This is a genomic window from Nocardioides sp. InS609-2, from assembly GCF_023208195.1.
Taxonomy (GTDB): Bacteria; Actinomycetota; Actinomycetes; order Propionibacteriales; family Nocardioidaceae; genus Nocardioides.
The window spans coordinates 4,427,817-4,482,315 of record NZ_CP060034.1 but is presented as its reverse complement, the minus strand read 5'-3'; the positions used below and the strand labels follow the sequence as shown (position 1 = coordinate 4,482,315).

The following is a 54,499-nucleotide window of genomic DNA, read 5'->3' as shown; positions in this document are numbered from 1 at the left end:
GCTCTGGGGTTGGCCGCACTGCGTCCAGGACACGGAGATCACCCAGCTGGCGATCGACAGGAAGCTGACGATGATCGCCTTCGAGGCGATGAACCACTGGACCGTCGACGGCTACGTCGGCCTGCACGTCTTCCACAAGAACAACGAGCTCGCGGGCTACTGCTCGGTGCTCCAGGCGATGGAGCTCGTCGGCATCACGGGCGACTACGGCCGTCGGCTGAGCGCGGTGGTGATCGGCTTCGGCGCGACCGCCCGCGGTGCGGTGACGGCCCTGAAGGCGCATGGCGTCAACGAGGTCGCGGTGCTCACGACCCGTGGTGTCGCGGCCGTCGGCTCGCCCATCCACTCGGTGCGGATCCGGCAGTTCGACCACGACCCGGACGATCCGTCCGCCAGTCACGTCATCACCGACCGCGGCCGCGTGCCCCTCGCGCCGTACCTCGCGGAGAACGACATCATCGTCAACTGCACGCTGCAGGACACCGCCGCGCCGCTCACCTACCTGCGAAACGACGACCTCGTCGCCTTCCGTCCCGGCAGCCTGATCGTCGACGTGTCGTGCGACGAGGCCATGGGCTTCGAGTGGGCCACGCCGACTACCTTCGACGACCCGATGTTCACCGTCGGCGACCACGTCAACTACTACGCGGTCGACCACAGCCCGTCGTACCTCTGGAACTCCGCGACGTGGGAGAACAGCGAGGCGCTGCTGCCGTTCATCGAGACGGTGCTGTCGGGGCCCGACTCGTGGCTTGCCGACGAGACCATCAGCCGCGCCATCGAGATCCGCGACGGCCTGATCCTGAACCCGGCGATCCTGGCGTTCCAGGGTCGCTCCGAGGAGCAGCCGCACCTCATCGGCTGAGGCCTGCGCCTACCAGGCCTCGGCCAGGTGGGCCCGGGTGTCCTGCAGCAGTTCGGGCAGCGTGCGCGTGCGGCCGATGATCGGCATGAAGTTCTGGTCACCGGGCCAGCGCGGCACCACGTGCTGGTGCAGGTGCGCCGAGATGCCAGCGCCCGCAACGCTGCCCTGGTTCATGCCCAGGTTGAAGCCGCCCGCGCCCGACACTCCCCGAATCGTGGCCATCGCCCGCTTGGTCAGCGCCGCGATCTCGACCGCCTCGGCGTCGGTGGTGTCGGTGTAGTCGGCGACGTGCCGGTAGGGACACACCATCAGGTGCCCCGGCGAGTACGGGTAGAGGTTCAGCACCACGTAGGCCAGGTCGCCACGGTGCACGATCAGCCCGGCCTCGTCGTCCAGCGTCGGCACCCGGCAGAACGGGCACTGGCCCGTCGAGTCGTCGTCCGGCTTGTTCTCGCCACGGATGTAGGCCATCCGGTACGGCGTCCAGAGACGCTCGAGCTCGTCGGGGGCTCCCGCTCCGTCCTGGCGCACGGCATCATCGGACATGACGGTCACTCTAGGAGGAACACATGGCACGACAGGCAACGGTCGAGCTCGCACCCGGTGTATGGCGGGTGCCGCTGGTGCGTGACTTCGTCAACGGGTTCATCCTGCGTGACGCCGACGGCCAGGTGACGCTGATCGACATGGGCCTGAAGTCGTCCGGCCCCAAGGTGATGGCCGCGCTGTCCTCCATCGGCTCCGGTCCGTCCGACGTCACACGGCTGCTGCTCACCCACGCCCACGTCGACCATGCCGGCGGGGCGGCGCACGTCGCGAAGGTCACGGGGCAGGAGTTCGGCGTGCACACCGACGACGCGGAGTACGCGCGTACCGGGCAGTCGCCGCCCCAGCAGGCGACGACGAGGCTCGGCAAGCTGATGCAGCGTCTCTCGCCGCCGGCGACGTTCGACCCGGTGCCTGTCTCGGAGGAGCTGACTGACGGCCAGGTGCTCCCGGTGGCCGGTGGGCTGCGCGTCATACACACTCCCGGACACTCGCCCGGCCACGCGGCGTACTTCCACGAGAGCTCCGGCGTGCTCATCACCGGCGACTCGATCTTCAACGTGCTCGGCCTGCGCTGGCCGGTGAAGTCGTTCTGCACCGACTTCCGGATGACCCAGCAGACCGCGCACCGCCTCACCGAGCTCCAGTACGACGTCGCAGCATTCACGCACGGCCCCGAGATTCGCGACGCGCCGCGCGAGCACATCCGGAAGTTCCTCGCGAAGAACCCTGCGCGGTAGCTCCACTCAGCTGTCGAGCAGCGCCGTCCGCAGCAGATCGGCATACGGCGCCCGTTCCACTGGACTCACCCAGCGCGCCTGGGCGTGCCGCTCGTAGAGGCGGTCGTCCCGCCAGCGCGGAAAGACGTGGACGTGCAGGTGCCAGACGTCCTGGTCGCCTGCGGGTTCGTTGTGCTGGCGGATCGACGAGCCGTCACACCCGTACACCGACCTCATCGCACGCGCGACCCGCCTGGTCAGGTCCCACACTGCATGGCCCGCGTCGTCCGGCACGTCGTACAGGTTCTCGTGGTGTGCGCGTGGCATCACCAGAGCGGCGCCGGGATTGGCCGGCCACCACTTCGGCGAGATGCGTGCGAACGCGAGGTCGTCGCCGGCCACGAGGTCCTCGGGCCGGTTGTGGTCGTTGAACACGCCGTGCTGGATCAGGCAGAAAGGACAGTCGTAGCCGCCGGGTTCATGGGAGACCGTCACGCACTAGACCTGGACGCGCCCGGCAACAGCCTCCGCAACACGCGCAATCGCCTCGTCGACGGGGACGCCGTTGTCCTGGCGTCCGTCGCGGTAGCGGAACGACACGGCGCCGGCCTCGATGTCGTCGTTGCCGGCGATCATCATGAACGGCACCTTCTGCAGCTGCGCGTTACGGATCTTCTTCTGCATCCGGTCGTCGGAGTCGTCGACCTCGACGCGCAGGCCCTGCGCCTTCATCCGCTTGGCGATGTCGTGCAGGTAGTCGGCGTGTACGTCGGCGATCGGGATCGCCTGCACCTGCACCGGCGCGAGCCAGGGCGGGAAGGCACCGGCGTAGTGCTCGACCAGCACGCCCATGAAGCGCTCCATCGAGCCGAACTTCGCGGAGTGGATCATCACCGGCTGCTGGCGGGTGCCGTCAGGAGCCTGGTACTCCAGCTCGAAGCCCTTCGGCTGGTTGAAGTCGTACTGGACGGTCGACATCTGCCAGGTCCGGCCGATCGCGTCGCGGGCCTGCACCGAGATCTTCGGTCCGTAGAACGCGGCACCGCCCGGGTCTGCTACGAGCTCCAGTCCCGACTCGGTGGCGGCTTCCTCGAGGATGCGGGTCGCCTTGGCCCACTCCTCGTTGGAGCCGATGAACTTGTCGGGCTTGGAGTCGTCGCGCGTGGACAGCTCGAGGTAGAAGTCGTCCAGTCCGAAGTCCTTGAGCAGGCCGAGTAGGAAGGTCAACAGGTGCTTGATCTCGTCGGCCGCCTGCTCGGGCATGACATAGGAGTGCGAGTCGTCCATGGTCAGGCCGCGCACCCTGGTCAGCCCGTGCACCACTCCGGACTTCTCGTAGCGATAGACCGACCCGAGCTCGAACAGACGCAGCGGGAGCTCCCGATAGGAACGGCCGCGCGAGCGATAGATCAGGTTGTGCATCGGGCAGTTCATGGCCTTGAGGTAGTAGTCGCTGCCCTCCATCTCCATGGGCGGGAACATCGTGTCTGCGTAGTACGGCAGGTGCCCGGAGGTGTGGAAGAGCCCCTCCTTGGTGATGTGCGGGGTGGCGACGTACTCGAAGCCCTCCTCGATGTGGCGCTGCTTGACGTAGTCCTCCATGACCCGCCGGATCACCCCACCCTTGGGGTGGAAGACCGCGAGGCCGGAGCCGAGCTCGTCGGGGAACGAGTAGAGGTCGAGGTCGCGGCCGAGCTTGCGGTGGTCGCGGCGCTCCGCCTCCTCGATGCGGTGCAGGTGCGCTTCCAGCTCCTCCTTCGACTCCCAGGCGGTGCCGTAGATGCGCTGAAGCTGCTTGTTCTTCTCGTCACCTCGCCAGTACGCCGCGGCCGAGCGCATCAGCTTGAACGCCGGGATCCGCTTGGTGGTGGGCAGGTGCGGGCCACGGCACAGGTCGCTCCACGCGACGTCGCCGTTGCGTCGTACGTTGTCGTAGATGGTCAGCTCGCCGGCACCGACCTCGACCGACGCACCCTCGGCGGCCTCGCTCGAGCTGCCCTTGAGGCCGATGAGCTCGACCTTGTAGGGCTCATCCTTCAGCTCGACGAGGGCGTCGGCATCGGTGGTGACACGACGGTCGAACTTCTGGCCCTCCTTGATGATCTTGCGCATCGCGGTCTCGATCTTGGCGAGATCCTCGGGCACGAAAGGGGTCTCGACGTCGAAGTCGTAGTAGAAGCCGTTCTCGATCGGCGGGCCGATGCCGAGGCGCGCCTGCGGGAACAGCTGCTGCACGGCCTGGGCGAGCACGTGCGCGGCGGAGTGGCGCAGGATGTCGCGCCCGTCGGGGCTGTCCATGGCCACGCCCTCGACCTGGTCGCCGTCGGCGAGCTCGTGGGCGAGGTCCCTGAGGCTGCCGCCCACCCGCGCCGCGATCACGTTGCTGTCGTCGGCGAACAGCTCCCACGCCTTCGTGCCCGTCGTGGTGGTCCGCTCCTGACGCTCACCGGCGTGGATGCGGACGACCTTGATCTCGGACACGGTGGTACTCCCTGATGGGTGGGCTGTGGATCGGACCCGCTGATCGTATCGGCGGGGCACCACTGTTCTCGCGTGGGTTTCCAGCTGGCCTGCTTCAAATACACTAGGGGGGTATGGTAGTCGTCACGAGCGAGGGCAATACGCCCCCGGGCTATAGGAACCAGAAGGACGACTACCTCAAGCGGATGCGCCGCATAGAGGGCCAGGTCAAAGGCATCGCCCGCATGGTCGAGGACGACAAGTACTGCATCGACATCCTCACCCAGGTCTCCGCCGTCACGAAGGCGAGACGGACGCGACCTCCGTCGAACAGCCGCCCAGCAAGCCCGTGGGTGAGCCGCACAGCGCGACGGGCATCGATGGCTGAGACGTCACGTCAGCTGCTTGGTTGGCACCCGGATGACGGCCCAGGTGTCGGTCGCATCGACGCAGGGCCAGGCGAGTCGACCGTGTTGAACGGTGCCCTCTACTCCCCCGAGGCCTGGCTCGGCCATCCCGCGGTGCATCCCCGGCATCTCCGAAGCGATCGCGGAAGCCCCGGATGCCCGACGATCCGTCGGTCCGAGAAAATCTGCTCCGGCGGTTCGCACAATGCTTGACCGCATGTCTTAAGGGGTACCTGAATGCATGACGCTCGTGGACTCCCCATCCTTGCAACGAACACTCACCGTGGCCTCGGTGCCTGCGGGACACGTCTACGTCCGGCACCTGTCGGCGCCGGGCGGCCGCTCGGTTCGGCGGTTGCGCGACCCGGACCCGGGCGGCACCAGCTCGACGGCCCAGCGGTGGTGGCCGCCGGTGATGCTTCGTCCGGAGTGGGCGGCCGCCGCGGAGTTCGACATCTTCCATCTGCACTTCGGCTTCGACGCAACGACTCCGGAGCAGCTGGATGTCCTCACCCGCACCTTGCGCCAGCGGGGAAAGCCCCTCGTGTTCACGGCGCATGACCTGCGCAACCCCCACCACTCAGAACGCGCTCTTCACGACGAGCAGCTCGATGTCCTCGTACCTGCGGCCGATGGCCTGATCACGCTCACCGCGGGTGCCGCGAGCGAGATCAGCGAACGATGGGGCCGCACCGCCACCGTTGTGCCGCACCCCCACGTCGTCGACCTACGCACCGTTTCCGCCCTGCGAGCCCAGCGCTCCTCCGTCCCGCAAGACACCTTTCGGGTGGGCCTGCACGTCAAGAGTCTGCGGGCGAGCATGGACCCGAAACGGCTCATGTCGACCCTCGTGGCAACGGTTCGCGATCTCGACGGTGCCGTACTCCAGGTCAACGGTCACAACGACGTGCTCAAGCCGGGTGGGGCGAGGTACGACGCGGAGCTGGCTACCCTGCTCGACACAGAGCACCGGCTGGGCGCGCTCGAGCTGCACGTGCACGACTACCTCACCGACCTCGAGCTGTGGACCTACCTCGCCTCCCTCGATGTCTCGGTCCTCCCTTACCGCTTCGGCACCCACTCCGGCTGGCTCGAGGCCTGCCGCGACCTCCAGACCACGGTGGTTGCCCCCACGTGCGGACACTTCGCCGACCAGGGCCCCGTGCTGAGCTATGTGCACGACGAGTCCCAGTTCGACGCCGAGTCGCTACGCGCGGCGGTCACGAGGGCCTACGTGGAGCGTCCCCAGCTGGGTGCCGATGTCGGGGATCGTCGCCGGCAGCGCCGCGAGATCGACGAGAGCCACGACAACCTCTACCGGTCGCTCCTCGCATGACCAGCCTCCGCATCTGTCTGGTCGCCAATTGCCGTTTCCCGATACGCGAGCCCTTCGTGGGCGGCCTCGAGTCGATGACGGCCCACCTGGCTCGTGAGCTGGTACGCCGCGGCCACGACGTGACGCTCTTCGCGGCGCCGGGATCCGACACGCGCCTCGGTGTTACCGCGATGCCCGTGGAGGTCCTGCCGACCGAGCAGTTGTCCGGCCGTTGGGACACGCAGGCACCGCCCGCCGTGCTCATGGCCGAGCACCACGCCTACCTGGCGCTGATGCTCGATCTGGCGGATGCCCAGGCTCCCTTCGACGTCGTGCACAACAACAGCCTCCACCATCTGCCCGTCGCCATGGCCCGCTCGCTCCACGTCCCCGTCCTCACCACTTTGCACACCCCTCCCCTATGGTGGCTCGAGTCGGCCATCCGCCTCGATCGCGGCGCCGGAAGCTTCGTCGCTGTCTCCGACTTCACCGCCCGAGCCTGGGCACCAGTGGTGCAGTCCACCACGATCCTCAATGGGGTCGACGTCGTGAGCTGGTCGGCCGGACCCGGAGGGTCGGACGCCGTCTGGTCGGGACGGATCGTGCCCGAGAAGGCACCCCACGAGGCCATCGACGCGGCGCGCCTCGCGGGCATGCGCCTCGTCCTGGCCGGTCCGGTACTGGACGACTCCTACTTCCAGCAGTACGTCGTGCCACGACTCCATGGTGCGGTCAGCTACGCCGGACACCTCTCCGAGCGCGAGCTGGCCGAGCTGGTCGGTTCGTCGGCCGTCGCTGTCGTGACACCGGCCTGGGACGAGCCGTACGGCCTCGTGGCAGCGGAGGCGATGTCGTGCGGCACCCCGGTGGCGGCGTACGCGCGCGGGGCCCTGCCCGAGCTCGTCACCAACGACACCGGACGCCTGGCGACGCCGGGGGACGTGCCGATGCTGGCCGTCGCAATGCGACTGGCGAGTGGGCTCGACCGTGACGCGGTCCGCGGCCACGCGGCCACGCACCTGTCCCTCGAACGCATGGTCGACGACTACGAACGGATCTACGCCGGTCTCACCCGCCCGGAGGTGGCGGCGTGATCGGCTACTACGTCCACCACCACGGCAGCGGGCACCTGCACCGGGCGACGACCGTGGCTCGCAGCCTCACCGTTCCCGTCACCGGCATCTCGTCGCTGCCGAAGCCAGGAGACTGGCCGGGCGAGTGGTTGCAGCTGCCACGCGACGACGAGGACCCCGCACCTCGCGACCCGACCGCCGGTGGCCGCCTGCACTGGGTCCCGCTGGGAGATCCCGGCCTGACCCGACGCATGCATCTCATCAGCGAGTGGGTTGCCCGCTCTCGGCCGCGCACTCTCGTCGTCGACGCATCCGTCGAGGTGGCGCTGCTTGCCCGTCTTCACGGCGTTCCCGTCGTCGGTGTCGTGTCGCCCGGCCGACGCCACGACGAGGTGCACCGGCTCGGTCTCGACATCTGCGCCGAGCTGGTAGCGGCCTGGCCCGCCGGGTGGACCGAGCGGCTCCTACCCGGTCTGCCTGACCAGCTCAGCTCGCGCATCCACGCTGTGGGAGGCCTCTCACGCTTTCCGGTCGGCGCCGTGCGTCATGAACGACGATCCCGTCCGCGGGTGGCACTGCTTGCGGGCACCGGTGGTGACGACTTCACCCGCGAGCTGGTGACGACGGCACGGCAGCAGACGCCGCACTGGGACTGGACCGTGATGAGCCGGCACCTCGGGACCTGGAACGCCGATCCGCGCGCGGCCATCGCCGACGCCGACCTGGTGCTCACCCACGCCGGCCAGAACGCCATCGCGGAGGTGGCCGCGGCACGACGGCCGGCCGTCGTCATACCCCAGCGGCGCCCGTTCGACGAGCAGGACACCACCGCGGCCGTGCTGCGCGATGGCTGGCCGGCAGTCGTCGCCGACGACGTGCCCACCATGGGATGGGCCGAGTTGCTCGACTCCGCCGTCGGGCTCGATGGTCAGGGCTGGGAGCGATGGTGTGACGGTTCGGCAGCCGACCGCTTCGCCTCCGTCATCCTGGAAGTCGCCATGAGGGAAACGCCAGCATGACCCACGTCAGCGTCGTCACGATCGCGCACGGGCGGCACGCCCATCTGCGCGCACAACGCGCGTCGCTCGCGCTGTCGGTCCGACCACCGGACGAAAACGTCGTCGTAGCCATCGCCGACCCAGTACTCGAGCGCGAAGGGTCTGACGCGAGCCTGCCGTCCGACAAGCGTGGCCTACCCCTCGCTGCGGCACGCAACCTCGGCGCCCGCGTTGCGCTCGACCGCGGCACCGACGTGCTCGTCTTCCTCGACGTCGACTGCCTGGCCGGCCGGTCATTGATCGACAGCTACATCGACGCCGTCTGCCACCATCCCGGCACGGTGTGGTCGGGGCCGGTCACCTATCTGGACCCACCGGCCCACTCCGGCTACGACCTCGACCGGCTCGACGAGCTCGATGCCCCGCACCCTGCTCGACCGGCTCCGCAACCCGGTGAGCTCCAGCACGGGCACGACCCTGACCTCTTCTGGTCCCTGTCCTTCGCCTGCTCCGCCGACTCCTGGCAACGCTCCGGCGGATTCTGCGAGCGGTACGTCGGCTACGGGGGCGAGGACACCGACTTCGGCCACTCGGCTGTCCGATCCGGCCTGGCCCTCGGCTGGGTGGGCGCAGCCCGCGCGTACCACCAGTGGCACCCGGTCTCGCGCCCACCGGTCGAGCACGTCAAGGACATCGTCCGTAACGCCGCCATCTTCCGCGAGCGCTGGGGCCGAACGCCGATGCTCGGATGGCTGGAAGCGTTCGAGCGGGACGGACTTGTCATCCGGCGCGGTGACGAGTTCCTGTGTGCCTGACCTCCCGTTGTCCATGCCCTCGGCGACGCAGTTCAGGACGACGTCGCGGTCGGTGATCATGCCGTGCAGCCTGTTGTCATGACCTCTCTGGCTGTAGCCATGCCGCTGCCCTTCGGACGCACGTCCGTCCCACAGGAGGTGGAGCCATGACCGACGACGATCCGGTCGAGGCAATCGCCTCGCGCCCAGAGCCGGGATCCGAACGGTCTCTACGCTCCGCCACCCCATCAAGACTGGCGGCGCCACGTTTGCGGCCCAGCCCCGTGGGTACCGCAACGACACGAGAGGCAGCTGCCGGACATGTGAACCCTCTCCAGGTCCTCGGGGTCAAGCCAATGGCCCCGGGGGCCGCTCCTCCCTGAGGCGGCGTGACGCCGCATGCCGTATCGACGGCGTCTCGTCGGGTCCCCGAAGTCTGACCAAGGGCTTCGAGGCCCGCGCGAGGCAGGAAAGCAGGCGCTGGCGATGCCATGTGTTGCCTACAAGGCACCGCACATCGAGTCGTTGATGGCTAGGATCTGACCGAAGGGTCTCACCGGTCTGGAGCCGGGACGATTCGGCTCGTCAGAAGGGGGACTCCCGCGTTGAGCACCGTTCAGAGGCACGTCGGTTCCGGCGACGCTGTCCAGCCGCCGCTTGGGCGGTTCACCTACGACACGATGTCGAACCAGTGGGACTGGGACGACGAGGTCTACCGCATCCACGGGCTCGAGCCCGGGTCCGTCGTCCCGACCACCGACTACGTGCTGGCCTGCAAGCATCCCGAGGATCGCGAACGAGTCCAGGCGATCCTGCAGCAGGCCACCAAGGACGCGCAGCCCTTCAGCGCCGCCTACCGCCTCCTCGCCGCCGATGGCACCGAACGCAAGGTTCTGCTCATTTGTGACGCGGGAGTGTGTGGCGGCGAAGGAGATGTCACCTCGATCGAGGGCTACTACATCGACCTCACCGAGGACTTCCGCCACGAGAGCGCCGAGCTCGCACAGCAAGCAGTGGCCGAGTCGGCCCAGCACAGAGCCACGATCGACCGCGCCGTGGGCGGACTGATGGTTGCCTACGGGCTCGATGCGGACCAGGCATTCGAGCTGCTCCGCTGGTGGTCGCAGAACAAGAACATCAAGCTTCGCGAGCTGGCCCAAGGCCTCGTCGATGCAGCAAGCCAGGGGCAGACCAGCCACGATGAGATCCGTCGATCCCTGGACTGTTTGCTGCACGACGTCTCGTCGCACCGAGCGACCGATGAAGGCACGCCCGCTCACGACTAGCGCTCGGAGGCGTGTTGCCTGCCCGACCAGGGGGCCGCGACCGCTGTTCCGGCATACCTCAGCCTCGTATCAGTCCGCGCGCGAGGAGTTGAGTCTCCGGGAGCCGTCAGACCCGTCGCCTCCTGCAATCGGGCAAGCTCGCGCCTTCGTAGCCGTGCTTTCAGAACAGCAGGAGGGTCGCCCCCAGGGCGGTGTCAGAGCGAACGAGGGCGGGCGGCCCGCATCGCGCGGCATCGGCGCTGCCATCGCCACCGGACTGGCCCGCGATGGCGCCCGATCGGCATTCACTACGAGCGCGACCACACCGCAGCCAAGGCCTCGGGCGACCGCGTACGTGCGCACGGCGCAACCACGGTCCTCTCCAGGCCGACTCGACAGACGGGGAGGCGGCCACTTGTGCCATGGGGGCCGTGTGGAAGTCAGCGGTCGAGGCACTCGGTCACGCAAGGACGGACATCCTGGTCAGCAATGCCGGCATCAACGGCGCACAGACCCTCGCCGAGTTCGACGCTGACACCTGAGCGCGCGTGCTTGCGGTGAGCCTCACCGCCCCACTGTTCCTTCTCACCTCGCTGATCCATCACCTCACCGAGAACGGCCGCGACGTGGGCATGTCGACCGGATACCGGGGAATCCCGGCACCCACGCACGTCGCCTACTCCGCGTCCAAAGCCCGACTCAAGCGCCGTCCGCGCAATCGCCCCCGACCTCGCCCGCCCGCGCAATCACCGTCAATGCCGTCTCACCCAGGGTTGTGGACACCAAGATCAACGCTGACTGGATCAACCTGCCCGGTGCCCGGGCGAACGCAGCGGCATGCCTGCGGCCGGCAGGCTCGGCACCCCTGGCGACATCGCTGTCGTCGTCGGCTATCTCGGCGGCGACCAGGCAGCGTGGATCACGGCGCAGACCATCGACGCCTCAGGTGGGGACCCACCTCTAGCCCGTCCAATCCGCCGAGGCGTAGCAGCGGCTCGGCGAGCACCCAGGACCCGTGCGGCCGCGCGGTACCTGGCGAGAGCCGGTGTGACCTCGTCAGCCTGACCGGCCCGGCTCGGTCCGCTCTCAGTCCGCGGTGGCGGAGCGGGCGCACAACCCCCAGAGCACCACCGCGGCTGCCCCGGCAACGATCAGCGCCCAACCGGCCCCCGTGCCGGCGCTCCAGCGATGGACGAACGCGCCCAGCACGGCCACCCCGAGCGCTCCGCCCAGTTGCCGGGCGGCGTTGAACAGACCTCCAGCCACGCCGGCGGTTCCAGGAGGTGCACCACCGACCACCTGAGAGGTGAGGGGAACCAGCGTCAACGGCAATCCGGGACCGGCACAGAGCAGACCGACCATGACCACCACCAGCGGGGCGTGGGTCAACACGGCAGCGCCCGTGACCATCATGCCGATCGTCGTCAACGCCAGACCCCACATCAGCGGAGTCCGCAACCCCCGTTGCACAACCAACCTCCCGACCCGAGCGCCAAACAAGGGGCCCGCGACATACGGAAGCAACGCTGCACCGGCACCCACGGGGCTCAGGCCACGGCGATCGATCAGGTGCAAGCCAAGTACGAACAGCGCGCCAGCCATGATGATCTGGATGCCGAATCCGGTGATGATCGCCCGACGCACTGTCGCCACCCGAAACAACGACAACGGAATCGCTGGTGCGCTTGAGCGTCGTTCGCTCCCCCAGAACGCCAACGCCGCCGTGGCCGCGGGCAACACCCACCACCAGTACCGCACATCCTGACCGAGCTGGATGAGCGCGTTGATGAGCAGACCGAAGAAGGCGACGGCGATGACCTGGGTCAGCAGATCGAGCCGCTGGGATCCCCGAGCCGGAGAAGGCAGCCCCCGACAGCACAACAGCGCGATCAAGGCGATCGGGACATTGACCGAGAAAATCAGGTGCCACGAGCCCACTGCCAATACGGCACCACCCACGAGCGGTCCGGCGGCGAAGCCAACGCCAGTGAGCAACGCCCACAGGCCGACGGCCCGGTGACGCATCGCCGAGTCGACGTACATCGCGCCGATCAGCGACAGCGTCGAGGCTGGAATCAGCGCTGCAGCCGCACCTTGCAAAGCCCGGAACACCACCAGCGTCAGCAGGTTGGGAGCGAGCGCACACATCAGCGACATCGCGCCGAACGCGGCCAAGCCGATGAGGAACGTACGCCGAGCGCCGATCCAGTCGGCAACGGCACCGGAGGACAACAGGAACGCTCCGAAGGTCACCAGATACGCCGTGACAGTCCACTGCTGACCGCTCACGCTGGCGCCCAGATCGGTGGCGATCGACGGCAGTGCGACGTTGAGGATGGTGCTGTCCAGCAGGACCATGAAGTAGCCAAGAGAAAGCCCGATCAGCGGGCCGAGGGAGCCCCGGACCGACATGGTCTCCGGCTGCAGGGCCTCGTTGCCGGGCGTTGTGGTGTCCATGCCGTCCACGGTTCCGCGGACAGTCCAACGTCTCCACCGGAATACCCGAATGCTTCATTCGGTTCCAGCGCACATGGAACCCCGCCACCTGCGCTCCTTCCTCGCGGTGGTGAGACACCGCACGGTCACCGATGCCGCCATCGCCCAGGAGTTGGCGCCGTCCTCGTTGTCGGCCCACATCCGTCAGCTCGAGGCCGGCCTGGGGATCGCCCTGTTCGTCCGATCCCCGGCGGGGATGAGCCTCACATCGGCAGGTTCCCGCCTCGCCGAGCGGGCGCCGGGGCTGTTGGCAGAGTGGGACGACACCCGGCGAGCTGTGATCGGGGCGGACAAGCCGCTCCGGGTCGGCGGTACCGAACACATCGTGGCAACTCAGGTCCCGGCACTGTTGAATGCGCTACGACAGCGCCGGCCCGATCTGAAGGTGGAGGTGAGCGTGCTGCCGACCCGCGCGGACGTCCTCGCCGAGATTCGGTCCGGCGAGACCGACGCTGGTCTGATTCTCGATGCCCGTGAGCACGGCGGGCCCTGGGTACTCTCCGATGTCGATGACCAGCGCCTCGAGTTCGCCGAGCTGTCACCGGTCTCCACCGTCCTCGCCGTGGCACCCGGGCACGTGCTGGCCGGGAAGACGGGCCTCGAACTCGCCGATCTGTCCCAGCACCGCGTCGCTATCGGCCCTAAGGTCTGCGCGATGCACGTAGGCATCGAGCGCTTTCTGCCCCAGCTCGTCCTGGAGCGGCTGCCCAGTCTGGTGATCGCCCGCAGCTGGGCGGTGCACGGGCTGGCGGCCGTCATGCTCCCCGAGTTTGCCGTCGCCAACGAGATCGCAGCCGGCACTCTCGTCCCCGTCCCCGTCGACACCCGCCCGCTGGACTCCTGGCTCCGTCTCGCATGGCAGCCCGGCGCCGACAGGCACCCCGATGTGCGCGACCTGCTGTACGCCGCAGGCAGCGCGATGGCGACCGGTGCCAAACCAGGTCTGGGAGCCGAAATCGCCGGCGCCACGCGTCAGCGGAAGCGACAAGACCCTGGACCTGTCCGTTTCCGAAGGATCATGCCATTGCACCATGCCCAAGAAGATCGATGAAGAATCGCGACAGGGCACAACCGGTGAGAGTCCTACTGCTCCCCAGGAACCGACGGCGACCGCCACCCCGCTGGGGACTGAACCGCCCCGGAGTTTCCGGAGGCTGGGTTTGATGGCTCAGCCGGTCGGCTTGAGCTCGTTTCTTTGAACCGCCCCGGAGTTTCCGGAGGCTGGGTTTGATGGCTCAGCCGGTCGGCTTGAGCTCGTTTCTTTGACGACGGCGTCGGTTGTACTTGGTCTCGATCCACGTGACGATCGCGAGCCGCAGTTCCTCGCGGGTGTCCCAGCGTTTCGTGTCGAGAACGTTCTTCTGCAGGAGCGAGAAGAAGCTCTCCATGGCGGCGTTGTCCCCGGCCGAGGCGACGCGGCCCATCGATCCGACCAGACCGTGGTTCTTCAAGATCCGCATGACCTTCTTGGATCGAAATTGACTGCGCCTATCGGAGTGACAGATCGTCCCGGCCGGCGACCGCAGCGCGATCCGCCTACGGGAATCCTTTGGTGGATGCAATGCTCGGCGCGACAACCGGGGCTCGGGCGATATTGTTTTCTCCATGCCCAACCCGAAGAAGGTGACCTCGCCGGCCTACGACGGACTCGTCGACGACCTGCTCACTGAGTTCCCCGACCTCGAACCGGGTTCGTTGTTCGGCATGCCGTGCCTGAAGTCCGCCGGCAAGGCGGTGATCGGCGCGTTCGATGGCGGGGTGGTCTTCAAACTCGCCGGTATACCCGACGTCCATGCCGAAGCCCTGTCGCTCAGCGGCTCGGTCCTGTTCGACCCATCGGGGAATGGCCGCCCAATGAAGGACTGGGTCGTCGTGACCTCCGAGCACGAGGCCCGCTGGGCTGGCTTCGCTGCGACGGCGATCGGCAGCTGACCGGTCCGGTGAGATGCGTCCATGGATGTCTTCCCACGCGCGGAACCTGCTCCGGTCGCTGTTGGTTGGAGTCTCCGGACGCACCAGGGTCTCCATCTGACCCAGTTCGGTTCATTCCATGGAACCGAGGGAGGATCGTTTCGTCGCGGGCCCTAAGGCTCGAGAAGTTTGCGGAAACGGTTCGTCTCGCTGGTCTCATCCTCCATGAATCGGTCGAGGTCGGCCTGAAGCTCGGCGCGCAGGTCCGGCAGTTCGGGTGCCTGATATGTCGGGTGTTCCGAGTACTCATTGACCGTCTTCATCACGGCTTCCCACCACTTCAGCGTGCCCCGCTGGCCGCGCTGAGCTTCACGGTCAGAGAGCAGGTGCTTCCATACGCGAAGCTCCCAAGTGTTGCGTGCGTCGTCGAGAGCGATTTCGCCCGACAGTAACTCGTTCAGCCGGCGAGCCAACCGCTGCGCCTGGTCCGAGGTGCGTTCCCACGTGTCGACGGTGAACTTCCACCAAACGTCGCGTCGCAACGTCACGACCCGTGCGGCGAGGAACTCGGGCGCGTTCTCTCGCAGATCCTCGACGACGTCGTACAGGTCGTTCACGAGCCCTTCGACCTTGCGGACATCGAACCCCACCAAATCGGCGGTGCTCTCCGCCGAAGACGCGGCGCTCGCCGCGGACGAGGAAGCCTCTTCCGCTGCGGTCGCCGAGTCGGCAGCTGCGTCGGCCGCGCTCGCTGCCCGACGGGCGGTAACCGTGAGCTCCAGTATCGGCTGGGCGATTGAGACATTGATGGCTTGAGCGATCTGGTCGACCTGCGTCCCAACCGTGCCGACCGCGGCCTGAAGCTCATCCGACGTCTGGCGGAACCTGGCTGCGAAGCTGCCAGCTTCGCGGTCGAGATATATGCGCAACAACTCGTCGTCTGTCAGCGCTCGAGTGGAACGTCCCTGCCGGGTCTGTCGGCGCCCTTCGGCGTCGTAATGCGGCGGCATGGTCGGGCGTATCTCTACCCGGACGAACGGCAACACCTCCTTGGTTCCTTCCTCGACCACGAAGATGTCCACGGGGATGGGATAGGTTTCCTTGGCCTTGTTCTGAATCACGTCGACGGCGTTGTCCAGTCCTCTGGGGAGACCGGATGGGACGCCGCGGACGAGACCAGTCGCCTCATCGGTCTGCTCCTTCACGCCGACCAGCAGGTGCGCTACCTTGCGGCTCGGGTCGAGGGCAACCCAGTTGGCGAGCGTGGCGAAGAGGGCAGGCGTGACCGAGTTGAGGGCGCTCTTGAACTCGTAGTGTCCGGACTCACCAAGAGCTAGCATGCGCTTGGCCTCGGCGCTGGTTCGCGAGTACCTCGGGCGGCGACGGTCTTCAGGCATGCACGATGTCTAACAGTCGCCTCGGACGCGCCGATCCGGTTTCGGCAATCAGGAGGACGCTACGCAGTTCGTAGCGGCAGCCGCGACGTAGGCGTTGGTCGGAGCGTGCGCCAATGATGCCCACCCGGCTCGACCAAGAGTGCCTCGTTGACGCGCTCGCTCATCTGCGTGCCCGGACATCCCGTATATGGAACCACTACCGGAACGACTTCGAGCGGCTGGTGCGAGTTGCCGAGATCAACGCGGCCTGTCCCGCATGGGATCCGCTTGTGGCGAATTGCGTGCGCTCTATTCAGGCCAATCCTTCCGGAGTCACAAGGCAGAAGGGATGACCAACTGGATCGGCGTAGACCCTATAGCCGATCGGCTTGTCCGAGCCATCAAGGAGTCTGGCGCCGAGACTGAGCACCGCCACTTGAGCTACGTCGAGATTCTCCACCAAGACGTCGACGTGCATCTGTTGCGGGGCATTGGGCGACTGCCAGTCTGGCGCCACGAACTCAGCAACCCGTTGCAGCGCGATCCGGGGCGGCAGCGCCGCGTCTCCGAGCGTCACCCACTCCTCGCTGGCTTCGACACGGTCCAGGCCCATGAGCTGTTCGTAGAAGTCGGCCAAGGCGCGGGGCTCAGGGCAATCAAATGACAAGGCAGTTGAAGGTCCTCAAGAGGGCCGCCAGCTTCTTCGGGGCGGAGCTCGACCGCCAGCACAAGAAGTAGCCGCGTTCATTGACGCCAACCGCGACGACTTCGTCGCGGGCCGGCGTCTGGGGGTCGAGCTCATCTGCAGCGTGCTGCAGCTGGCCCCGAGCAGCTACTACGAGTCCAAGAACCGGCAACCGTCGGCCCGTGCCCAGCGCGATGAGGTGCTCGGCGCGGTTTTCCGGGCGCTGTGGGAGGACAACTACCGGGTCTACGGTGCCCGGAAGGTCTGGAAGGCCGCCAGGCGCTGCGGCCACGACGTCGGCCGCGACCAGGTCGCGCGCCTCATGCGAACCGCCGGGATCGAAGGGGTGCGGCGCACCAAGCGGGTCCGCACCACCAAGCCCGACCCGGGCATGCCGCGGCACGCCGACCTGGTGGGCCGGGACTTCACCGCCACGGCCCCGAACCAGCTGTGGGTCACCGACCTGACCTGCGTGCCGATCTGGGCTGGCGTCGCCTACGTCTGCTTCATCATCGACGCCTACTCGAGGATGATCGTGGGCTGGCGGGTCGCATCGCACACGCGGACCACGATGGTTCTCGACGCGATCGAGATGGCCAGATGGTCACGCGGCACCCAGCTCGAGGGCTTGCGGTGTCACAGCGATGCCGGGTCGCAATTTACGTCCGTTCGCTACGGCGAGCGTCTCGCCGAGATTGGTGCGGTTCCCTCGATCGGCACCGTCGGCGACAGCTACGACAACGCTCTGGCCGAGACCGTGAATGGCTACTACAAAGCCGAGCTGATCCGTGGTCCCGCCCGCGATGGACGGCCGTGGAAGGCCGTCGAGGATGTCGAGCTCGCCACCCTGAGCTGGGTCCACTGGCACAACCACGACCGCCTGCACGGCTACCTCAACGATGTCCCACCAGCAGAGTTCGAGCAGGCGCTCTACGCTACGAAACGGACCGACCACCCCCTGGTCGAAATCCAATAGCCCGAGTCTCCATCAGACCCAGGGCGATTCACTCCATCGACTCGCGGATGAAGTCCAGGCTGGCGGTTGCCGCCTTGGACAACGCCGTCGCACACCGAGCAGCCACGGGCGCCGACGTCGCTGGTTGCATCGTCCACTCGGACCGCGGGTCGCAGTTCCGGTCCAGGAAGTTCGTCCGCGCATTGACCCGTCACAGCCTAGTCGGCTCCATGGGCCGCGTCGGCGCAGCCGGCGACAACGCCGCAATGGAGAGCTTCTTCGCGCTCCTGCAGAAGAACGTGCTCAACCAACGCACCTGGGCCACCCGCGAAGCGCTCCGGATCGCGATCGTCACATGGATCGAAAGGACCTACCACCGCCGCCGACGCCAAGACTGCGTTTCGTCAAGATCTCTGGCCCCGGCTGGCGGCGTGAATGTTGGCCCCCCTTGTGTCAGTTGGCGCGGCGGCGGGTGTTCTTGCTGGTGCGTAGTCGGTAGGACTGGGTGCCTGTCTCGAGGATGTGGGCGTTGAAGGTGACCCGGTCGACGATGGCGGCGACGAGCCGTGGGTCGGGGAACACTGCTCCCCACTCGCTGAAGGGCAGGTTGGTCGCGATCGCGATGCTTGCGCGTTCCTCGCGTTCGGTGATGATCTGGAACAGCAGCTCGGCGCCACGGGGGTCGATCTGGACGTAGCCGAGTTCGTCCAGGCAGAGCAGGTCGAGCCTTCCGTAGCGGGCGACGACGCGGGACAGGACACGTTCGTCGGCGGCTTCGACGAGTTCGTTGACCAGGTGCGCGGTGGTCACGTAGCGGACCCGACGCCCTTGCTCGCAGGCGGCCAGTCCGAGTCCGATGAGCAGGTGTGTCTTCCCGGTCCCGGAGTCACCGAGCATCACGACAGGTTCGCCGGCGTCGAGGTAGTTCCCGGCGGCCAGGTGTCCCAGGGTGGCTGGTGTGATCGACGGGACGGCGTCGATGTTGAACTCGGCCAGGCGCTTGATCCGCGGGAACTTAGCCTCGTTGATCCGTCGGGTACGGCGGCGTTCGGTCCGGTCGTCGACCTCGGCGGCGAGCACCTCGGCGAGGTAGCCGCGGTGGGTCTGGCGCTCCCGGGCAGCGATCTCGGCCAGCCGTTCGGCTTCGGCGCGCACCGTGGGCAGGTGCAGTTCGCGGGCCGCGGCGTTGATCGAAGCCTGGGCTGCGGTGTCGGTGCTGGTCTTGGTTGTCATGGCGCGGTCCTTGCTGTCGCGGTGGTGAGGAGATCGTCGTAGCTGCTCAGGGTCGGGGCTGGCCGGTCGTAGCGGGCCAAGGCGCTGATCGGCACCACCAGTGCGACCTGCGCCGTGGCGGCCCGGCGGGCCTCGATGATCACCACCTGCGGGTCCAGTGCCCCGCTCGTGACGGCGGCGTCCATCGCGACCACTAACGCCGCTGCGGGCAGGGTCCGGTGGGCCAGCAAGACCTCGATCAACATCCGAGTCCCGTCGCCATCGCCACGCGCAGCGCGGGCTGCATCCCAGTAGCCCTGGTGGGCGGTGGTGAAACTGCCGGCCGCTTTGGCCTGGGCCAGCACCGTGGCGCCGGGGAAAGCGCCGGGCTTGCGCGCGAGGACTTCCAAATAGTGATCCAGGGTGAGGACCTGGACATACCGGCCGATGGCGCGGGTGTGGGTCGCGACGACCTTGCCTGCGTCGAGGACCTCGACCATGGCCGCGCCTAACCGGACGCTCAAGCGTCGGCCCGCGTAGCGGGCGGGCACCGAGTAGTGGCACTGGCGGATCGACACCCGGGCCCGCTGATCCACGCGACGCGACTCGATCACCCGCGGATCGAACGCCTCGTCCGGTGGCGGCATCAAGGTCGGCTGCTCGGTGGCGAACGCGGCACCGACTGTGCTCGTGCGGCCGGTGATGACCCGGTCGTCATCAGTGACATCGCCGGCTGCGACCAGAGCGGCGAGTTCGACCAGCGTCGCGATCTTCGGTGGCGGGACCAGATGGCGGCGGCGGAACCGGCCGATCTCGCCTTCCACACCACCCTTCTCGTGTGCGCCCTGTTTGCCGGGAATGCAGAAGAACGAGTCGAACCCGTAGTGGGACCGCAACGCGATGAACCGCTCGGACTCCTCGCGGTCCCTGCCCTTCAGCACTCGGGTCACCGCGGGCTTGAGGTTGTCGTAGCGGATCCGGCCCGGCACGCCACCGAAGTGCTCGAACGCCGCCGTGTGTCCTTCGAGGAATGCTTCTTGGGCCTGGTTGCCGTAGGCAACGTGGAACGCCTTCCCGCTACAGGACAGGCGCATCACGAACATCCACACCTTCACCACGACCCCGTCCAGCACGATCTGGAACTCACCGAAGTCGACCTCGGCCTCAGCGCCGGGCGGATGCTCCTGGGCGACGAACACCTCCTGATCCACGATCCCCAGCTCGACCCTGCGTAGGCCCACGTAGCGCGAGACGGTCACCTCCGACACGCTCGCGCCGTGCTCGGCCACGAGCCGCTGCCAGACACGTCGAGCGGTGTGCCGCTGCTTCCTATGGACCGCCTGGTCGCCGATCAGCCACCCGTCGATGACCTCCCGCCACGGATCGATCGCCGGCCGTGCCCGCGCCGGGTACGTCTGTCGCGGTGGCGGCACCGATGACGCGAGCGCTTGGCGCACCGTGCGGCGGTGCACCCCGTGTCGATCCGCGAGTTCGCGGATCGACATCTCCTCTAGCCGCCGATCACGACGGATCTGCTCGAACAACTCCACTCGTGATCCCACCTGAAGACCTCCACGACGACGACATCGACATGAAGATCCGAACCGGGGTGGGGCCAACATTCGCGACGACACGCCATCCCACCCAGCCAGCGGCACCACTACCCAGGGCCGGGGCCAACATTCGTGACGATCAGGCACTCAACCGGGGCCAGAGAAGGTGACCACACCTACAAGACCGACTCAGCCGATTGACCCCCATCGAGTACGAGACCATCATGACCACGCCAGCCACTCAGGCTGCGTGACCCAACCTGTCACCCGATCGTGCAGCAGTCCCGAATTTTCTGAGGGGGGTGGGGGCCGGGGCATCGGAGGACCTAACCAGCCAACCCAACAGCACCCCCCACAAGCGGCGACTCACGCTTACGACGACGCTCTAGGGCCATGTGGGGTGCTTCGCGCGTCCATCGGATGGTACGGATAGGGACACCGCAGCCCCGACCGCAGGGTGCCGATAGTGGCGCTGTGTCAGAACTGTGTCAGACAAGCACGAAACCCCCGCTCGCGTCGCCGCGTACGAGGGCCTCTTTGTGCCTCTGACCTGTATGTTCTGTTGTGGGCGATACTGGGTTCGAACCAGTGACCTCTTCGGTGTGAACGAAGCGCGCTACCACTGCGCCAATCGCCCCTGCGGGGAGGACACTATCGCGGCCTTCCGCAAGCCCCCAAACCCGGGGTCAGTGCTTGCGCGGCGGTGACCGGGTGCTCCCGACGGCGTCGAAGAAGTACCCGCCGACGTTGTACGGCGACCCGTCGCACACGATCGGCCGGGCCGGAGTCGGCACGACTGAACGTGCGCTGCGCGGCGACGCCGGCTGCGAGGACGGTCCGGCGGGTGACCTGGTGCGTGCCCATGCCGACACGTTGACAGGAGCAGACGAGTCGTTTTCGAGGACTATGCCGTGGAACGTCTGGGAGAAGTCATCAGATAGCGGCGTCATAGACCGATCAGGATGGCGTCTCCTCTGTGTCAGGGGGACTTCGAACAAGGGAACAGGCCGTGGGACATCTCTTCGAGCGTCGCGCTACGGGGGCCGTAGAGCAGGACATCACGATGGAGTGCGTCGACTCGCGGGGTCGTGCGCAGGCACTCGACACTGTCTTCTCCTACGAGCAGACCGACCCGTACGCCGTCACGATCAGGTTCCTGACCCGCGGCGGCGACCTGCCCTGGACGTTCAGCCGCGACCTGCTCCAGCGTGGGCTCACCGACCCGGCCGGCGACGGAGACGTCCGCGTCTCCCCCGGCATCGCCGACGACGGCCGCGCGATCGTGTCGATCGAGCTCAGCTCGCCCGATGGCCGCCTGATCACCCGGGCCCGTACCCACGACGTCTACCGCTTCGTCACCCGCTCGCTGGCGCTCGTGCCGCCCGGCACCGAGAGCCGCCATCTGCGCATCGACGACGCGATCGACAAGCTGCTGGCCCGCTGAGTCGGTGGGCGTGTCTCCTGTCATGGGGTCCGGAGACGCGCTCACCGCCAGCGATCGATCAGGGATCGATGTGCTCGCGCTCCTTGCGCAGCCACATCTCGCGCGCCTCGCGGGTGACCGGCCCGGGCGACTCGAGGTCACGCTCGTCCCACCGGTGCACACCTTGTACGTCGCGGGTCGTCGACACGAGGAACACCTCGCTCGCCCGGTCGATCACATCCATCGGCTCGTCGACCTCGCGGCCGCCGTACCACTCGAGCACGAGCTTGCGGGTGACCCCGGCCAGGCAGCCGCTCTCGAGTGTGGGCGTGCGGAGCTCGCCGTCGACGACGTAGAAGACGTTGGAGCCGGTGCCCTCGCACAGGTTGCCGGCGAGGTTGGCGAAGATCGCCTCGGTCGCGCCCTTCTCAGCAACGTGGGCGAGAGCGACGACGTTCTCGGCGTACGACGTGGTCTTGAGGCCGGCGAGAGCCCCCCGCTCGTTGCGTGGCCACGGCACGGTCGCGACCGCCGTCGTCACTGGCCACTTCCCCATCGAGTCGGCGACGACGACGAGCGTCGGCGGGGCGTCTCCACGGTTGCTGCCCAGCGGTGACGGTCCGCCGGTGTAGGTGATGCGGATGCGACCCAGCGGCAGGGCCTGGCCCTCGAGGACAGCGGCGATGCCGCGGCGTACGACGTCGAGGTCCGGCTCTGGCAACCCCAGCCCGGCTGCCGACCGCTGGAGGCGCTGGAGGTGCCGGGTGACGGCGAACGCCTGCCCGTCGAGGACCTTGATGGCCTCGAACACCCCGTCTCCCACGGTGACACCGTGGTCGGTGACGACGAGCGCCGGAGCACTCGCGTCGGCCAGCAACTCACCATTGACCCATGCCTTCATGCCCCCACCCTAGGGACCGGCCCCGTGCGGAACACGCCCCTGAGGGGGCGATTTTGGCGGCCCGTTGAGCATCGGCTACTGTTCTGCTCGCACCAACGGCCGGGCAACCGGTCGGGAAGCGCAGGCGGACATAGCTCAGTTGGTAGAGCGCAACCTTGCCAAGGTTGAGGTCGCGAGTTCGAGTCTCGTTGTCCGCTCGGAGAGGTCTTTCCACCGGGTCCTTCCATGGAAGGGCCCCGCGGTGGGTTGGCCGAGAGGCGAGGCAACGGACTGCAAATCCGTGTACACGGGTTCAAATCCCGTACCCACCTCCACACACAACTCAAGACCCGGGCGATTGGCGCAGCGGTAGCGCGCTTCCCTGACACGGAAGAGGTCACTGGTTCAATCCCAGTATCGCCCACCAGCATATCCGCAGGTCAGAGGCCCTTTCGAGGGCCTCTTGGTCAAGTCCACGGTCGTGGTGGATGAAGGGGCCACCGCGTGATCCGGTGGTTGCACTCTAGGCAGTGAGTGCGGCGGGTGTCAGGTCCTCGTTCTGGTCCAGCGGCCGGGTGCGGAAGTCCTCGACATGGGCATCGAGCTCCTTGGCCATCACCGAGATCTGCGACTTGGACAGCCGCGTGATCCCCAGGGTACCGACGAGCTTCTCCATCCGCCGGGTCGAGACTCCGAGCCGATAGCAGGTCGCGACCACCGTGGTCAGTGCCCGCTCGACCTGCGGCGGCGCTCGAGCAGCCAGTCGGGGAAGTAGGAGCCCTCGCGCAGCTTGGGGATCGCGACCTCAATGGTGCCGGTGCGGGTCTCGAAGTCCCGGGTCCGGTAGCCGTTGCGGGAGTTGGTCAGCTCTGGGGACCGTTCGCCGCAGGGGGCACCACAGATCGCGTCGGCCTCGGCCGACATCAGCGCCTGCACGAACGTGGACAACATCGATCGGAGCAGGTCGGGCTCGGCGCGATGCAGGTGCTCGGCCATGAACGCGGGCAGGTCAATAGAGTTGGGGTCGACGGTCATCGTCGTGCTCTCCTTCAGTCGTGCTTTCGCAGGTCTTGAAGGAAGACGCGGTGGCCGTCCTGGTGTCAGAACGCCACGCTCAGGCCGGGCCCGTCGTACACCACGCCCATGGACTCCGCTGTTCGCGTATCGGTCACGACCTGCTCGACCACTGGTGACATGGTGCGCGGAGGGGGCACAGTGGCTGGTACCAGCGTGGCCGGGAAGGAGTCGGCATGGGTGTCTACGCCGAACGCGTGCTGCCGAGGATCATCGACGTTGCCTGCGGGATGAAGGAGTCGCGTCCGTTGCGCGCGCGGGTGTGTGCCGGTCTGCACGGTCAAGTCGTGGAGATCGGCTTCGGCACGGGACACAACGTTCCGTTCTATCCCGCCGCGGTGGAGCGGGTCGCCGCGGTCGAGCCGTCGAAGCTGAGCTGGCAACTCGCTCGGGACCGGGTGGCGGCGTCACCCGTCGCGGTCGAGCGGTCCGGGCTCGACGGGCAGTCGCTGCCTTTCCCCGACGACAGCTTCGACGCGGCGCTGTCGACGTGGACGCTGTGCACGATCCCGGACCCGGTCCTCGCGTTGACCGAGGTCCGTCGAGTGCTACGGCCGAGCGGCACCCTGCACTTCATCGAGCACGGCCTGGCGCCAGATGTGAACGTGCAGCGCTGGCAGCACCGGCTTGAGCCGCTCAACAAGCGGATGTTCGGGGGATGCCACTTGTCGCGACCGATTCTCGAACTGCTTCACACCGCCGGCTTCACCGTCGAGGACGTCGACGTGTTCTATGAAAAGGGTGCGCCAAAGCCCCTGGGCGCGGACTCACTGGGTGTCGCCGTTGCGTCCTGAGGCCCAAGCCTTCCGACATCGGCAGTGGCGCAGCGGAGCCAACAACTTGGTGGGTCGCTTTCAATGGTTAGGCCTGAACTCGCACGCAGATAGGTACCTTGTCGCCGCCAGACGCGGACCCCGCGCTCAGGAAGGCCGCTCGGGGCGAAGTTACGCGGCCGCGATCGCGGTGAAGTGAGACGCCTTGGCCGCGGGCGTCAGTAGCCGGGTGTTCCTCGAACGTCGTCAAGCGGGCTGGCTTCAAGGCAGGCCACCAATAGACGCATAGGTCGTCCACCACGGAGGAACCGTCACCACTAGCGTCCGTCCCCAGCTCCTGAGTGGCCCGGATGGCGCATGGGAGCGAGCCGGAGAGAGCAATGAGGGATGACTTGCCGGCGGCCAGCACTCCATCAGGGGGACGTTCCTACGCCACTCATCGACACGCAGAGCGTCTTCCACTGCCGCGATCCGGGCGCCCGCACGTGCACCCGGTGCCGTGGTCGTTCTCGCTCGCCACCGATGGGTGGTCGAGGCGGTGGACGCCGCGCTCGTCGACGAGGACGTCCCGGCACAGGCCGCCGTCCGGCGTGCCGCCCGTTGGGACCACGGCGGGGCCCAGCTCGTGCAGGGCGACCGCGGAGTCGGGCACCCCGTCGTGACGTACCTGCGCGACCCCGAGGATCCGGGCGGCCCCATGGCGGTTCTGGGAGCCGGAGGATCTTCGCGCGCACCCCAGTCGCCTTGTGGTCGCTACCTCACCGTGGGATCGGCCGACCCTTGATAACCGGGAAGGCCGATGCGGGCTGCGCGCCCTCCGTCGTCGACGGCGTGTACGTCGGGGACGCGAACGGCGTCTGGACCGTCGAGGCGAACACGTCCGTCGCCCCGCGCGACTCCGATGAGAACGGGTAGAACGTCGTGCCTAGGGCGCCTAGTCCCTCGTAGTCCCCCACGAAGTAGCCGCGGGCGACCGGCGCCGTGCGCATGTCGAAGGGGGTCGGTGTGACCCGTTCCTCGCCCCATGTCCGGCCGCCGTCGGTGGAGCGGGTGAACCAGACGTCGGTCTCCAGCGCCGGTGTCGCCGGGTCGTTGTTGCGGAAGTCGTCGTAGGTGACCCCGATGTTGCCCTGCCCGTCGACGCGGATCGCCGGCGTGAAGGCCTGGGTGTCGTTGTGGGTGCTGATCCGCACCGGCTTCGACCACGTGCGGCCGCCGTCGGTGGAGCGTGAGAACGCGATCTGGTCGCGCTGGAACCCGTTGAAGCGAGCGTCCTGCCAGACCGCGTAGACCTCGTCGTGCCCAGCACGTTCATCGGAGGCGATCTCGGGGATGATGTCACCGGTCCGCACCGGGGCACCTGTCTCGGGGTCGGTCACGCCGACGGTTCCGAGCCGAGAGATGTCGAACTGCCCGCTCCAACTCGAGCCGCGGCTCGGGAACGGCGACCTCAGCACAGCAATCGTGCCGCCACGACGTCCTGCGCGGTTGTCGTTGGAGAGCACCGTCATGATGTTGACAAGATCGCCGTCGCCGAGTGCGACGATCTGGTTGCCGATCGTCTGGTCGTTCTGACCTGGGTCGAAGATGGGCCGGGCGGGCTCCCACGTAGCGCCGCCGTTCGTCGTACGCGAGAACCACGCCGGCCCTCGGAAGGCGGCGGTATTCTCCGGGGAGGAGCCGCGGGTCCGCTCGTTCGGGAACACGAGCCGATCCCAGACCGCATAGACGTAGTTCGCGTCGTTCTGGTCCGCGGTGATCGACTCCTTGTCGTTGAACACCGCCGGGTTCGTGTCGCGCTTGAGGGTGATGGGGTCGCTCCACTGGCGTCCGTCGCTAGCGGCAGGCGACTGGCTGACGAGGACGGCGTTGTCGAGGTTCGCCGTTTCGTTGAACGACAGCGCTATCTGGTAGGCGTCCCCGTCGGGACCGATGCTCACCCACGGATCGGAGGCGCGCTCGTAGAGCGGGTTGCCGGCACACTGCGAGAAGCGCGGGAGCTGGCCGGCCGGCAGCGGGAGGAAGGTTGTCCCACCGTCGGTCGAGACGCTGGTGCCGAGCCCCCGGGCACCGCCGCTGGAGTAGCGATCCTGCTGGTAGACGCCGATGAGGTCGGGGCCGTCGGCGTCAGCCGCACTGGTGGGGTCGACGTCCACCCAGGGCTCGAGCTCGGAGGCTTGATACAGCGTGCCGGCCTGAGGCTGCGTGTTGCAGGGCCCCGGCCCGAACGGGCTCGGCCCGCTCGCGGCCGTCCGCTGGGCGACTGCGCCGAAAGCGGAAGGCGCACCCAAGGTGACCAGAATCGCGACGGCGGTAGCGGTTTTGTGAGACCTGCGCATGACTCCCCCTCGTTGAAGGGTAACGGCCTGATCGTATGCCTGGCCGGACACCGGCGCCAGGTCCCAGAAGCCCCGAACTTCTCGGAAGTTCGGCTGCAGACCGGAAGTGAGCCACACCCGCACGCGGGTGGGCAGCCCAAAAAAGGAGCCTCCCGCCGACTACCTAGACCGAGTCTGGCCAGACACGGGAGCCCACACCTCCATCTGGATCTCGGCCCGCCGGGCAGAGAGCCACGCGACGGCATCGTCCCTCGCGTCGAACGTCACCGGTGCCCGATAGAGACGCCCGTCGGGACCCGGGTACGCCGCGCGGTAGCGGCCGTTGTCACGCTTCTCGATGCGTCCGAACCCTCGTCGGGTACTCGTCTTCGCCGAGCCATCTTGTGCACTCCCAGTATCGCTTTCGGGGAACAAGAGGGGAATCTCGGGGAAAAATGACGTCCATTCCCGACTTCATCCGACCACGTCTGCCAGACCCGCAATACCGCCTCTGACCTGCGAGTTCCAGCTAGATCAGGCCTCAGACGCGAGGACGCTGGACAACCGTCCCTCAACAATTCAAGCCCAGTATCGCCCACACGATGAACGCCCAGGTCTGACGACCTGGGCGTTGCTCATTCCTGACAATCAGCTGGGCGCGTGAAGCCAGGGATCCTTGAGATCGAAGTACGTCGTCTCACCGATCGCCAGCGAGTCCATCTCCTTCATCATCTGCTGCATCTCGGGCGGCGGTTCCTTCTGCTCACCGGCGCGAGCCTCCTCCTCGGAGCTGAAGTAGATCGCCATCGTCCAGGCGTCCTCGTCGTGCGCCACCTGAATGGTGCCGAGCACGTCCGGTCTGAGCTCCTGCATGTCGGTCGAGTCGTCCGCCATGAGCTCGCGCGCACGGTCCGGGTTGCTCACACGACCCTGCATCACCTGCACGAAGCCTGCCTGCGACGGGTCTCCCGGAGTGTCCACGTCGACCGACGTGCTGTTGTGGAAGGCCGGTTCCTCGGTGAAGAGCGATGCCGTCTCCTCCCACCAGGCGCCCTGCTCGGGCCGATCGCTGTTGCGCCGGGCTGCCTCCTCCGACTCGAATCGGGCGAGCGCGACGAGCATCCCGTCGGCGGTCACCCCCGCCGTGCTGCCGAGCCACCCCGCGGCGCCGGGAGCCAGCTCCGAGGCCCAGGCGTCGAGCCGGGCACGCACCCGCTCGGCGTCGGACACATGTCCTTGGATCACCTGCACGAACATGTCCACCATCCCCTTCCGTCCTGACCGTGTGTTGCGGATCTTTCGACGCTACTCCGCTCGGGGCACGCGGGCAGTCCTCAAGATTGGCGAAAACGGAATGGCGGCGACTACTCCTCGCCGTCCGCCGAGTCCTCGCCATGAGTGCCGGGGCGCGGCGCCCACGGCAGTTCCTTGGCCGGGCGTACGACGATCAGCCGGTCGCCGCGGGCGAGCTGGGTGACCACCGGATCGAAGTAGCGGTAGACCTTCTCGTCGCGGGCGACAGCGATGACCTGGTCAGGCAGCTGCTGGGGCTGCTTGCCCACCTCGGAGACGAGCAGGTCGCGTTCGGCGACCTCGAGCCCCTCGCCGTACGTCAGGAGGTCCTCCATCACGGAGCCGAGCACCGGCGACATCGACGATAGGCCGAGCAGGCGACCGACCGCGTCGGACGAGGTGATGACGGAGTTGGCGCCGGACTGGCGCATCAGCGCCACATTCTCGTGCTCTCGCACCGAGACCACGATCCAGGCGTCCGGGTTGAGCTGGCGGACGGTCAGCGTGGCGAGCACGTTGGAGTCGTCGCGGTCGGTGGTGATGATGACCTGGTCGGCGTCGGACACCCCGGCCTGCAGGAGCACCGCACGCCGTGTCGCGTCGCCGGCGATCACCACCAGTCCGTCGGCGTGCGCGTCGTTCTTCGCCTGCTCGCTCGGGTCGACGATCACGATGGAGGCCTTGTCCTGGCCGTTGTTGATCAGGGTCTCCACAGCAGAACGGCCCTTGGTGCCGTAGCCGACGACGACGACGGTCTTTCGCATGTTCTTCCTCCACCGGGCAATCCGGAACATCTCGCGGCCCTGCGAGGCGAGCACCTCGAGGGTGGTGCCGATCAGCAGCACCAGAAAGCCGATACGGAACGGCGTGATGACGAACGCGTTGATGAGCCGGGCCTGCTGCGAGACCGGCGCGATGTCGCCGTACCCGGTCGTGCTCAGGGTGACGGTCGAGTAGTAGATCGAGTCGACGAAGTCGACCTTCCCCGTCGAGTCGTTGCCGTCGTCGTAGCCGCCGTTGTCGAAGTAGACCAGCATCACGGTGGCGACCAGGATCGCCAACGCCGCCAGCATCCGGCGGCCGAGAACCCACCACGGCGAGCGCACGCGGTCGGGCAACGCGACCATGCTGCTGCCGCGCGTCGCGGACGTCTCGTGGCGCGACGAGTTGATCACGCGGTCACTCTTTCATGCCGACCGTGCGCCTCAGCCGCGCCATCAGCTCGCGCCTCGCGTTGGCCGTACGGGTCTGGGGGAAGACCGTGTCGAAGGCAGCGTTGACCGCCGCTCCGATGAGTACGGCGATGGCGAGGATGTAGAGCCACAGCAGTACGGCGATCGGCGCGGCCAAGGGTCCGTAGATCGACTTCGACTCGGCGGCCGTGACCGTGAGGGTCCAGCGCAGGAGGTAGGAGCCGAGGATCCACACCACGAGCGAGAAGATCGCGCCGGGCAGGTTGAAGCTCCAGTTCGTCCGCACCGGCACGGACACGTGGTAGAGCGTGGCGAGGAAGCAGATGCAGACCACGAGCACGATCGGCCAGTAGAACGACATCAGGAAGTCGAAGCGCTCGGGCAGCCAGGACCGGATCAGGTCGGGCCCGGCCACCACCAGCGGGATCGTGATGCCTCCGGTGACCATGGCCATCAGGTACAGCACGAACGACAGCGCCCGGGTCTTCACGATCCCCCGGTGCCCGCCGAGTCCGTGCATGATCGTGATGGTGTCGACGAAGACGTTGAGGGCCCGGCTGCCCGACCAGAGGGCCAGCACGAAGCCGAGCGAGATGACGTCGTACCGCCCGCCGTCGAGCACCTGGTTGATCGTCGGCTCGATGATCCGGTTGACCGCGCCGTCGGTGAGCGCGCGCGACGCGAGGTCCAGGACCGCCTGGCGTACGTCGTCGACCTGGGCGTCGGTGAAGGCGTCGAACACGAATCCGACCGCGCCGGCGAGGCCGAAGACCAGCGGTGGCACCGACAGCACTGCAAAGAACGCCGCCTCGGCAGCAAGTCCGGTGACGCGGTAGCGCAAGCAGGACCCGACGGTGGTGACGATCAGCCGCCAGATGGTCTCCTTGAAGCGCTCGAACGTCGACTGAGCGGTGCGAGCCACAGGATGTTGCTGGCTCGCTGTCGGCATGGACCTACGGTATCCACATGGACAGCCGAAACCGAGGAGCCGATCTTCGGGCCTCCACCAACCAGGTGCCGTTGCTCGCGGGCCACGACGTCGTCACGTCCGACCGCGCGCTCACCGAGGCCGTCGAGCGGCATGCATCGGTCGACGTACTCGCCGATCTCGACGCCATCGGCATCGAGGCCGGCAGTGCAGAGGCGCGCGAGCACGGCAGGCTCGCCAACGAGTTCCACCCGACCCTCAAGTCCTACGACCGCTACGGCAACCGCGTCGACGAGGTGGAGTTCCACCCGTCGTGGCACTGGTTGATGGAGCGCGGCGTCGGCCACGGGCTGCAGGCCGCACCGTGGGAGTCGGACTCACCGCATGCACACGTACGCCGCGCGGCCGGCTTCTTCGCCTGGTCGCAGACCGAGCCGGGCCACGGCTGCCCGATCTCCATGACGTACGCCGCGGTGCCGGCCCTGCGGGTCGACGACGCACTGGCGAAGGAGTGGACTCCGCTGCTGGCGTCCACCAGCTACGACCCCGGACTGCGCATGCCGTCGGAGAAGCGCGGCGCGCTGGCTGGCATGGGGATGACCGAGAAGCAGGGCGGCTCAGACGTCCGCGCCAACGTCACGGTCGCCCACCGGACGGCCGAGGACGGGCTCTACACACTGCACGGCCACAAGTGGTTCACCTCGGCGCCGATGAACGACATGTTCCTCGTGCTGGCCCAGACCGACGGCGGCGTCACCTGCTTCGTGGTGCCGCGGGTGCTGCCCGACGGGACGCGCAACCAGTTCGACGTCGTACGCCTCAAGGACAAGCTCGGCAACCGGTCCAACGCGTCCAGCGAGCTGGAGTTCGACGGCACTCTCGCCCGCCGGCTCGGCGACGAGGGCCGCGGCGTACGCACCATCATCGAGATGGTCGCGGCGACCCGGCTCGACTGCGTGCTCGGCTCCGCGTCACTCATGCGCAAGGCGCTCGCCGAGGCGTCGTGGCACGTCGCGCACCGCTCGGCGTTCGGCGGGCTGCTCGCCGACAAGCCGCTCATGCAGAACGTCATCGCCGACCTCGCCGTCGAGTCCGAGGCAGCCACCGCCCTCGCGATGCGCCTCGCCGCGGCCGTCGACAACCAGCATGACCCGCACGAGGCCGCCCTGCGCCGGATCGCCCTGCCGCTGGCGAAGTTCTGGGTCTGCAAGCGCACACCGGCGATGGTGGCCGAGGCGCTCGAGTGCCTGGGCGGCAACGGCTACGTCGAGGAGTCCGGGCTGCCGCTGCTCTTCCGCGAGTCGCCGCTCAACTCGGTCTGGGAGGGCTCCGGCAACGTCAACGCCCTCGACGTACTCCGTGCGATCACCCGCGAGCCCGAGACGCTCGCGGCCTGGATCACCGAGGTCGGACTCGCCCGCGGCGCCGACCCCCGGCTCGACCGGGCGATCGACGACGCGCTCACCCTGCTCGGAGACGTGTCGTCGCTCGAGGCGGGCGCCCGGCGGCTGGCCGGCCAGATGGCGGCCTGCCTCCAGGGCTCGCTGCTCGTCCGCTTCGCTCCCCCGGAGATCGCCGACGCATTCTGCGAGACCCGGCTCGGCACGTCGTACGGCGGCACGTTCGGCACGCTGTCCGGCGGCGACCTGCGTTCAATCGTGGAGCGGACGACGCCCACCCTCTGAGCCTGTGTATAGCGTCCCGCGTGACGGGCGAGATCTGGGCACAGTGTCCCCATGTCCGTCGCCGAGCAGCTCCGCCATCTCGGTGGGGTGGCGAGCCGTCGGCAGCTCTGGCGGGCGACGTCTCGTGATGCGGTCGAGACGGCAGTGGCGGACGGCGAGGTCGTGCGCGTCGCCCGTTGGCGCTACGCGTTGGCGATCGCCGACGAAGCAGTCGTCCTGGCGCACCGCGCCTCCGGAGTGCTGTGCCTGACCAGCGCCGCCCTCCAGCACGGTTGGGACGTCAAGACCGTGCCGGACCGGCCGTGCGTGGCAGTCCCGAAACACCCCCCGCGACGCCGACTTCGTACGCCATGCGGTCGCCCAGGGCGTCGTCCTCTACCTGCTGAAGCCGTTCACGTTCGCGACCTTCCGCGGCAAGCTCGAGCAGTACGCCGCCTACCGGGCGCAGCTGGCCGGCGGCGGCGAGGTCGGACAGGACGAGGTCGACCGGCTCTTCGACAGCCTGCGCCACGGCGCCGGGGCCGACCTCCCGAAGGGCATGAGCGCCGAGACGATGGCAGCGGTCGTCGCCGCCCTCCGCGACGCCGCACTGTCTGCGACCGAGGCCGCCGAGGCCGTCGGCACGTCACGGGTGACCGCGCGCCGCTACCTCGGGCAGCTCGCGGACTCCGGCCAGGCCGAGCGTCACCCGAGGTACGGCGGCAGCGGGCGCCCCGAGGTGGAGTACCGCTGGGTGTAGCTGCTCAGGCCGTGAGGTGGTCGAGCGCCCGACCGATCCACCACGCCAGGTCCTCGTCGGACCCGGTGCCGGAGTCGTCGACGACGATCCAGCCCCTGCTCATCGGCTTGCCGCGCATCTCCGGCCAGCTCGCACCGGGACGCTCCAGCAGCTCGTCGACCCGGTCAGGGTCACAGCGCACCATCAGCCGGCCGTGTGAGTCGGCAGCGACGGACAGCTTGTCGTCGACCATGAACGACAGGCCGCCGAACATGGCGACCTCGCGCACCGCCGGCTGCCCAGTCAGCGCGTGCCGGATCCGGTCGGCGAGCTGCTCGTCGTACGGCATGGTGGTCAGCTCAACTGAGCACGAGCCCCGGGTAGAGCGGGTGCTTGTCGAGCATGTCGGCCGAGGCATCCTTGACCTTGTCGGCGACTCCGTCACCCAGCTTGTACGACGCCTTGGACGGGCCACCAGCCTTGGTAGTGCCGGCCGTGGTGTTCGACAGCACCTCGACGATCAGCTCGGCGACGTGGTCGAACTCGTCGTGCCCGAAGCCGCGGGTGGTGAGCGCGGGGGTGCCGAGGCGGATGCCGGAGGTGTACCAGGCGCCGTTGGCGTCGGCCGGCACCGAGTTGCGGTTGGTGACGACGCCCGCGTCGAGCAGCGCCGACTCGGCCTGCCGACCGGTGAGGCCGTAGGACGACACGTCGAGCAGCACGATGTGGTTGTCGGTGCCGCCGGTGACGAGGTTGGCGTCGCGCTTGAGGAACCCGTCGGCCAGCGACTTCGCGTTGTCGGCCACGGCCTGGGCGTAGGTCTTGAACTCCGGCTGGCGAGCCTCGGCGAGCGCGACGGCCTTGGCGGCCATCACGTGCGAGAGCGGCCCGCCCAGCACCATCGGGCAGCCGCGATCGACGTCGGCCGCGAACTCCTCCTGCGCCAGCACCATGCCGCCGCGCGGACCGCGCAGCGACTTGTGCGTGGTCGTCGTGGTGATGTGGGCGTAGGGCACGGGGTCCTCTTCGCCGGTGAACACCTTGCCGGCGACCAGACCTGCGAAGTGCGCCATGTCGACCATCAGCACCGCGCCGACCTCGTCGGCGATCTCGCGCATCTTCGCGAAGTTCACCCGGCGCGGGTAGGCGGAGTAGCCCGCCACGAGCACCAGCGGCTTGAACTCACGGGCCTTCGCGGCCACGACGTCGTAGTCGAGCAGCCCCGTCTCGGGGTCGGTGCCGTACTGCTGCTGGTGGAACATCTTGCCGCTGATGTTGGGCCGGAAGCCATGCGTGAGGTGACCGCCTGCGTCGAGGCTCATGCCGAGGAGCCGCTGGTTGCCGAACTCGTGCCGCAGCTCCTCCCAGTCGGCCTCGCTCAGCTCGTTGACGTTCTTCGCGCCCAGTCTCGCCAGCGCCGGGGTCTCGACGCGGTTTGCCAGGATCGACCAGAACGCCACCAGGTTGGCGTCGATGCCGGAGTGCGGCTGCACATACGCGTACGGCGCCCCGAAGAGCTCGCGGGCATGCTCGGCGGCCAGCGACTCCACAGTGTCGACGTTCTGGCAGCCGGCGTAGAACCGGTGCCCGATCGTGCCCTCGGCGTACTTGTCGGAGAACCACGTGCCCATCGTCAGCAGCACGGCTGGCGACGCGTAGTTCTCGGAGGCGATGAGCTTGAGGGAGGAGCGCTGGTCGGCGAGCTCCTGTCGGGTGGCCTCCGCGATGCGGGGCTCGACCTTGCCGATGACCTCGAGGGCCTGGCTGTACGCAGAGGAGATCAGGGCGTCCGTCATGACCCCCAGCCTAGTGAAGTCGTACGACGCCCGCTGGGTGGGTCGGGCTGTGACCTGGGCCGCAGGGAGCGGGGATTCCACCGCGGGCTCGAGCGTCACCGTCTCACGATGTGGCGCAGCGTCTCACCACACGAGATTCCAACTTGTGAAACGAGTGTCCGCACCCTGAGACTCGACCACATGATCACCGTACTGACGCACACGCACCTCGTGGTTCGACTCCACGTGGACCTCATGCGTACGCGCAGCATGATCTGTTTGCCTCGCTGATCTTCGCCGCCCCTGCACCCCACCGCGCCCAACGACGCGCGCGGCCCTCAGCGACAGGACTCCCCCGTGAGCACCCAGACTTCCCAGCCCGCACCCACCGGTGCCCGCACCGCCCGCCCGCGTCCCAAGCGCGGCGAGGGGCAGTGGGCCCTGGGCTACCGCGAGCCGCTCAACAAGAACGAGCAGTCCAAGAAGGACGACGACCCGCTCAACGTCCGGGCCCGCATCGAGAACGTCTACTCCAAGCGCGGCTTCGACTCCATCGACCCGGCCGACCTGCGCGGCCGCTTCCGCTGGATGGGCCTCTACACCCAACGCGCCCCGGGCTTCGACGGTGGCAAGACCGCCACGCTCGAGGAAGAGGAGCTCGACGACCGCTACTTCATGATGCGCGTGCGCACCGACGGCCAGATCCTCGACGCCGACGCCCTGCGTGCGCTCGGCGAGACGTCGACCGCGTACGCCCGCAACACCGCCGACATCACCGACCGGAACAACATCCAGTACCACTGGATCCGCGTCGAGGACGTCCCCGCGATCTGGGATCGCCTCGAGGGCGCTGGCCTGACGACGGTCGAGGCCTGCGGCGACTCGCCGCGGCCCTTCCTCGGCTCCCCGGTGGCCGGCATCGCCAAGGACGAGATCATCGACGGCTCCGAGGCATTGGCCGAGATCAAGCGCCGCGCCATCGGCAACCCGGAGTTCTCCAACCTGCCGCGCAAGTTCAAGACCGCGCTGACCGGCCACCCGAGCCACGACGTTGCGCCCGAGGTCAACGACATCTCGTTCGTCGGCACGGTGCACCCCGAGCACGGCCCCGGCTTCGACCTGTGGGTCGGGGGTGGCCTGTCCACCAACCCGATGCTCGCGCAGAAGCTCGGTGTGTGGATCCCTCTCGACGAGGTCGCCGACGTCTGGGAGGGCGTGGCCGGCATCTTCCGCGACTACGGCTACCGCCGGCTCCGCTCCAAGGCCCGGCTGAAGTTCCTGGTGGCCGACTGGGGCAAGGAGAAGTTCCGCGAGATCCTCGAGACTGAGTACCTCCACCGCGGCCTGGTCGACTGCCCCTCTCCCGTCGCTCCCGAGCGCCAGGGTGACCACATCGGCGTGCACGAGCAGAAGGACGGCCGCTTCTACGTCGGCGCCGCCCCGGTCGTCGGCCGCATCGACGGCAGCACGCTGACCGGTCTTGCCGACCTCGTCGACCAGTACGGCGCCCGCGGCGCCCGGCTGACGGCGTACCAGAAGCTCGTCGTGATCGGGCTCGAGGCCGACGTGGTCGACGCCTTCACCGCCGACCTCGAGAAGGTGGGCCTCACCGCGAAGCCGTCCAACTGGCGCCGCAACACGATGGCCTGCACGGGCATCGAGTTCTGCAAGCTGGCGATCGTCGACACCAAGAACCGTGCAGCGGCCCTGGTCACCGAGCTCGAGAAGCGGTTCCCCGACCTCGACGTGCCGATCACTGTCAACGTCAACGGCTGCCCCAACGCCTGCGCCCGCACCCAGGTCGCCGACTTCGGGCTCAAGGGCCAGCTCGTGCTCGACGGCGGTGGCAACCAGGTCGAGGGCTTCCAGGTGCACCTCGGTGGTGCGCTCGGCCTCGGCTCGAACTTCGGCCGCAAGCTGCGCGCCCACAAGGTGACCAGCGTCGGCCTCGACGACTTCGTCACCAACGTCGTCCACGCCTTCCTCACCGATCGCGCAGACGGCGAGAGCTTCGCGACCTGGGTCGTCCGGGCCGACGAGGAGCTGTTGCGCGGAGAGAATCAGGTGGAGCTCGCATGAGCGGCCGCGCGGCACCCTTCCACTGCCCCTACTGCGGGGGCGAGAACCTGTTCCCCCGTGAGGACGGCTGGGAGTGCCGGTCCTGCCTGCGCGCCTTCGCGGTGACCTACATCGGAATGATCGAGCCGACCGGAGGTGCGCGATGACCACCGCGACCACCCAGGCCGCCCGGGAGTTCCGGGGCACGCAGACCGAGGGCCGCACCTCCGAGGAGCTGCGCGAGCTGGTGTCGCACGTCGGCGCCGAGCTCGAGCTCGCCCCGGCCACCGACATCATCGAGTGGGCGGTGGCGACGTTCGGCAAGCGCTTCTGCGTGACCTCGTCGATGGGTGATGCCGTGCTCGCGCACCTCGCCTCGACCGTGGCACCCGACATCGACGTGGTGTTCCTCGACACCGGCTACCACTTCGCCGAGACCATCGGCACCCGCGACGCCGTCGAGGCCACGCTGCCCGTCAACCTGATCACGATCGCGCCGGTGCAGACGGTGGCCGAGCAGGACGCGGCGTACGGCAAGGACCTCTACAAGACCGACCCCGACAAGTGCTGCGCGCTGCGCAAGGTGGCACCGCTAGCCGAGTCGCTGAGCGGGTACGACGCGTGGGCCACCGGCCTGCGGCGGGCCGAGACCCGCAACCGGGTCATCGCGCCGGTCGTCGGCTGGGACGCGCGCAAGGGCAAGGTCAAGGTCTCGCCGCTGGCTCGCTGGTCCGACGAAGAGGTCGACGCGTACATCGAGAAGCACGGCGTGCTCGTCAACCCGCTGGTCCAGGACGGCTACCCGTCGATCGGCTGCTGGCCGTGCACGCGGCGCGTGGCGCCCGGCGAGGACCCGCGAAGCGGCCGCTGGGCCGGCACCAACAAGACCGAATGCGGGATCCACTCATGAGGATCCCTTCACAGAACCGCACCATGGCCGACAACGTCGTCGACCACCCCACCACGCACGATGGGAGGCCCCTCTGATGGCTGCTCCTGCACTGATCGCCCTGGCCCACGGAAGCCGCGACCCGCGCTCCGCAAAGACCATCACCGCACTGGTCGACGAGGTGCGCTCGATGCGGCCCGACCTGCGCATCGAGCCTGCGTTCCTCGAGCTCTGCAAGCCGTCGTTCCAGACGGTGGTCGACAAGCTCGTGCGCGCCGGCTTCGACGAGATCGTCGTCGTGCCGCTGCTGCTCACCGAGGCCTACCACGCCAAGGTCGACGTGCCGTCGGCGATAGCGCTGGCGACCGAGCGGCACCCGGGCCTTCGCGTCCGGGCCACCAACGTGCTCGGCCTCGAGCAGGCCTTCCTGGAGGTCCTCGACATCCGCATGCGCGAAGCACTCAAGGACGCCCGCGTCCGTGAGCTCGACGCCCTCGTGCTCGCGGCCGCCGGCTCGTCCGACCCGCTCGCCAACCAGGCCGTCGCCCGGCTCGCCCGCGTCTGGGGCACCCGGCACAAGCTGCCCGTGACCGCGGCGTTCGCGTCGTCGGCTCCCCCGGCAACTGGCGAAGCGGTGCGCGCCTTCCGCGGTGAGGGACGTCGGCACATCGCCGTCGCGTCGCTGTTCCTCGCACCCGGGTTCCTGCCCGACCGTGCGGCCGAGCTGGCCACGGAGGCCGGCGCCATCGCGGTGTCGGCTCCCCTGGGTGCACACCCGGTGCTGGCTCGCACGATCCTGGCGCGCTACGCGGTGGGTGCGGTCGAGCTCGTCCCGGTGTGACGCTCAGTGCAGGTGCTTGAGCGCCTCACGGCGTGAGAGCCCGCTCAACCGGTCGGCGTGGGTGTCGACGAAGTCCAGCACCCACGCCGGATCGGTGCGCGCGTACTCCCGCAGCGCCCAGCCCACTGCCTTGCGGATGAAGAACTCCGAACCGTGCGGTGATCCTTCGAGGTTGTCGCTCACCACTTCTTCGAGCAGGTGTGTGTCCGTGGCCTCCTTGTGGCCGAGCTGCGCGATGACGCTGGTGCGGCGTACCCACAGGTCGTCGTCGACCGCCCACGCACGGATGACCGGCGTCACCTGCGCCCGGTGCACGGCGAGCACGTCGCCCACGAGGTGGGAGGCGATCTCGTCGACGACGTCCCACCAGCGCCCGGTGCGCACCAGGTGCACGTAGAGGTCCAGCAGCTCCGGCCCGTGCCAGCCGCGGTAGTAGCGATGCCGCAACAGGGCGAGCGCGGCATACCACTCCTCGCGGTGGGTCGCTCCGTCCCACAGGGCGCGTGCCGTGTCCTCCCATGTGCTCGAGTCAGGGATCCGGTGGCCGGCCAGGATCGGCCGCAGCAGCGCACGCAGCTCTGGCGCGGTCAGTCCGCGACAGGGCATCGCGGACTTCATGTAGGCCTGCTGCTGCACGGCTCGCTCGGCATCTCCGGCTGCGGCGAGGGCCTCCCGGATCGCCTCGACGAGGGCCGGATCGCTGTTCATCCGACGTACGTCGCCAGCAGGTGCTCGAGCTGTCGAGCGGGATCGGTGGTCAGCCCGCCGTGCACCGGGCCGGGCTGCACCACCGTCGAACGCGGGGCCTTGAGGAACCCGAAGCGCTGGCCGAGCGGCAACTGGGCGGCCTCACCGGCGCGCTCGTCCCCGCCGCACACGTGCTGGGCGAAGGTGAGTGCCGAGCACACCTGGTCGAGGTCGAGACGCGGGTCGAGTGCCGCCAGTCGCTCGCGGTCGACGTGCCAGGCCACGTCGAGATAGTCGGCCGCCTGGCAGTAGACGATCACGCCGACGTTCAGGAACTCCTCGCGGTCGGGGCGCGGCACGCAACGCAACGCGACGTACTGGTAGGCGAGGCGGGTCGTCACGCGCCACCTCCCGGGAGCCACTGGCGGGTGCCGAGCCGAGCAGAGAGGAACGCGACGTACGCCGCGCGCAGCGCGTCAGGGGACTCTGCGCCGGGCACGGGCTCGAGCCAGCCATCGGGTACGGCGGCCAGCACCTCGGTCAGGGCGGCCGGCGTGACGACGGCGCTGAGCTCCGCGTCGGCACTGGGTAGGGCTGGGACGTGTGCGCCGAACACGTGGTCGCTCACGCTCCACGGCTGACGGGCGAAGCGCTCGGGGTCGGTCACGCCGGCGCTCCACCCATGGTGGAAGTAGAGCGCCGCGCCGTGGTCGATCACCCACAGCTCGCCGTGCCAGAGCAACAGGTTGGGGTTGCGCCAGCTGCGGTCGACGTTGGCGCAGAAGGCGTCGAGCCAGAGCACCGACGCTGCCACCGGGTTGGGGGCTGGCAGGTCCTCGTCGAAGCCGAACGCACCGGGCAGGAAGTCGACGCCGAGGTTGAGCCCGGGGCTGGCGTTGAGCAGGTCCTGCACCTCCTCGTCGGCCTCGTAGCGCGCGATCTCGGGATCCAGCTCCAGCGCGACGAGCCGCGGGGTCAGCAGGCCGATGCGGCGGGCCAGCTCGCCGACGATCACCTCGGCGACCAGCACCCGGAGGCCCTGACCCGCGCCACGGAACTTGCACACGTAGGTGCCGAGGTCGTCGGCCTCGACGATGCCGGGCAGGCTGCCGCCCTCACGCAGGGGCGTGACGTAACGGGTGACTCCGACCGTGGGCAGGGTCGCGCCTTCGAGACTCGTGGCCGTCATGCGGTGTCCGACTCGGCCAGCCGCTTCTTCTCCACCTCGACGTCGAAGTCGGCTGCCGGCCACTGGAGGTCGAGCCGTCGCAGGCCCTGGAGCAACAGGTGCCCGATGGCCAGGTTGCGGAACCATTTCTTGTCGGCCGGGATGACGTGCCAGGGCGCGACCTGGGTGTGGGTGCGCTCCAGGGCCATCTCGTAGGCCTCCTGGTACGCCGGCCAGTGCGCGCGCTCGTCGACGTCAACGGGGTTGTACTTCCAGTGCTTCTCCGGGTTGTCGAGCCGCTCCTGCAGGCGGGCCTTCTGCTCTTCGACCCCGATGTGCAGCATGCACTTGATGATCGTGGTGCCGCCGTCGGCGAGCTCGCGCTCGAACGCGTTGATCGCGTCGTACCGCCTCTCGATCTCGTCAGCGTCGGCCCACTCGTGCACCTTGACGATGAGCACGTCCTCGTAGTGCGACCGGTCGAAGACACCGATGGTGCCCGGAGGGGGTGCGGCATTGCGGATGCGCCAGAGGAAGTCGTGCTTCTTCTCCTCGTCGGTCGGCGCCTTGAACGACGTGATGCGGACGCCCTGCGGGTCGACGAGCCCGACCGTGTGGCGCAGTGTGCCGCCCTTGCCGGAGGTGTCCATGCCTTGCAGCACCAGCAGGATGCGACGCTCCGACCCCGCCGAGCGCTCGGCGAACAGCCGCTCCTGCAGGTCTGCCAGCTCGGTCTCGAGGCCGACCAGCGCCTTCTCGCCGTCGCTCTTCTTCCCGGCGAATCCCGGCGCCGCGTCGGTCTCGACGGCAGTCAGGTCAACGGGGCCGGGGGGCAGGAGGAGGGCGGAGGTGTCCAACGCGTCGCTCATGTGCCCATCATGTCGGACCCGCGGCGGCGTGCGGGTCAGCCCACCACGCGCGCGGCATCGAGAGTGCACCCGACCACGGTGGCCGTGGTGCCGTCCGACTGCGGCTCGCCGAACCACAGCCCCCGAGTGAAGCCGACCTTGTCGAGCAGCCGCAGCGACGCCTCGTTGCGGTGGTCAGGCGCGGCGAAATAGTGGGCCACCTCGGGATGGCGCTGACGTGCCTTGAGCGCCCACGCCCACAGCACGCGGGTGCCGATGCCGCGGCCGACCCACTCGGGCTCCCCGATGGCGTAGTCGACACCCAGCGCCGCGGGGTCGGGGGTCAGCAGCGCGAACTCCGGGTAGTCGGCGATCTTGTAGTCCTGCACGAACCCGACCGAGCGCCCGTTGACCTCGGCGACCCACATCCGGGTCGGGGTCATGCCGTCGATGTCGGGACCGTACTGCGCCTCGACCCGCTCGGCCGACGGGTCGCCGTCGGAGGTCCACCACTTGTGGACGTGCTCTGCCTGCCGCCACTTCGTCACCAGCGGCAGGTCGCCACGCGACATCGCCCGGACCGACACCACCAGGTCGTGGTCGATCGCGAACCGCTTCACCTCACCCGAGAGGTCGATCGGCACCGGCTCGCTGATGAGGGTCGCGGCAGTACGACGCGCGGCAGCCGCCCACGACTCCCCCTCGCGGATCGTGCCGTCGAGCTCACGGTCGCCGTGGACCACGATCAGCCGGGAGCTCATCTGGCCAGCCGGCCGCGCTCGGCGTACGTGCGGCCACCGGCGGCGTTGGCGCCGCTGAAGTTGTGCGAGGCGACGAAGGCGTCCTCATGGACCGACAGGCGCGGGTGCAGCTCGTCGTACACGGGTTGGAGATCTGGCATGCCCGGCAACCTATCGAACGTCGAGGCCCGCCAGCTCCTCCTTGACCACCGCATAGGCGACGCCGGGCGAGTGACCCTTGCGCGCCAGAATGCCGACCAGCCTCCGGGTGGCCTTGTCGGTTTCGAGGCCCGCCACCGACTTCAGCTTGCGCCGGACCAGCTCGCGGGCGAGCTCGCGCTCGTCGTCGCCGTCGACCTGGTCGAGCGCCTCGCGGGCGATCTCGTCGTCGATGCCCAAGCGCTGCAGCTCGTGGGCCAGGGCTCGTCGGGCCAGCCCACGGCCGGAGCTGCGCTGCTGGACCCACTCGCGGGCGAAGGCCGCGTCGTCGACGAGGCCGACCTCCTCGAACCGGTCGAGCAGGCGCGTGGCCAGCTCGTCGGGCACGTTCTTCTGGGCCAGCTTCTCGGCCAGCTGGTGCCGGGTCCGCGCCCGGCCGGTCAGCTGGTCGAGCAGGATCTTGCGCGCGACGGCCTCCTGGTCGGCGGGCGGACCTTCGGCCCCAGGGTCGGGAGGCACGCCGGCCTCGCGGGTCCACGCGGCGACGCCAGCTGCCACATCGCCGCACACCACACCCATCGGTGATCGAGCCTGTCGAGATTCAGAAGCTGTCGACGCCGATGGGCTCATCGGAGAGGGCCTCCTCCGGCTTGTCGACCTGCGGGCCGACACCGAGCTTCTCGAGGATCTTCTTCTCGAGCTCGTTGGCGAGGTCGGGGTTGTCCTTGAGGAAGCTGCGGGCGTTCTCCTTGCCCTGGCCGAGCTGGTCGCCTTCGTAGGTGTACCAGGCGCCGGCCTTGCGGACGAGACCTGCTTCGACGCCCACGTCGATCAGGCCACCCTCGCGGGAGATGCCCTTGCCGTACATGATGTCGAACTCCGCCTGCTTGAACGGCGGGGCCACCTTGTTCTTGACGACCTTGACGCGGGTGCGGTTGCCGACCATGTCGGTGCCGTCCTTGAGCGTCTCGATGCGGCGCACGTCGAGACGCACCGATGAGTAGAACTTCAGCGCCTTGCCACCGGTGGTGGTCTCGGGCGAGCCGAACATGACGCCGATCTTTTCCCGCAGCTGATTGATGAAGATCATCGTGGTGCGGGAGTTGTTGAGCGCACCGGTCATCTTGCGCAGCGCCTGGCTCATCAGCCGGGCCTGGAGGCCGACGTGGCTGTCGCCCATCTCGCCCTCGATCTCGGCACGGGGCACGAGCGCGGCCACCGAGTCGATCACGATCAGCGACAGCGCGCCGGAGCGGATCAGCATGTCGGCGATCTCGAGCGCCTGCTCACCGGAGTCGGGCTGCGAGACCAGCAGTGCGTCGGTGTCGACACCGAGCGCCTTGGCGTAGTCGGGGTCGAGGGCGTGCTCGGCGTCGATGAACGCCACGATGCCGCCGGCCGCCTGGGCGTTGGCCACGGCGTGCAGGGCGACCGTCGTCTTGCCGGAGGACTCCGGACCGTAGATCTCGACGACCCGGCCACGCGGCAGGCCGCCCAGGCCGAGCGCGACGTCGAGGGCGATCGACCCCGTGGGGATCACCTCGAGCGGGGCACGCGTCTCGTCGCCCAGTCGCATGACCGAGCCCTTGCCGAACTGCTTCTCGATGTTTGCGAGTGCGGCATCCAGGGCCTTGTCGCGGTCTCCACCAGCCATGAGCGTGTCCTTAGTGTCGTGTCGGAATCGGGTACGTCGACGACGCTAGAACGAGCCACCGACAGTCCCTGATCAGGAGCGTCGAAGCCTGTGGACAACCTCGGCCGAGCGTCATACCCGTGGACCAAACATAGCCCGAACAGGTGTTCGACCACCGCTGATCGGCCGGCGTGTCGCGCGCCGTTCAGACGCTGACGCGCTGGGCCGCCGGCCGGCCACTCACGACACCCGCGGCGAGCACCCCACCGGCCAGCACCGCGGCGAAGGCGGTGAGCGCCGGATAGCCCCACTGCCCCACGATCACGCCGGCCACGGCACCGGCCGCGGCAGCGGTGAGACCCATCGTCATGTCGGAGGCGCCCTGCACGTCGGTGCGTACGTCGAGCGGCGCCAGGTCGGCGACCAGCGTCGACCCCGCGACCGTCGCGCACGACCAGCCCAGGCCCAGCAGGAACAGCCCTACGAAGATCTGCCAGGACGAGCCCTCGGGCGATCGCGCGCACAGCACGAGCGAGGCGAGCAGCACCCCGGCACCGACGAGCAGCATCGCCGGCCGGCCGATGCGGTCGGTCGCGAGGCCGACGAGCGGCGAGAACGCGAACATGCCCAGCACGTGCACCGAGATGACGAACCCGATCACGCGCAACTCGGCGCCGCCGTGCTCCATGTGGAGCGGGGTCATGATCATCACCGCGATCATCACGGCGTGGGCCGACGCGATGCCACCGATGGCGGCACCCAGCGCCGGCTGACGGCGTACGGCGTCGACGGCACGGCCCCACGAGGTGCCGGTGACGTCCTGCTCGGCCGCCCCGGCCGCCGCCCGCGCCGTCAGCAACGGGTCGGGGCGCAGGAAGGTGCCGATCACGACCGCGGCGATGACCATCGCGACACTGCCCAGCAGGAACGGGCCGGTGAGCGGAGGGATGCCCAGAGCATCGGCGAGCGCGCCGGCCGGACCGGTGAGGTTGGGCCCGAGGACGGCGCCGATCGTGGTCGCCCAGACAACGATCGCAAGCGAGCGAGCGCGGGTGGCCTCCGGCGCCAGGTCGGTGGCGGCGTACCGGGCTCCGGCATTGGCAGCCGTGGTCGAGCCCAACAGTGCGGCGCCGACCAGCAGCAGTGCCATCGAGTCGACCACCCCGGCCACCACGGCAAGCAGAGCACCGGCCGCGCCGACCAGCAGACCGGTGACCTGCCCGAAACGCCGGCCGCGGTGAGACATAGCCCGGGCGAGGAGGTACGACGCGACCGCGGCGCCAAGCACCTGCGTGGTCTGCGCCAGGCCGGCCTGGGTGTCGGAGCCGGAGATGTCGCGGGCCAGCAGGGACGCGGTGGCGACACCGATGGTGATGCCGACGGCGCCGATGGCCTGGCCGACGACCAGCACCCGCACCGTGCGGCGCTGGATCGCGACCAGATCGGGAGTGCTCATTGCTGGTTCTCGGGCAGCTCGAGCTTGCGCCAGACGGCGGCCCACACGGCCTTGGGGTCCTCGCCTGCCACCAGCGCCTCCTCGGCGGTGCGACCGCCCAGCTCACCGATCACCGTGAGGCTGGCCCAGGGACGCGCGTACGACGCACCCAGCGCCGTCTCCATCCGAGCCCAGAACTCGGTGTGTCTCATGAACGGCTCGCGATGACGCTGAGCCAGGGCTCACCGGTGCGGCCGATGTTGCGGGTGAGCGTGTCGACGCGCCAGCCGGCGCCGTCGAGCACCTGGCGCAAGGGCTCCTCGCGCCAGTAGACGAACCGGCGGGGTGCGTCGATGCTGCCGTGCCTCGACCACGCCTCTCCCTCACCCTCCTTGAGCGAGACGTGCAGCAGGCCACCGTCCCGGATGACGACGGCCAGCCGCTGCAGCACGGTGGGCAGGTCGGCTCGCTCGACATGTAGGAGGCAGGCGCTCGCCCAGACGCCGTCGTACGACGCGGGAGTGCCGAGGTCGTCGTGCAACGGGTCGACGACGCTGGCCTGCAGCCCGGCGTCGCGCAACAGCCTGACGAAGCCGGGGGTGATGTCGGTGCGTCGGACGTGCAGCCCGGCCGCCTCGAGCGCGCGGGCGTCGCGGCCGCCGCCACTGCCGATCTCGAGCACGCGTGCGCCGGCCCCGAGGCGCGCGGCGAACGTCTTGATGACGGCGCGCAGCTCGTCGCTCATGACGGCGGTGCCGTCGCGGTAGGCGGCGGCGTGGTCGTCGTACGCGCGGATCGTGGCGCGCAACGGGTCGTGGCCGACGTCGTGGAGGTGATGCACGATGTCGTGCAGGTGGTAGCGCCCCAGCGTGGTGATGGTGAACTCGCTGCCGTCGCTGCGGATGCCGGTGCGGCCGGCCGTCTCGTCGGTCACCGTGGCGTAGAGGCCGGCGACCGTGCCGGCCGCCTCGATCAGCGCGATGTCGACCTCGGCCGGGTCCTGGGCTGCGTAGTCGGACTCGAGCGCCGTGGCGTCCTGGTCCCAGTTGGCGAAGGCCGGCGCGTCCTCGGTGAGCATCAGGGTGAGCCGCTCGGCGAAGACCTGGTGCACGTCGCGCACGTGGCAGGCGTACTCCAGGGGCGACCAGGTCGACGCGTCAGGCCGCTCGCGCACGTCGGCCAGCCGGAGCACCTGCGACCACGTCGCGGTGGTGTCCCGGAGCAGCGCGGGCAGGTCTTCGAGCGCCAGCGTCGACGCGGCGAAACCGCAGTCGGGGCACGGGCGCTCGAGCACCCAGGTCCAGTCCTTGGTGTCACGGGCGATCGGCACTCGGCCATTCAACCAGCGGGTTCCGACAGTGGCAGCATGCGCCCATGGCTGCCGACTTCCCTGACCCCTTCGTCGTCCGAGACGCGACGCGCGACGACATCCCCACGATGTCCGCGATCTACGGCCGCGAGGCGAAGGAGGGGCACGCCCCCTTCGACATCGAGCCGCGATCGGACCAGGCCTGGGCGTCGTACGTCGATAGCCGGGCGCCCGGCGACTTCGCTCTGGTGGCTGCCGACGCGGCGAGCGGCGTGGTCGGCTACGCCTACTCGACGTCGTACCGACCGAATCCGGCGTACGTCCACACCCGCGAGTCGACCATCTACGTCGACCCGTCGGCGCAAGGGCGCGGCATCGGTCACGCGTTGTACGCCGAGTTGCTTGGGCGGATGCGCGGAGCCGGGGTGCACGTGGTGATCGCGGGCATCGCGCTGCCCAACGAGCCCAGCATCAAGATGCACCTCTCGTGTGGGTTCGAGCCGATCGGGACGTTCCGCGAGGTCGGGCGGAAGTTCGGCCGGTGGATCGACGTTGAGTTCTACGAGCTGCGCCTCTAGGCAAGTAGGACAGACGCTTCGCCGCCGCTGGGAGCGCGCCGCATGAGCCGCTGTCGATCGGTCGGACAAGTCAGTGCTGTGTGAGGTCTACCGGGTTGTGCTGTCCGGCTCGCGCGCTGCGGCTCGACGGGCGCGGTGGTTGGCGACGTTGGTGCGGTTCCCGCACAGGCCTGGCATGCAGTAACGGCGTCGGCCGGGCCGGGTGGTGTCGATGAACGCACCTCGGCAGTTGGGCGCGCTGCATGGGCGGAATCGCCCCTCGCCGAGGGTGTGTACGACGCCGAGGAGGCCGACGCCGCAGATGAGTGAGAGAGCGTCGAAGACGGTTGCCTCGGAGCGAAGCGATACGGCCCAGCGGGTGCGGTGCTCGTGCGCGGGGTCGCGAATGAGGGTGGCGCCACCGGCGGAGGAGGTGAGCACGCTGGCGCCGGCGATGAGGTAGCCGCGGTCGGGGTGATCGATCAGATCACGCACCGTGATGCGTAGCGCGCGGACCGCCCGCAGGTCGGCTGGTCGGGCGCGGCGGGCGAGTTCGTACAGCTCGCTTGGGCCGTCGCTCCGAACCTGTTCGTCTCTCGCGTGGTGGACGTGACGATCGGTGAACGCTACGAGGGCGGCCAGGTCGGGCAGGTGGTCGTCGCCGCGCCACACCTCGGCGGTGGTGTTGATCAGGTCGGTGGCGACGCCCGCCGCCCAGGCGTAATCGTCTAACGCAGTTTGCATCCCTTACCACCTCGGGCTAGATTCTAGCCAACAACCTACTTTAGCCCTTACGCGACCAGGGAGGACCTTACCCATGCTGGCCTGCGAGATCGATGCCGTCGTGGTCGACGTACTCGGCACGCTCGTCGACGAACCCGCCGGGATATGCGCCGGTATCCGTGACCTCGCTCCGTCGCTTGCCGATCTCGCTGTCGACGAGTTGTGGCAGCTGTGGCAACGCCACATTGACAGCGAGCAACGACGCATCCTTGACGGCAGCCGGCCCTACACCGCCAGCGACGGCCTCGACAGCGAGGCCGCCAAGCTCGTCGCCGACGCCGCCGGAATCGACGACCCTGCCGCCGTCGATGCGCTTGCACTGTCGGGCCGACGCCTGCCGGCCTGGCCCGACACCGTGCTTGGTCTTGCCCGCCTCGCTGAACGTTTTCCGCTGATCGGACTCTCAAACGCCAGCCGCACGGCGCTTCTGGGACTCAACGCTCACGCGGACCTGCGGTGGCACCAGGCGCTCTCCGCCGAGGACGCTCGGACCTACAAGCCAGCCCCGTCCGTCTACAAGCTTGCTGTCGCCGTGTCCGGAGCGCCGCCGGAGCGGCTGCTCATGGTCGCTGCCCACGCCTGGGATCTGCGCGGAGCGCAGAACCTCGGCCTGCGCACCGCCTACGTTGCCCGACCCGTCGGCGACCCGCCAGCACCCTCGGATCGATTCGACCTGCACGCCGAGAATCTCGCCGACCTGGCCGACCAGCTCGGTGATCCCATCCGATGAGCCGGCTGCCCACCACCGCCACCAACGAGGAGACCTCGGCCAAAGCGAGCATCGGGACCCGACCCGCAGCCACCACCCAGAATCGGATCGTCGAACGCCACCGAGGTCCGACCAAGAGTCTGGGAGAGTCGCAGCCCAGAGGTGCCATTCCGAGTTGTGGTGTTCGGACCGTCGCAAGTCCCCATCTCCCAGAACGCAAGGACATCCGCGCATTGCGGCACGCTCAACCCAGCGTCCCCATCGGGGGATCGAGGCTACGTGAGGAGGAGCTTGTCGAGGCGGCGGCGCACGACGGCGAGGCCGATCAACCCCATCACGACGAGGTAGCCGACCGACACCGCGCTCGCCCAGGTGACGGAGCCGGTGGTGAGCTCCCGGCAGAGCACGACACCGCGGTAGAGCGGCGTGCACTCGACGACCCACTGCAGCCAGCCCGGGAACGCGGTGAGCGGGAAGAACGTAGCCGAGAGAGGAACAGCGGCAGCTGCGCCAGGGTGATCTTGTCGAAGTCCTGCCAGCTCTTCATCCACGTCGTCAGCGCCATGCAGACGGCCGAGAACGCGAAGCCGATGAGCAGCACCGCCGGCAGGGCCAGCACCGCCCACCACGAGCTGATGAGATCCATCGCCAGCATCACCAGCAGGAACGCTGCGGAGTAGGTGCCGCCGCGGAGCTGCCCCCACGCGATCTCGCCGCGCGCGATGTCGGACGTGCTAAGGGGCGTCGCGAGCATCTGGTCGTAGAGCTTGTCGTACTTGAGCTTGAAGAAAACGTTGTACGTCGAGTCGATGAGGGCGCCGTTGAACGCGCTCGCGGCCAGCATGCCGGGCGCGACGAACTCGGCGTACGGGATGACCTGGCCGTTGAACTCGAAGGTGTCGATGAGCGCGCCGACACCGATGCCGATGGAGAGCAGGTAGAAGACGGGCTCGAGGAACCCGGTCAGGAAGAGCTTCCACGAAGCCTTGTAGGTGATGTAGTTGCGCTGGACCAGCAGGGACGTGGCCTGCACCGGGGTCAGGATGGCCATCAGCGCACCAACCGCTTCGTCAGGCCAGTCACGGCGAACAGGTAACCGACGACCGCGAGCGACACCAGCACCGCGACGTTGACCGCGGCGAGCGACCAGTCGACGTTGTCGACGAGGAACATCCGCGACAGGTTGACGCCGTGCCACAGCGGGGTGAGGCGGGCGACCCAGGCGCCGAAGTCACCGAGGTTGGCGATCGGGAAGAACGCGCCCGAGAACAGGAACAGCGGAAAGACCACGAGACGGAAGAAGACGCCGAACCCGGCTTCGGACTTGAGGCGTACGGAGAACGCGAACGTCAGCGCCGCGAAGGCCATGCCGACGAGGACCTGCCCGAGATAGGCGAGCGCCACACCCCACCACGTCTCGAACAGCCCGAACGGCGCGACGACCAACATGAAGACGGCGCAGGTCACGAGCAACCGGAACAGCACGAACAGCAGGTGTGCGCCGACCAGGTCGCGCACCCGCAGCGGCGTGGCGAGCATCGAGTCGTAGACCCGCTGCCACTTGATCATGCCCATCACCGGGTAGGTCATCTCACCCACCGCGGTCTGCATGGCGTGGGCGGCGACGAGGCCGGGCACGATGAAGGCGAGGTACGACGTGGCGCCCTCGAGCTGTTCGGGGTCGCCGTCGATGAAGCCGCCCAGAAGCACGCCCATCGCCAGCACGTAGAAGATCGGCGACACGAAAGAGCTGATGACGCTGCCCTTCCACGTGCGCTTGTAGACGGTCCACCAGTAGTCGAACTGACGGGTGACGCCCTCGCCACGGGCAAGCGTCGGCGTGGCGCTCGTCGCCGCCATCAGTCGACCAGCGTCCGGCCGGTGAGCGCGAGGAAGACGTCTTCGAGGGTGGAGCGACGCACGAGTACGGCGACGGGCTGGAGGCCGCGCTCATGCACCTTGGCGATGACCTCCTCGCCGTCCTGGCTGTAGACGAGGACACGGTCGGGCAGCACCTCGAGGCGGCCCAGGTCGGCGACCTTCTCGGCGTGCTGCTCGTTCTCGCCGACGGCGAAGCGCAGCTCGGCGACTTCGCGGGTCGAGTGGTCGCGGATCAGGTCGAGCGGCGAGCCCTCGGCCACGATCAGGCCCTTGTCCATCACGACGAGGCGGTCGCAGAGCTGCTCGGCCTCGTCCATGTAGTGGGTGGTGAGCACGATCGTCACGCCCGACTGCTTGAGCCGGAACAGCTGGTCCCACAGCACGTGGCGGGCCTGCGGGTCGAGGCCGGTGGTGGGCTCGTCGAGCAGCAGCAGGTCGGGTGAGTTGATCAGGCTGCGGGCGATCGTGAGCCGGCGCTTCATGCCGCCGGAGAGGTCCTCGACCTTGGACTTGCGCTTGTCGATCAGCTGCACGAACTCGAGCAGCTCCTCGGCGCGCGCCCGGACCTCGACCTTGCCGAGCCCGAAGTAGCGGCCGTAGATGTAGAGGTTGTCGAAGACGTTGAGCTCGTTGTCGAGGGTGTCCTCCTGCGGGCAGACACCCAGCCGGCCGCGGATCGTCGGGCCATCGGTCGCCGGGTCCATGCCGAGGATGCGCAGCTCTCCCCCGCTGATCGGAGACACCGCCGCCACCATGCGCATCGTGCTCGACTTGCCCGCGCCGTTGGGTCCGAGGAAGCCGAACGACTCGCCGCGGCGTACCTCCACGTCGATGCCCTTGACGGCCTCGAAGTCACCGAACGACTTGCGCAGCCCCCGGGCCGAGATCATTGCTTCAGTCACAAGTCGAGACCCTAGAACAGTTCACCGACATTCCTCACCGCGATATCTCCAGCGCAACCTGTCACGCAAATGAGGTCATGACGCGTCAAGAAGGTGTGGACGTTGAGACGATGGAAGGCATGGGGGCCAGGGCGATCGTGGAGCAGTCACGCGCCTCGCCCTCGGGTGCGCCCGACGACTTCGAAGCATTCGTCGCCGAGACCGCTGGGCGTCTGATGCGTACGGCCGTGCTCCTGTGCCGCGACCACCACCTGGCCGAGGACCTGACCCAGACGACGTACGCCAAGCTCTTCGCCTCGTGGCGGCGGGTGAGGGCGTCGAGCAATCCGCTGGGCTACGCCCGGACGACGCTCCTGCGCACGTTCCTGTCCCAACGCCGGCTGCGCAGCTCCACCGAGCGACCCAGCGACTCCCTGCCTGAGCTTGCCGCGCCCGGCACCGACCATCCGCAACGCCTCGACCTGCTGACCGCGCTCGCAGAGCTGAGCCCGGACGACCGGGCGGTGCTGGTGCTGCGCTACTGGGAGGACCTCAGCGTCGCTGAGACGGCGCACCTGCTCGACATCAAGCAGACGACCTGCCGGGCCCGCGCCTCGCGCGCCCTGGCTCGGCTCCGCACCCGATTTCCCGACCTGGAGGACCGGTCATGAAGCTCGAAGAGATGATGCGCGACGCCACTGACGACACCGTCGTCGACATTGACTGCCTGACCCGCGGCGCCAGCAGCCAAGGTCGCGGCATCCGACGTCGCCGGAGGCTGACTCTCGCCACGTCCGGCGCTGCCTGCGCCGTTGTCGCCACCCTTGCCGTGTCGATCGCGATGTCAGGCACCGGACCTGATGCGGCGGTGGACCCGTCCGTCGACACGGGGACGGCTACCCAGCAGGACGCGCGACCGGTCACCCAGGTGCCGCTGGACGGCAGAGCTACCGCGGCACTGTTGAGGGCCGCGGTCGGCGACCGGGCCGACGGCACATTCGACGCGTACGCCGGCCAGGGAACGCCGCACAGCGGCTCGGCGGACACCTATGCCGAGTTCGTATTCGCACCGGCGGGCCAGGTCGGGTCGGGAGTGGTCGGCGTGAACGTTCAGGACGTCGCGGTCCTGGAGGGCGAGCCCCGCTCGTGCCAGGGCTACATGCGCGACTGTGTCGTGACCCGGCTGCCCGGCGGAGACCTGCTGCGCACCTACGTCGACATGGCCGAGTCTGCCGCCGGCAACGACGTGCGCAGGGTCGCCGAATTGCTCTCCGATGCGCGAGGACTGCGCATCGTGGTCTCGGCCACCAACGGCTTCGACCGCAGCGGCAACGAGTGGGACGTCACTCGCGACACCCCCGTGCTGACGGCCGATCAGCTCCGGACGGTGGTCACCGACGCCAGGTGGGCATTCGAGGTGCCAGCGCAGTACGCCGAGCAGGGAGCCGAGTTGACGCCGTACGTGGATCTCGATGCAGACCGCGGTGACTGGCTCTCGCCGGAAGAAGACGCGGCCCGCGGCTGACCTACGCCGCCCGGGCCAGCTCGAGGCGCGGCAACGGCTGCGGCCCGGGCGCCTGCGGCTCCGGACACGTAGCCGTGACCCGTCGGCGTGATCGTCTCCACCTGGTGGCGTGGCACTGGCCGGGGGCTGGCGTGGTGTCGCGCGACTCACGCCCCCCGACTGATCGCGAACGCCGTGATGAACCCCAGCGTCGCGATCAGCCCGGTCCACAGCCGGGTCTCCTCGAACGCCTCCGGGATCATCGTGTCGGCGATCATGGCGAGGATCGCGCCGGCGGCGACCGCGGTGATGGCCGCGACGGTGTTGTCGGACGCTCCCTCGAGCAGGAGCACGCCGATCGCGCCGGCCAGCCCGCTGATGACCGCGATGCCGATCCAGACGCCGAACACGAACACCGGTGAGCGCCCGGCGCGCTTCATCCCCGCCGTACTGGACAACCCCTCGGGCAGGTTGGAGATGAAGATCGCGGCGAGCACCGGCACACCGACGCCGTGCCCGCCGAGCAGCGAGAGGCCGAGCACGACTGACTCGGGTACGCCGTCCAGCAGGGCCCCGAGGGCGATCGCCGTGCCGCTGCCCTGCTGGTCCTCCTCGCCCGGTTGGAGCCCACTCGACCTCTTGCGGTGCTGGGCGCCGCGACGGGCCAGCAGTACGTTGCCCGCGACGTACGCCAGGGCCCCGCCGAGGAAGCCGATGACCGTGGGCAGCACTCCACCGATGTCGGCGGCTTTGCCGACTAGGTCGAAGGCCAGCGCGGAGACGAGCACGCCTGCACCGAAGGCCATCACGGCATAGGCGATGACGGTGGGGACCCGCACCAGCCAGGCCACGAGCGCGCCGAGCACGAGAGCTCCGCCGGCGAGGAGTCCCCAGAGGCCGGCCTCCATCCAAGTGGTCACGGTGACCCACCGTAGAGCCCCGATGTCGGTGGTGTGGGAGAGGATGACGCCCGTGACCGCCCTCGACCGTTTCAGCGCCCCGACCCGGGCCTGGTTCGAGTCCGCCTTCGCCGCGCCGACACCGGCCCAGGAGGGTGCCTGGGAGGCGATCAGCCACGGCCGGCACGCACTCGTGGTCGCGCCGACCGGGTCGGGCAAGACACTCAGCGCGTTCCTGTGGTCCATCGACCAGCTACTCACCAGCGAGCGGCCGGCCGACAAGGCACGGCGCACCCGCGTGCTCTACATCTCCCCGCTGAAGGCGCTCGCCGTCGACGTCGAGCGCAACCTCCGGGCGCCCCTCACCGGCATCGGCCATGCCGCCGCACGGCTGGGCACGAGCGTGCCCGACGTGACCGTGGGGCTCCGATCGGGTGACACGTCGGCGGCCGATCGACGTCGTCTGGTCAGCACGCCTTCGGACATCCTGATCACCACGCCCGAGTCGCTGTTCCTGATGCTCACCAGCCAGGCCCGCGAGACCCTCCGCGGCATCAAGACGGTGGTCATCGACGAGGTGCATGCAGTCGCCGGGTCCAAGCGCGGCGCCCATCTCGCGCTCAGCCTCGAGCGTCTCGACGCGTTGCTCGACAAGCCAGCGCAACGCATCGGTCTCTCGGCCACCGTGCGCCCGCTCGAAGAGGTGGCCCGATTCCTCGGCGGCTCCGCACCGGTCGAGATCGTCTCCCCACCGAGTCAGAAGGCCTGGGACCTCCGCGTCGTCGTACCCGTGGAGGACATGACCGCACCCGGTGAGTACGACGAGGA

General features: G+C 68.5%; 55 protein-coding genes, 4 tRNA genes and 5 pseudogenes (2 of these 64 only partly in view). 28 read left to right on the top strand and 36 right to left on the bottom strand.

All coding sequences use genetic code 11. From position 1 onward, the window contains the following. A protein-coding gene (locus H4Q84_RS22920) for a N(5)-(carboxyethyl)ornithine synthase (RefSeq protein ID WP_248581355.1) crosses the window boundary here: on the top strand, positions 1-865 show its 3' portion. The gene continues 278 nt to the left of window position 1, outside the view; only the last 865 of its 1,143 coding nucleotides appear in the window; its start codon lies beyond the left edge, outside the window; it ends in the stop codon at positions 863-865. Between the two features lie 9 nt (positions 866-874). On the opposite strand, the gene H4Q84_RS22915 is transcribed toward H4Q84_RS22920, so the two are convergent. Then, the gene (locus H4Q84_RS22915; protein WP_248581354.1) at positions 875-1,411 is read right to left on the bottom strand and encodes an HIT domain-containing protein; all 537 of its coding nucleotides are present in this window, start codon (positions 1,409-1,411) and stop codon (positions 875-877) included. Positions 1,412-1,434: 23 nt separating this feature from the next. Here H4Q84_RS22915 and H4Q84_RS22910 point away from each other — a divergent pair, with 23 nt between their 5' ends. After that, complete coding sequence (locus H4Q84_RS22910; protein ID WP_248581353.1) at positions 1,435-2,151, top strand: MBL fold metallo-hydrolase; 717 nt, start codon at positions 1,435-1,437, stop codon at positions 2,149-2,151. Between the two features lie 6 nt (positions 2,152-2,157). Here the strand turns inward: H4Q84_RS22910 and H4Q84_RS22905 are convergent, their stop codons facing one another. Together H4Q84_RS22905 and thrS are read right to left on the bottom strand one after the other, a co-directional pair. Then, positions 2,158-2,625: an HIT family protein gene (locus H4Q84_RS22905; RefSeq protein ID WP_248581352.1), complete on the bottom strand. Its 468-nt coding sequence runs from the start codon at positions 2,623-2,625 to the stop codon at positions 2,158-2,160. Between the two features lie 3 nt (positions 2,626-2,628). Continuing rightward, positions 2,629-4,611 carry a threonine--tRNA ligase gene (thrS, locus tag H4Q84_RS22900; protein WP_248581351.1) on the bottom strand — a complete coding sequence of 661 codons (1,983 nt, stop codon included), beginning with the start codon at positions 4,609-4,611 and terminating at the stop codon, positions 2,629-2,631. Between the two features lie 113 nt (positions 4,612-4,724). On the opposite strand from thrS, the pseudogene H4Q84_RS23295 reads away from it, so the two are divergent. From H4Q84_RS23295 to H4Q84_RS22870, 6 genes and pseudogenes are all read left to right on the top strand, one after another. Beyond that, positions 4,725-4,907 (top strand): annotated as a pseudogene (locus H4Q84_RS23295) (metal-sensitive transcriptional regulator); the annotation flags it as partial. Positions 4,908-5,289: 382 nt separating this feature from the next. Continuing rightward, complete coding sequence (locus tag H4Q84_RS22890) at positions 5,290-6,333, top strand: glycosyltransferase (protein WP_248581350.1); 1,044 nt, start codon at positions 5,290-5,292, stop codon at positions 6,331-6,333. Next, complete coding sequence (locus H4Q84_RS22885; RefSeq protein WP_248581349.1) at positions 6,330-7,406, top strand: glycosyltransferase; 1,077 nt, start codon at positions 6,330-6,332, stop codon at positions 7,404-7,406. The genes H4Q84_RS22890 and H4Q84_RS22885 overlap by 4 nt, the downstream gene beginning before the upstream one ends. Next, positions 7,403-8,404, top strand: a complete 1,002-nt coding sequence (locus H4Q84_RS22880; RefSeq protein WP_248581348.1) for a glycosyltransferase — start codon at positions 7,403-7,405, stop codon at positions 8,402-8,404. The genes H4Q84_RS22885 and H4Q84_RS22880 overlap by 4 nt, the downstream gene beginning before the upstream one ends. Next, positions 8,401-9,198, top strand: coding sequence for a galactosyltransferase-related protein (locus H4Q84_RS22875; RefSeq protein WP_248581347.1), 798 nt, complete (start codon positions 8,401-8,403; stop codon positions 9,196-9,198). Before H4Q84_RS22880 ends, H4Q84_RS22875 begins: the two co-directional genes overlap by 4 nt. Positions 9,199-9,857: 659 nt before the next feature. Then, positions 9,858-10,463 carry a PAS and ANTAR domain-containing protein gene (locus tag H4Q84_RS22870; protein ID WP_248581346.1) on the top strand — a complete coding sequence of 202 codons (606 nt, stop codon included), beginning with the start codon at positions 9,858-9,860 and terminating at the stop codon, positions 10,461-10,463. Between the two features lie 1,065 nt (positions 10,464-11,528). Here H4Q84_RS22870 and H4Q84_RS22865 read toward each other — a convergent pair. After that, a complete protein-coding gene (locus H4Q84_RS22865) occupies positions 11,529-12,899 on the bottom strand; it encodes an MFS transporter (RefSeq protein WP_248581345.1) in 1,371 nt (456 codons plus the stop codon). On the opposite strand from H4Q84_RS22865, the gene H4Q84_RS22860 reads away from it, so the two are divergent. After that, entirely contained in the window at positions 12,898-13,989 is a 1,092-nt protein-coding gene (locus tag H4Q84_RS22860) for a LysR family transcriptional regulator (RefSeq protein WP_248581344.1), read from the top strand. The two genes, H4Q84_RS22865 and H4Q84_RS22860, sit on opposite strands and share 2 nt — an antisense overlap. A 208-nt stretch (positions 13,990-14,197) precedes the next feature. Here the strand turns inward: H4Q84_RS22860 and H4Q84_RS22855 are convergent. After that, a pseudogene (locus H4Q84_RS22855) lies at positions 14,198-14,446 on the bottom strand (integrase core domain-containing protein); the annotation flags it as partial. Positions 14,447-14,543: 97 nt separating this feature from the next. Here H4Q84_RS22855 and H4Q84_RS22850 point away from each other — a divergent pair. Continuing rightward, complete coding sequence (locus H4Q84_RS22850; protein WP_248581343.1) at positions 14,544-14,870, top strand: hypothetical protein; 327 nt, start codon at positions 14,544-14,546, stop codon at positions 14,868-14,870. A 152-nt stretch (positions 14,871-15,022) separates the two neighbouring features. Here H4Q84_RS22850 and H4Q84_RS22845 read toward each other — a convergent pair whose 3' ends face one another. Further along, entirely contained in the window at positions 15,023-16,246 is a 1,224-nt protein-coding gene (locus H4Q84_RS22845) for an ATP-binding protein (protein WP_248581342.1), read from the bottom strand. A gap of 292 nt (positions 16,247-16,538) precedes the next feature. Continuing rightward, positions 16,539-16,862, bottom strand: a complete 324-nt coding sequence (locus H4Q84_RS22840; RefSeq protein ID WP_248581341.1) for a VOC family protein — start codon at positions 16,860-16,862, stop codon at positions 16,539-16,541. Positions 16,863-16,900: 38 nt separating this feature from the next. Here H4Q84_RS22840 and H4Q84_RS22835 point away from each other — a divergent pair. Both H4Q84_RS22835 and H4Q84_RS22830 read left to right on the top strand, forming a co-directional pair. Beyond that, a pseudogene (locus H4Q84_RS22835) lies at positions 16,901-17,886 on the top strand (IS3 family transposase); the annotation flags it as partial. Positions 17,887-17,915: 29 nt separating this feature from the next. Then, positions 17,916-18,257 (top strand): annotated as a pseudogene (locus H4Q84_RS22830) (IS3 family transposase); the annotation flags it as partial. Between the two features lie 61 nt (positions 18,258-18,318). Here H4Q84_RS22830 and istB read toward each other — a convergent pair. From istB to H4Q84_RS22815, 3 genes are all read right to left on the bottom strand, one after another. Further along, a complete protein-coding gene (gene istB, locus H4Q84_RS22825; RefSeq protein WP_248579444.1) occupies positions 18,319-19,098 on the bottom strand; it encodes an IS21-like element helper ATPase IstB in 780 nt (259 codons plus the stop codon). Continuing rightward, positions 19,095-20,639 (bottom strand): IS21 family transposase, encoded by a 1,545-nt coding sequence (gene istA / locus H4Q84_RS22820; RefSeq protein WP_248579443.1) that lies wholly within the window; start codon positions 20,637-20,639, stop codon positions 19,095-19,097. Before istA ends, istB begins: the two co-directional genes overlap by 4 nt. A gap of 556 nt (positions 20,640-21,195) precedes the next feature. Next, a tRNA-Val gene (locus H4Q84_RS22815) sits at positions 21,196-21,267 on the bottom strand. Positions 21,268-21,639: 372 nt separating this feature from the next. Between H4Q84_RS22815 and H4Q84_RS22810 the strand changes: the two genes are divergently transcribed. Further along, a complete protein-coding gene (locus H4Q84_RS22810) occupies positions 21,640-22,074 on the top strand; it encodes an SsgA family sporulation/cell division regulator (protein WP_248581340.1) in 435 nt (144 codons plus the stop codon). A gap of 58 nt (positions 22,075-22,132) precedes the next feature. Here H4Q84_RS22810 and H4Q84_RS22805 read toward each other — a convergent pair whose 3' ends face one another. Then, complete coding sequence (locus H4Q84_RS22805; protein ID WP_248581339.1) at positions 22,133-22,954, bottom strand: aminodeoxychorismate lyase; 822 nt, start codon at positions 22,952-22,954, stop codon at positions 22,133-22,135. A gap of 124 nt (positions 22,955-23,078) precedes the next feature. Between H4Q84_RS22805 and H4Q84_RS22800 the strand changes: the two genes are divergently transcribed. From H4Q84_RS22800 to H4Q84_RS22790, 3 genes are all read left to right on the top strand, one after another. Continuing rightward, positions 23,079-23,151 (top strand) — tRNA-Gly (locus H4Q84_RS22800). Between the two features lie 43 nt (positions 23,152-23,194). Beyond that, positions 23,195-23,268, top strand: a tRNA-Cys gene (locus tag H4Q84_RS22795). A gap of 17 nt (positions 23,269-23,285) precedes the next feature. Continuing rightward, a tRNA-Val gene (locus H4Q84_RS22790) sits at positions 23,286-23,360 on the top strand. A 135-nt stretch (positions 23,361-23,495) separates the two neighbouring features. Here H4Q84_RS22790 and H4Q84_RS22785 read toward each other — a convergent pair. Beyond that, positions 23,496-23,968, bottom strand: a pseudogene (locus H4Q84_RS22785) (transposase); the annotation flags it as partial. Positions 23,969-24,183: 215 nt separating this feature from the next. Here H4Q84_RS22785 and H4Q84_RS22780 point away from each other — a divergent pair. Continuing rightward, entirely contained in the window at positions 24,184-24,801 is a 618-nt protein-coding gene (locus H4Q84_RS22780; protein WP_349238392.1) for a class I SAM-dependent methyltransferase, read from the top strand. A gap of 415 nt (positions 24,802-25,216) precedes the next feature. On the opposite strand, the gene H4Q84_RS22775 is transcribed toward H4Q84_RS22780, so the two are convergent. The 5 genes from H4Q84_RS22775 to H4Q84_RS22755 all read right to left on the bottom strand — a co-directional run bounded on the left by H4Q84_RS22775 (position 25,217) and on the right by H4Q84_RS22755 (position 30,533). Further along, positions 25,217-25,432 carry a bifunctional hydroxymethylpyrimidine kinase/phosphomethylpyrimidine kinase gene (locus H4Q84_RS22775; RefSeq protein WP_248581337.1) on the bottom strand — a complete coding sequence of 72 codons (216 nt, stop codon included), beginning with the start codon at positions 25,430-25,432 and terminating at the stop codon, positions 25,217-25,219. A 106-nt stretch (positions 25,433-25,538) separates the two neighbouring features. Beyond that, on the bottom strand, positions 25,539-26,936 hold the full coding sequence (locus H4Q84_RS22770) for a sialidase family protein (RefSeq protein ID WP_248581336.1): 1,398 nt from the start codon (positions 26,934-26,936) through the stop codon (positions 25,539-25,541). Between the two features lie 810 nt (positions 26,937-27,746). Next, positions 27,747-28,364, bottom strand: coding sequence for a hypothetical protein (locus H4Q84_RS22765; RefSeq protein WP_248581335.1), 618 nt, complete (start codon positions 28,362-28,364; stop codon positions 27,747-27,749). A 98-nt stretch (positions 28,365-28,462) separates the two neighbouring features. Then, complete coding sequence (locus tag H4Q84_RS22760; protein ID WP_349238391.1) at positions 28,463-29,566, bottom strand: NAD-binding protein; 1,104 nt, start codon at positions 29,564-29,566, stop codon at positions 28,463-28,465. Between the two features lie 4 nt (positions 29,567-29,570). Next, entirely contained in the window at positions 29,571-30,533 is a 963-nt protein-coding gene (locus tag H4Q84_RS22755; protein ID WP_248581334.1) for a YihY/virulence factor BrkB family protein, read from the bottom strand. A gap of 17 nt (positions 30,534-30,550) precedes the next feature. Between H4Q84_RS22755 and H4Q84_RS22750 the strand changes: the two genes are divergently transcribed. Next, positions 30,551-32,197, top strand: a complete 1,647-nt coding sequence (locus tag H4Q84_RS22750) for an acyl-CoA dehydrogenase family protein (protein WP_248581333.1) — start codon at positions 30,551-30,553, stop codon at positions 32,195-32,197. Between the two features lie 280 nt (positions 32,198-32,477). On the opposite strand, the gene H4Q84_RS22745 is transcribed toward H4Q84_RS22750, so the two are convergent. Next, positions 32,478-32,708, bottom strand: a complete 231-nt coding sequence (locus tag H4Q84_RS22745; protein ID WP_248581332.1) for a hypothetical protein — start codon at positions 32,706-32,708, stop codon at positions 32,478-32,480. 27 nt (positions 32,709-32,735) lie between these two features. On the opposite strand from H4Q84_RS22745, the gene H4Q84_RS22740 reads away from it, so the two are divergent. Then, positions 32,736-32,936 (top strand): helix-turn-helix domain-containing protein, encoded by a 201-nt coding sequence (locus H4Q84_RS22740; protein ID WP_248581331.1) that lies wholly within the window; start codon positions 32,736-32,738, stop codon positions 32,934-32,936. 4 nt (positions 32,937-32,940) lie between these two features. Here H4Q84_RS22740 and H4Q84_RS22735 read toward each other — a convergent pair whose 3' ends face one another. Continuing rightward, the gene (locus H4Q84_RS22735; RefSeq protein WP_248581330.1) at positions 32,941-33,264 is read right to left on the bottom strand and encodes a TfoX/Sxy family protein; all 324 of its coding nucleotides are present in this window, start codon (positions 33,262-33,264) and stop codon (positions 32,941-32,943) included. A gap of 10 nt (positions 33,265-33,274) precedes the next feature. Further along, complete coding sequence (locus tag H4Q84_RS22730) at positions 33,275-34,711, bottom strand: glycine hydroxymethyltransferase (protein WP_248581329.1); 1,437 nt, start codon at positions 34,709-34,711, stop codon at positions 33,275-33,277. Positions 34,712-35,047: 336 nt separating this feature from the next. Between H4Q84_RS22730 and H4Q84_RS22725 the strand changes: the two genes are divergently transcribed. The 4 genes from H4Q84_RS22725 (at position 35,048) to H4Q84_RS22710 (ending at position 38,478) form a co-directional block, all read left to right on the top strand. After that, positions 35,048-36,769, top strand: a complete 1,722-nt coding sequence (locus H4Q84_RS22725; protein WP_248581328.1) for a nitrite/sulfite reductase — start codon at positions 35,048-35,050, stop codon at positions 36,767-36,769. Then, a complete protein-coding gene (locus H4Q84_RS22720; protein ID WP_248581327.1) occupies positions 36,766-36,915 on the top strand; it encodes a hypothetical protein in 150 nt (49 codons plus the stop codon). Before H4Q84_RS22725 ends, H4Q84_RS22720 begins: the two co-directional genes overlap by 4 nt. Beyond that, the gene (locus H4Q84_RS22715) at positions 36,912-37,658 is read left to right on the top strand and encodes a phosphoadenylyl-sulfate reductase (RefSeq protein ID WP_248581326.1); all 747 of its coding nucleotides are present in this window, start codon (positions 36,912-36,914) and stop codon (positions 37,656-37,658) included. Before H4Q84_RS22720 ends, H4Q84_RS22715 begins: the two co-directional genes overlap by 4 nt. Positions 37,659-37,734: 76 nt before the next feature. Continuing rightward, entirely contained in the window at positions 37,735-38,478 is a 744-nt protein-coding gene (locus H4Q84_RS22710) for a sirohydrochlorin chelatase (RefSeq protein ID WP_248581325.1), read from the top strand. A gap of 3 nt (positions 38,479-38,481) precedes the next feature. On the opposite strand, the gene H4Q84_RS22705 is transcribed toward H4Q84_RS22710, so the two are convergent. From H4Q84_RS22705 to H4Q84_RS22655, 11 genes are all read right to left on the bottom strand, one after another. Next, positions 38,482-39,186, bottom strand: a complete 705-nt coding sequence (locus tag H4Q84_RS22705) for a DNA alkylation repair protein (protein WP_248581324.1) — start codon at positions 39,184-39,186, stop codon at positions 38,482-38,484. Beyond that, positions 39,183-39,566 carry a DUF3037 domain-containing protein gene (locus tag H4Q84_RS22700; protein ID WP_248581323.1) on the bottom strand — a complete coding sequence of 128 codons (384 nt, stop codon included), beginning with the start codon at positions 39,564-39,566 and terminating at the stop codon, positions 39,183-39,185. Before H4Q84_RS22700 ends, H4Q84_RS22705 begins: the two co-directional genes overlap by 4 nt. Then, positions 39,563-40,354, bottom strand: coding sequence for a HipA family kinase (locus H4Q84_RS22695; RefSeq protein WP_248581322.1), 792 nt, complete (start codon positions 40,352-40,354; stop codon positions 39,563-39,565). Before H4Q84_RS22695 ends, H4Q84_RS22700 begins: the two co-directional genes overlap by 4 nt. Continuing rightward, complete coding sequence (locus H4Q84_RS22690) at positions 40,351-41,202, bottom strand: PPK2 family polyphosphate kinase (RefSeq protein ID WP_248581321.1); 852 nt, start codon at positions 41,200-41,202, stop codon at positions 40,351-40,353. Before H4Q84_RS22690 ends, H4Q84_RS22695 begins: the two co-directional genes overlap by 4 nt. 35 nt (positions 41,203-41,237) lie before the next feature. After that, positions 41,238-41,942 (bottom strand): GNAT family N-acetyltransferase, encoded by a 705-nt coding sequence (locus H4Q84_RS22685; RefSeq protein ID WP_248581320.1) that lies wholly within the window; start codon positions 41,940-41,942, stop codon positions 41,238-41,240. Then, a complete protein-coding gene (locus tag H4Q84_RS22680) occupies positions 41,939-42,082 on the bottom strand; it encodes a hypothetical protein (RefSeq protein ID WP_248581319.1) in 144 nt (47 codons plus the stop codon). Before H4Q84_RS22680 ends, H4Q84_RS22685 begins: the two co-directional genes overlap by 4 nt. Positions 42,083-42,092: 10 nt before the next feature. After that, on the bottom strand, positions 42,093-42,659 hold the full coding sequence (locus H4Q84_RS22675; protein WP_248581318.1) for a regulatory protein RecX: 567 nt from the start codon (positions 42,657-42,659) through the stop codon (positions 42,093-42,095). Between the two features lie 22 nt (positions 42,660-42,681). Beyond that, positions 42,682-43,734: a recombinase RecA gene (gene recA / locus H4Q84_RS22670; protein ID WP_248581317.1), complete on the bottom strand. Its 1,053-nt coding sequence runs from the start codon at positions 43,732-43,734 to the stop codon at positions 42,682-42,684. Between the two features lie 184 nt (positions 43,735-43,918). Continuing rightward, positions 43,919-45,169 carry an MFS transporter gene (locus H4Q84_RS22665; protein WP_248581316.1) on the bottom strand — a complete coding sequence of 417 codons (1,251 nt, stop codon included), beginning with the start codon at positions 45,167-45,169 and terminating at the stop codon, positions 43,919-43,921. After that, positions 45,166-45,360: a DUF3046 domain-containing protein gene (locus tag H4Q84_RS22660; RefSeq protein ID WP_248581315.1), complete on the bottom strand. Its 195-nt coding sequence runs from the start codon at positions 45,358-45,360 to the stop codon at positions 45,166-45,168. The genes H4Q84_RS22665 and H4Q84_RS22660 overlap by 4 nt, the downstream gene beginning before the upstream one ends. After that, entirely contained in the window at positions 45,357-46,478 is a 1,122-nt protein-coding gene (locus tag H4Q84_RS22655) for a methyltransferase (protein ID WP_248581314.1), read from the bottom strand. The genes H4Q84_RS22660 and H4Q84_RS22655 overlap by 4 nt, the downstream gene beginning before the upstream one ends. Positions 46,479-46,522: 44 nt before the next feature. Here H4Q84_RS22655 and H4Q84_RS22650 point away from each other — a divergent pair, with 44 nt between their 5' ends. After that, a complete protein-coding gene (locus H4Q84_RS22650) occupies positions 46,523-47,035 on the top strand; it encodes a GNAT family N-acetyltransferase (RefSeq protein ID WP_248581313.1) in 513 nt (170 codons plus the stop codon). An 87-nt stretch (positions 47,036-47,122) separates the two neighbouring features. On the opposite strand, the gene H4Q84_RS22645 is transcribed toward H4Q84_RS22650, so the two are convergent. Then, positions 47,123-47,758 (bottom strand): CGNR zinc finger domain-containing protein, encoded by a 636-nt coding sequence (locus tag H4Q84_RS22645; RefSeq protein ID WP_248581312.1) that lies wholly within the window; start codon positions 47,756-47,758, stop codon positions 47,123-47,125. 73 nt (positions 47,759-47,831) lie between these two features. On the opposite strand from H4Q84_RS22645, the gene H4Q84_RS22640 reads away from it, so the two are divergent. Further along, positions 47,832-48,527, top strand: coding sequence for a haloacid dehalogenase type II (locus tag H4Q84_RS22640; protein WP_248581311.1), 696 nt, complete (start codon positions 47,832-47,834; stop codon positions 48,525-48,527). A gap of 313 nt (positions 48,528-48,840) precedes the next feature. On the opposite strand, the gene H4Q84_RS22635 is transcribed toward H4Q84_RS22640, so the two are convergent. The 3 genes from H4Q84_RS22635 to H4Q84_RS22625 are packed head-to-tail and all read right to left on the bottom strand — an operon-like array spanning position 48,841 to position 51,277. Continuing rightward, complete coding sequence (locus H4Q84_RS22635; protein WP_248581310.1) at positions 48,841-49,557, bottom strand: ABC transporter permease; 717 nt, start codon at positions 49,555-49,557, stop codon at positions 48,841-48,843. Continuing rightward, positions 49,557-50,366 (bottom strand): ABC transporter permease, encoded by an 810-nt coding sequence (locus H4Q84_RS22630; protein WP_248581309.1) that lies wholly within the window; start codon positions 50,364-50,366, stop codon positions 49,557-49,559. The genes H4Q84_RS22635 and H4Q84_RS22630 overlap by 1 nt, the downstream gene beginning before the upstream one ends. Then, positions 50,366-51,277 carry an ABC transporter ATP-binding protein gene (locus H4Q84_RS22625; protein ID WP_248583709.1) on the bottom strand — a complete coding sequence of 304 codons (912 nt, stop codon included), beginning with the start codon at positions 51,275-51,277 and terminating at the stop codon, positions 50,366-50,368. The genes H4Q84_RS22630 and H4Q84_RS22625 overlap by 1 nt, the downstream gene beginning before the upstream one ends. A gap of 131 nt (positions 51,278-51,408) precedes the next feature. On the opposite strand from H4Q84_RS22625, the gene H4Q84_RS22620 reads away from it, so the two are divergent. Then, entirely contained in the window at positions 51,409-51,939 is a 531-nt protein-coding gene (locus H4Q84_RS22620; protein ID WP_248581308.1) for a SigE family RNA polymerase sigma factor, read from the top strand. Continuing rightward, positions 51,936-52,793, top strand: coding sequence for a hypothetical protein (locus H4Q84_RS22615; protein ID WP_248581307.1), 858 nt, complete (start codon positions 51,936-51,938; stop codon positions 52,791-52,793). The genes H4Q84_RS22620 and H4Q84_RS22615 overlap by 4 nt, the downstream gene beginning before the upstream one ends. Before the next feature lie 146 nt (positions 52,794-52,939). Here the strand turns inward: H4Q84_RS22615 and H4Q84_RS22610 are convergent, their stop codons facing one another. Continuing rightward, a complete protein-coding gene (locus tag H4Q84_RS22610; protein WP_248581306.1) occupies positions 52,940-53,692 on the bottom strand; it encodes a ZIP family zinc transporter in 753 nt (250 codons plus the stop codon). Positions 53,693-53,744: 52 nt separating this feature from the next. On the opposite strand from H4Q84_RS22610, the gene H4Q84_RS22605 reads away from it, so the two are divergent. Next, positions 53,745-54,499: the 5' end (the start) of an ATP-dependent helicase gene (locus H4Q84_RS22605; protein WP_248581305.1), read on the top strand. 3,748 nt of this gene lie beyond the right edge of the window; 755 of the gene's 4,503 nt are visible here — the first part of the coding sequence; it begins with the start codon at positions 53,745-53,747; its stop codon lies off the right edge, out of view.

What these genes read in the sequence shown, in the direction of transcription:
- H4Q84_RS22915 (WP_248581354.1), bottom strand. Translation starts at nt 1,411, where the DNA reads ATGTCCGATGATGCCGTGCGCCAGGACGGAGCGGGAGCCCCCGACGAG.
- H4Q84_RS22910 (WP_248581353.1), top strand. Translation starts at nt 1,435, where the DNA reads ATGGCACGACAGGCAACGGTCGAGCTCGCACCCGGTGTATGGCGGGTG.
- H4Q84_RS22885 (WP_248581349.1), top strand. Translation starts at nt 6,330, where the DNA reads ATGACCAGCCTCCGCATCTGTCTGGTCGCCAATTGCCGTTTCCCGATA.
- H4Q84_RS22875 (WP_248581347.1), top strand. Translation starts at nt 8,401, where the DNA reads ATGACCCACGTCAGCGTCGTCACGATCGCGCACGGGCGGCACGCCCAT.
- H4Q84_RS22870 (WP_248581346.1), top strand. Translation starts at nt 9,858, where the DNA reads ATGTCGAACCAGTGGGACTGGGACGACGAGGTCTACCGCATCCACGGG.
- H4Q84_RS22860 (WP_248581344.1), top strand. Translation starts at nt 12,898, where the DNA reads ATGCCGTCCACGGTTCCGCGGACAGTCCAACGTCTCCACCGGAATACC.
- H4Q84_RS22865 (WP_248581345.1), bottom strand. Translation starts at nt 12,899, where the DNA reads ATGGACACCACAACGCCCGGCAACGAGGCCCTGCAGCCGGAGACCATG.
- H4Q84_RS22850 (WP_248581343.1), top strand. Translation starts at nt 14,544, where the DNA reads ATGCCCAACCCGAAGAAGGTGACCTCGCCGGCCTACGACGGACTCGTC.
- H4Q84_RS22845 (WP_248581342.1), bottom strand. Translation starts at nt 16,246, where the DNA reads ATGCCTGAAGACCGTCGCCGCCCGAGGTACTCGCGAACCAGCGCCGAG.
- istB (WP_248579444.1), bottom strand. Translation starts at nt 19,098, where the DNA reads ATGACAACCAAGACCAGCACCGACACCGCAGCCCAGGCTTCGATCAAC.
- H4Q84_RS22805 (WP_248581339.1), bottom strand. Translation starts at nt 22,954, where the DNA reads ATGAAGGCATGGGTCAATGGTGAGTTGCTGGCCGACGCGAGTGCTCCG.
- H4Q84_RS22780 (WP_349238392.1), top strand. Translation starts at nt 24,184, where the DNA reads ATGGGTGTCTACGCCGAACGCGTGCTGCCGAGGATCATCGACGTTGCC.
- H4Q84_RS22765 (WP_248581335.1), bottom strand. Translation starts at nt 28,364, where the DNA reads ATGGTGGACATGTTCGTGCAGGTGATCCAAGGACATGTGTCCGACGCC.
- H4Q84_RS22755 (WP_248581334.1), bottom strand. Translation starts at nt 30,533, where the DNA reads ATGCCGACAGCGAGCCAGCAACATCCTGTGGCTCGCACCGCTCAGTCG.
- H4Q84_RS22750 (WP_248581333.1), top strand. Translation starts at nt 30,551, where the DNA reads ATGGACAGCCGAAACCGAGGAGCCGATCTTCGGGCCTCCACCAACCAG.
- H4Q84_RS22740 (WP_248581331.1), top strand. Translation starts at nt 32,736, where the DNA reads ATGAGCGCCGAGACGATGGCAGCGGTCGTCGCCGCCCTCCGCGACGCC.
- H4Q84_RS22735 (WP_248581330.1), bottom strand. Translation starts at nt 33,264, where the DNA reads ATGCCGTACGACGAGCAGCTCGCCGACCGGATCCGGCACGCGCTGACT.
- H4Q84_RS22730 (WP_248581329.1), bottom strand. Translation starts at nt 34,711, where the DNA reads ATGACGGACGCCCTGATCTCCTCTGCGTACAGCCAGGCCCTCGAGGTC.
- H4Q84_RS22720 (WP_248581327.1), top strand. Translation starts at nt 36,766, where the DNA reads ATGAGCGGCCGCGCGGCACCCTTCCACTGCCCCTACTGCGGGGGCGAG.
- H4Q84_RS22715 (WP_248581326.1), top strand. Translation starts at nt 36,912, where the DNA reads ATGACCACCGCGACCACCCAGGCCGCCCGGGAGTTCCGGGGCACGCAG.
- H4Q84_RS22710 (WP_248581325.1), top strand. Translation starts at nt 37,735, where the DNA reads ATGGCTGCTCCTGCACTGATCGCCCTGGCCCACGGAAGCCGCGACCCG.
- H4Q84_RS22705 (WP_248581324.1), bottom strand. Translation starts at nt 39,186, where the DNA reads ATGAACAGCGATCCGGCCCTCGTCGAGGCGATCCGGGAGGCCCTCGCC.
- H4Q84_RS22695 (WP_248581322.1), bottom strand. Translation starts at nt 40,354, where the DNA reads ATGACGGCCACGAGTCTCGAAGGCGCGACCCTGCCCACGGTCGGAGTC.
- H4Q84_RS22690 (WP_248581321.1), bottom strand. Translation starts at nt 41,202, where the DNA reads ATGAGCGACGCGTTGGACACCTCCGCCCTCCTCCTGCCCCCCGGCCCC.
- H4Q84_RS22685 (WP_248581320.1), bottom strand. Translation starts at nt 41,942, where the DNA reads ATGAGCTCCCGGCTGATCGTGGTCCACGGCGACCGTGAGCTCGACGGC.
- H4Q84_RS22680 (WP_248581319.1), bottom strand. Translation starts at nt 42,082, where the DNA reads ATGCCAGATCTCCAACCCGTGTACGACGAGCTGCACCCGCGCCTGTCG.
- H4Q84_RS22675 (WP_248581318.1), bottom strand. Translation starts at nt 42,659, where the DNA reads ATGGGTGTGGTGTGCGGCGATGTGGCAGCTGGCGTCGCCGCGTGGACC.
- recA (WP_248581317.1), bottom strand. Translation starts at nt 43,734, where the DNA reads ATGGCTGGTGGAGACCGCGACAAGGCCCTGGATGCCGCACTCGCAAAC.
- H4Q84_RS22665 (WP_248581316.1), bottom strand. Translation starts at nt 45,169, where the DNA reads ATGAGCACTCCCGATCTGGTCGCGATCCAGCGCCGCACGGTGCGGGTG.
- H4Q84_RS22660 (WP_248581315.1), bottom strand. Translation starts at nt 45,360, where the DNA reads ATGAGACACACCGAGTTCTGGGCTCGGATGGAGACGGCGCTGGGTGCG.
- H4Q84_RS22650 (WP_248581313.1), top strand. Translation starts at nt 46,523, where the DNA reads ATGGCTGCCGACTTCCCTGACCCCTTCGTCGTCCGAGACGCGACGCGC.
- H4Q84_RS22645 (WP_248581312.1), bottom strand. Translation starts at nt 47,758, where the DNA reads ATGCAAACTGCGTTAGACGATTACGCCTGGGCGGCGGGCGTCGCCACC.
- H4Q84_RS22640 (WP_248581311.1), top strand. Translation starts at nt 47,832, where the DNA reads ATGCTGGCCTGCGAGATCGATGCCGTCGTGGTCGACGTACTCGGCACG.
- H4Q84_RS22635 (WP_248581310.1), bottom strand. Translation starts at nt 49,557, where the DNA reads ATGGCCATCCTGACCCCGGTGCAGGCCACGTCCCTGCTGGTCCAGCGC.
- H4Q84_RS22630 (WP_248581309.1), bottom strand. Translation starts at nt 50,366, where the DNA reads ATGGCGGCGACGAGCGCCACGCCGACGCTTGCCCGTGGCGAGGGCGTC.
- H4Q84_RS22625 (WP_248583709.1), bottom strand. Translation starts at nt 51,277, where the DNA reads ATGATCTCGGCCCGGGGGCTGCGCAAGTCGTTCGGTGACTTCGAGGCC.
- H4Q84_RS22620 (WP_248581308.1), top strand. Translation starts at nt 51,409, where the DNA reads ATGGGGGCCAGGGCGATCGTGGAGCAGTCACGCGCCTCGCCCTCGGGT.
- H4Q84_RS22615 (WP_248581307.1), top strand. Translation starts at nt 51,936, where the DNA reads ATGAAGCTCGAAGAGATGATGCGCGACGCCACTGACGACACCGTCGTC.